The sequence below is a fragment of the Flavobacterium piscis genome, assembly GCF_001686925.1.
Taxonomy (GTDB): Bacteria; Bacteroidota; Bacteroidia; order Flavobacteriales; family Flavobacteriaceae; genus Flavobacterium; species Flavobacterium piscis.
Genome location: NZ_LVEN01000027.1, coordinates 922,743 through 980,413 on the forward strand (window position 1 = coordinate 922,743; position 57,671 = coordinate 980,413).

At 33.2% G+C, this 57,671-nt stretch carries 55 protein-coding genes and 1 tRNA gene (1 of these 56 only partly in view); 38 read left to right on the forward strand and 18 right to left on the reverse strand.

The window, feature by feature from the left end; all coding sequences use genetic code 11:
• Positions 1 to 1,416: the 5' portion of a DUF885 domain-containing protein gene (locus FLP_RS14400; RefSeq protein WP_065450172.1), read on the reverse strand. Its footprint begins 327 nt before the window's first position; 1,416 of the gene's 1,743 nt are visible here — the first part of the coding sequence; it begins with the start codon at positions 1,414 to 1,416; its stop codon lies off the left edge, out of view.
• Positions 1,417 to 1,484: 68 nt separating this feature from the next.
• Positions 1,485 to 3,461 carry an alpha-ketoacid dehydrogenase subunit alpha/beta gene (locus FLP_RS14405; protein WP_065450173.1) on the reverse strand — a complete coding sequence of 659 codons (1,977 nt, stop codon included), beginning with the start codon at positions 3,459 to 3,461 and terminating at the stop codon, positions 1,485 to 1,487.
• A 173-nt stretch (positions 3,462 to 3,634) separates the two neighbouring features.
• On the opposite strand from FLP_RS14405, the gene FLP_RS14410 reads away from it, so the two are divergent.
• From FLP_RS14410 to FLP_RS14485, 16 genes are all read left to right on the forward strand, one after another.
• Complete coding sequence (locus tag FLP_RS14410; protein WP_065450174.1) at positions 3,635 to 4,585, forward strand: isopenicillin N synthase family dioxygenase; 951 nt, start codon at positions 3,635 to 3,637, stop codon at positions 4,583 to 4,585.
• A 114-nt stretch (positions 4,586 to 4,699) separates the two neighbouring features.
• Positions 4,700 to 5,032, forward strand: a complete 333-nt coding sequence (locus FLP_RS14415) for a translation initiation factor (RefSeq protein WP_065450175.1) — start codon at positions 4,700 to 4,702, stop codon at positions 5,030 to 5,032.
• A 318-nt stretch (positions 5,033 to 5,350) separates the two neighbouring features.
• Positions 5,351 to 6,220 carry a nucleoside phosphorylase gene (locus tag FLP_RS14420; RefSeq protein ID WP_065450306.1) on the forward strand — a complete coding sequence of 290 codons (870 nt, stop codon included), beginning with the start codon at positions 5,351 to 5,353 and terminating at the stop codon, positions 6,218 to 6,220.
• A 40-nt stretch (positions 6,221 to 6,260) separates the two neighbouring features.
• On the forward strand, positions 6,261 to 6,737 hold the full coding sequence (locus tag FLP_RS14425) for a DUF4265 domain-containing protein (protein ID WP_065450176.1): 477 nt from the start codon (positions 6,261 to 6,263) through the stop codon (positions 6,735 to 6,737).
• Positions 6,738 to 6,798: 61 nt separating this feature from the next.
• A complete protein-coding gene (locus FLP_RS14430; RefSeq protein WP_065450177.1) occupies positions 6,799 to 7,650 on the forward strand; it encodes a substrate-binding domain-containing protein in 852 nt (283 codons plus the stop codon).
• Between the two features lie 20 nt (positions 7,651 to 7,670).
• Positions 7,671 to 8,603 (forward strand): transglutaminase-like domain-containing protein, encoded by a 933-nt coding sequence (locus tag FLP_RS14435; protein WP_065450178.1) that lies wholly within the window; start codon positions 7,671 to 7,673, stop codon positions 8,601 to 8,603.
• A 446-nt stretch (positions 8,604 to 9,049) separates the two neighbouring features.
• The gene (locus FLP_RS14440; RefSeq protein ID WP_065450179.1) at positions 9,050 to 9,418 is read left to right on the forward strand and encodes a hypothetical protein; all 369 of its coding nucleotides are present in this window, start codon (positions 9,050 to 9,052) and stop codon (positions 9,416 to 9,418) included.
• A 225-nt stretch (positions 9,419 to 9,643) separates the two neighbouring features.
• Complete coding sequence (gene abc-f / locus FLP_RS14445; RefSeq protein ID WP_065450180.1) at positions 9,644 to 11,230, forward strand: ribosomal protection-like ABC-F family protein; 1,587 nt, start codon at positions 9,644 to 9,646, stop codon at positions 11,228 to 11,230.
• Positions 11,231 to 11,438: 208 nt separating this feature from the next.
• Entirely contained in the window at positions 11,439 to 11,762 is a 324-nt protein-coding gene (locus tag FLP_RS14450; protein WP_065450181.1) for an ArsR/SmtB family transcription factor, read from the forward strand.
• Between the two features lie 7 nt (positions 11,763 to 11,769).
• Positions 11,770 to 12,237, forward strand: coding sequence for an SRPBCC domain-containing protein (locus FLP_RS14455; RefSeq protein ID WP_065450182.1), 468 nt, complete (start codon positions 11,770 to 11,772; stop codon positions 12,235 to 12,237).
• Positions 12,238 to 12,243: 6 nt separating this feature from the next.
• Positions 12,244 to 12,627, forward strand: a complete 384-nt coding sequence (locus FLP_RS14460; RefSeq protein ID WP_065450183.1) for a DoxX family protein — start codon at positions 12,244 to 12,246, stop codon at positions 12,625 to 12,627.
• An 11-nt stretch (positions 12,628 to 12,638) separates the two neighbouring features.
• Positions 12,639 to 13,196, forward strand: a complete 558-nt coding sequence (locus FLP_RS14465; RefSeq protein ID WP_089477449.1) for a DUF4256 domain-containing protein — start codon at positions 12,639 to 12,641, stop codon at positions 13,194 to 13,196.
• Between the two features lie 35 nt (positions 13,197 to 13,231).
• On the forward strand, positions 13,232 to 13,735 hold the full coding sequence (locus FLP_RS14470) for an endonuclease V (RefSeq protein WP_065450184.1): 504 nt from the start codon (positions 13,232 to 13,234) through the stop codon (positions 13,733 to 13,735).
• A gap of 12 nt (positions 13,736 to 13,747) precedes the next feature.
• On the forward strand, positions 13,748 to 14,293 hold the full coding sequence (locus FLP_RS14475; RefSeq protein ID WP_065450185.1) for a hypothetical protein: 546 nt from the start codon (positions 13,748 to 13,750) through the stop codon (positions 14,291 to 14,293).
• Positions 14,294 to 14,322: 29 nt separating this feature from the next.
• The gene (locus tag FLP_RS14480; protein ID WP_065450186.1) at positions 14,323 to 14,736 is read left to right on the forward strand and encodes a VOC family protein; all 414 of its coding nucleotides are present in this window, start codon (positions 14,323 to 14,325) and stop codon (positions 14,734 to 14,736) included.
• A gap of 614 nt (positions 14,737 to 15,350) precedes the next feature.
• Complete coding sequence (locus FLP_RS14485) at positions 15,351 to 16,427, forward strand: calcium:cation antiporter (protein WP_065450308.1); 1,077 nt, start codon at positions 15,351 to 15,353, stop codon at positions 16,425 to 16,427.
• Between the two features lie 224 nt (positions 16,428 to 16,651).
• Here the strand turns inward: FLP_RS14485 and FLP_RS14490 are convergent, their stop codons facing one another.
• Positions 16,652 to 17,527, reverse strand: a complete 876-nt coding sequence (locus tag FLP_RS14490) for a cupin-like domain-containing protein (RefSeq protein ID WP_065450187.1) — start codon at positions 17,525 to 17,527, stop codon at positions 16,652 to 16,654.
• Between the two features lie 500 nt (positions 17,528 to 18,027).
• Here FLP_RS14490 and FLP_RS14495 point away from each other — a divergent pair, with 500 nt between their 5' ends.
• A complete protein-coding gene (locus FLP_RS14495) occupies positions 18,028 to 18,285 on the forward strand; it encodes a hypothetical protein (RefSeq protein WP_065450188.1) in 258 nt (85 codons plus the stop codon).
• 127 nt (positions 18,286 to 18,412) lie between these two features.
• On the opposite strand, the gene lepB is transcribed toward FLP_RS14495, so the two are convergent.
• Complete coding sequence (gene lepB / locus FLP_RS14500) at positions 18,413 to 20,020, reverse strand: signal peptidase I (protein ID WP_065450189.1); 1,608 nt, start codon at positions 20,018 to 20,020, stop codon at positions 18,413 to 18,415.
• Between the two features lie 322 nt (positions 20,021 to 20,342).
• Here lepB and FLP_RS14505 point away from each other — a divergent pair, with 322 nt between their 5' ends.
• From FLP_RS14505 to FLP_RS25165, 3 genes are all read left to right on the forward strand, one after another.
• A complete protein-coding gene (locus FLP_RS14505; RefSeq protein ID WP_065450190.1) occupies positions 20,343 to 21,371 on the forward strand; it encodes a helix-turn-helix domain-containing protein in 1,029 nt (342 codons plus the stop codon).
• Positions 21,372 to 21,474: 103 nt separating this feature from the next.
• The gene (locus tag FLP_RS14510; protein ID WP_065450191.1) at positions 21,475 to 21,933 is read left to right on the forward strand and encodes a nuclear transport factor 2 family protein; all 459 of its coding nucleotides are present in this window, start codon (positions 21,475 to 21,477) and stop codon (positions 21,931 to 21,933) included.
• 45 nt (positions 21,934 to 21,978) lie between these two features.
• Positions 21,979 to 23,115, forward strand: a complete 1,137-nt coding sequence (locus FLP_RS25165) for a nuclear transport factor 2 family protein (protein WP_083195878.1) — start codon at positions 21,979 to 21,981, stop codon at positions 23,113 to 23,115.
• A 294-nt stretch (positions 23,116 to 23,409) separates the two neighbouring features.
• Here FLP_RS25165 and FLP_RS14520 read toward each other — a convergent pair whose 3' ends face one another.
• Both FLP_RS14520 and FLP_RS14525 read right to left on the reverse strand, forming a co-directional pair.
• Positions 23,410 to 24,492, reverse strand: a complete 1,083-nt coding sequence (locus FLP_RS14520) for a ligand-binding sensor domain-containing protein (RefSeq protein ID WP_065450192.1) — start codon at positions 24,490 to 24,492, stop codon at positions 23,410 to 23,412.
• A 151-nt stretch (positions 24,493 to 24,643) separates the two neighbouring features.
• Positions 24,644 to 25,000 (reverse strand): winged helix-turn-helix transcriptional regulator, encoded by a 357-nt coding sequence (locus tag FLP_RS14525; protein ID WP_065450193.1) that lies wholly within the window; start codon positions 24,998 to 25,000, stop codon positions 24,644 to 24,646.
• A 136-nt stretch (positions 25,001 to 25,136) separates the two neighbouring features.
• On the opposite strand from FLP_RS14525, the gene FLP_RS14530 reads away from it, so the two are divergent.
• Together FLP_RS14530 and FLP_RS14535 are read left to right on the forward strand one after the other, a co-directional pair.
• A complete protein-coding gene (locus FLP_RS14530; RefSeq protein ID WP_065450194.1) occupies positions 25,137 to 25,919 on the forward strand; it encodes an SDR family oxidoreductase in 783 nt (260 codons plus the stop codon).
• 21 nt (positions 25,920 to 25,940) lie between these two features.
• Positions 25,941 to 26,264 carry a nuclear transport factor 2 family protein gene (locus tag FLP_RS14535; RefSeq protein ID WP_065450195.1) on the forward strand — a complete coding sequence of 108 codons (324 nt, stop codon included), beginning with the start codon at positions 25,941 to 25,943 and terminating at the stop codon, positions 26,262 to 26,264.
• 84 nt (positions 26,265 to 26,348) lie between these two features.
• On the opposite strand, the gene FLP_RS14540 is transcribed toward FLP_RS14535, so the two are convergent.
• Positions 26,349 to 26,423, reverse strand: a tRNA-Val gene (locus FLP_RS14540).
• A 263-nt stretch (positions 26,424 to 26,686) separates the two neighbouring features.
• Here FLP_RS14540 and FLP_RS14545 point away from each other — a divergent pair.
• Both FLP_RS14545 and FLP_RS14550 read left to right on the forward strand, forming a co-directional pair.
• A complete protein-coding gene (locus tag FLP_RS14545; protein ID WP_065450196.1) occupies positions 26,687 to 28,474 on the forward strand; it encodes an ABC transporter ATP-binding protein in 1,788 nt (595 codons plus the stop codon).
• A gap of 38 nt (positions 28,475 to 28,512) precedes the next feature.
• Entirely contained in the window at positions 28,513 to 29,820 is a 1,308-nt protein-coding gene (locus FLP_RS14550) for a porin family protein (protein WP_065450197.1), read from the forward strand.
• Between the two features lie 77 nt (positions 29,821 to 29,897).
• On the opposite strand, the gene FLP_RS14555 is transcribed toward FLP_RS14550, so the two are convergent.
• On the reverse strand, positions 29,898 to 31,067 hold the full coding sequence (locus FLP_RS14555) for a proline dehydrogenase family protein (protein ID WP_065450198.1): 1,170 nt from the start codon (positions 31,065 to 31,067) through the stop codon (positions 29,898 to 29,900).
• Between the two features lie 270 nt (positions 31,068 to 31,337).
• Here FLP_RS14555 and aroB point away from each other — a divergent pair, with 270 nt between their 5' ends.
• From aroB to recQ, 5 genes are all read left to right on the forward strand, one after another.
• A complete protein-coding gene (gene aroB, locus FLP_RS14560; RefSeq protein WP_065450310.1) occupies positions 31,338 to 32,405 on the forward strand; it encodes a 3-dehydroquinate synthase in 1,068 nt (355 codons plus the stop codon).
• A 298-nt stretch (positions 32,406 to 32,703) separates the two neighbouring features.
• The gene (locus FLP_RS14565; RefSeq protein ID WP_065450199.1) at positions 32,704 to 34,107 is read left to right on the forward strand and encodes a type III PLP-dependent enzyme domain-containing protein; all 1,404 of its coding nucleotides are present in this window, start codon (positions 32,704 to 32,706) and stop codon (positions 34,105 to 34,107) included.
• 107 nt (positions 34,108 to 34,214) lie between these two features.
• On the forward strand, positions 34,215 to 35,183 hold the full coding sequence (locus FLP_RS14570; protein WP_065450200.1) for a deoxyhypusine synthase family protein: 969 nt from the start codon (positions 34,215 to 34,217) through the stop codon (positions 35,181 to 35,183).
• Between the two features lie 7 nt (positions 35,184 to 35,190).
• The gene (locus FLP_RS14575; protein ID WP_065450201.1) at positions 35,191 to 35,598 is read left to right on the forward strand and encodes a DNA primase; all 408 of its coding nucleotides are present in this window, start codon (positions 35,191 to 35,193) and stop codon (positions 35,596 to 35,598) included.
• 142 nt (positions 35,599 to 35,740) lie between these two features.
• A complete protein-coding gene (gene recQ / locus FLP_RS14580; protein ID WP_065450202.1) occupies positions 35,741 to 38,059 on the forward strand; it encodes a DNA helicase RecQ in 2,319 nt (772 codons plus the stop codon).
• Between the two features lie 107 nt (positions 38,060 to 38,166).
• Here recQ and FLP_RS14585 read toward each other — a convergent pair whose 3' ends face one another.
• The 4 genes from FLP_RS14585 to FLP_RS14600 all read right to left on the reverse strand — a co-directional run bounded on the left by FLP_RS14585 (position 38,167) and on the right by FLP_RS14600 (position 43,103).
• The gene (locus FLP_RS14585; RefSeq protein ID WP_065450203.1) at positions 38,167 to 38,682 is read right to left on the reverse strand and encodes a DinB family protein; all 516 of its coding nucleotides are present in this window, start codon (positions 38,680 to 38,682) and stop codon (positions 38,167 to 38,169) included.
• 33 nt (positions 38,683 to 38,715) lie between these two features.
• Complete coding sequence (locus FLP_RS14590; protein WP_065450204.1) at positions 38,716 to 41,301, reverse strand: phosphoenolpyruvate carboxylase; 2,586 nt, start codon at positions 41,299 to 41,301, stop codon at positions 38,716 to 38,718.
• A gap of 90 nt (positions 41,302 to 41,391) precedes the next feature.
• Positions 41,392 to 41,871 carry an Lrp/AsnC family transcriptional regulator gene (locus tag FLP_RS14595; RefSeq protein WP_008468989.1) on the reverse strand — a complete coding sequence of 160 codons (480 nt, stop codon included), beginning with the start codon at positions 41,869 to 41,871 and terminating at the stop codon, positions 41,392 to 41,394.
• A 77-nt stretch (positions 41,872 to 41,948) separates the two neighbouring features.
• Positions 41,949 to 43,103 carry a M14 family metallopeptidase gene (locus FLP_RS14600; protein WP_065450205.1) on the reverse strand — a complete coding sequence of 385 codons (1,155 nt, stop codon included), beginning with the start codon at positions 43,101 to 43,103 and terminating at the stop codon, positions 41,949 to 41,951.
• 312 nt (positions 43,104 to 43,415) lie between these two features.
• Between FLP_RS14600 and FLP_RS14605 the strand changes: the two genes are divergently transcribed.
• Positions 43,416 to 43,865, forward strand: coding sequence for a helix-turn-helix domain-containing protein (locus tag FLP_RS14605; RefSeq protein WP_065450206.1), 450 nt, complete (start codon positions 43,416 to 43,418; stop codon positions 43,863 to 43,865).
• 81 nt (positions 43,866 to 43,946) lie between these two features.
• Here FLP_RS14605 and FLP_RS14610 read toward each other — a convergent pair whose 3' ends face one another.
• The gene (locus FLP_RS14610; RefSeq protein WP_065450207.1) at positions 43,947 to 44,498 is read right to left on the reverse strand and encodes a 1-acyl-sn-glycerol-3-phosphate acyltransferase; all 552 of its coding nucleotides are present in this window, start codon (positions 44,496 to 44,498) and stop codon (positions 43,947 to 43,949) included.
• Positions 44,499 to 44,563: 65 nt separating this feature from the next.
• Between FLP_RS14610 and FLP_RS14615 the strand changes: the two genes are divergently transcribed.
• From FLP_RS14615 to FLP_RS14640, 6 genes are all read left to right on the forward strand, one after another.
• Entirely contained in the window at positions 44,564 to 45,229 is a 666-nt protein-coding gene (locus FLP_RS14615) for a spermidine synthase (protein ID WP_065450208.1), read from the forward strand.
• A gap of 11 nt (positions 45,230 to 45,240) precedes the next feature.
• On the forward strand, positions 45,241 to 45,918 hold the full coding sequence (locus tag FLP_RS14620; protein ID WP_065450209.1) for a peptidoglycan DD-metalloendopeptidase family protein: 678 nt from the start codon (positions 45,241 to 45,243) through the stop codon (positions 45,916 to 45,918).
• A 6-nt stretch (positions 45,919 to 45,924) separates the two neighbouring features.
• The gene (locus FLP_RS14625; protein WP_065450210.1) at positions 45,925 to 46,401 is read left to right on the forward strand and encodes a hypothetical protein; all 477 of its coding nucleotides are present in this window, start codon (positions 45,925 to 45,927) and stop codon (positions 46,399 to 46,401) included.
• Between the two features lie 9 nt (positions 46,402 to 46,410).
• On the forward strand, positions 46,411 to 46,935 hold the full coding sequence (locus FLP_RS14630; RefSeq protein WP_065450211.1) for a hypothetical protein: 525 nt from the start codon (positions 46,411 to 46,413) through the stop codon (positions 46,933 to 46,935).
• A gap of 54 nt (positions 46,936 to 46,989) precedes the next feature.
• On the forward strand, positions 46,990 to 47,460 hold the full coding sequence (locus FLP_RS14635) for a nuclear transport factor 2 family protein (protein WP_065450212.1): 471 nt from the start codon (positions 46,990 to 46,992) through the stop codon (positions 47,458 to 47,460).
• Between the two features lie 124 nt (positions 47,461 to 47,584).
• Positions 47,585 to 49,327 carry an APC family permease gene (locus tag FLP_RS14640; RefSeq protein ID WP_065450213.1) on the forward strand — a complete coding sequence of 581 codons (1,743 nt, stop codon included), beginning with the start codon at positions 47,585 to 47,587 and terminating at the stop codon, positions 49,325 to 49,327.
• Positions 49,328 to 49,642: 315 nt separating this feature from the next.
• On the opposite strand, the gene FLP_RS14645 is transcribed toward FLP_RS14640, so the two are convergent.
• On the reverse strand, positions 49,643 to 51,130 hold the full coding sequence (locus tag FLP_RS14645) for an aminotransferase class V-fold PLP-dependent enzyme (RefSeq protein ID WP_065450214.1): 1,488 nt from the start codon (positions 51,128 to 51,130) through the stop codon (positions 49,643 to 49,645).
• Positions 51,131 to 51,309: 179 nt separating this feature from the next.
• Between FLP_RS14645 and msrA the strand changes: the two genes are divergently transcribed.
• Both msrA and FLP_RS14655 read left to right on the forward strand, forming a co-directional pair.
• Positions 51,310 to 51,843 carry a peptide-methionine (S)-S-oxide reductase MsrA gene (gene msrA, locus FLP_RS14650; RefSeq protein WP_065450215.1) on the forward strand — a complete coding sequence of 178 codons (534 nt, stop codon included), beginning with the start codon at positions 51,310 to 51,312 and terminating at the stop codon, positions 51,841 to 51,843.
• 124 nt (positions 51,844 to 51,967) lie between these two features.
• Entirely contained in the window at positions 51,968 to 53,536 is a 1,569-nt protein-coding gene (locus FLP_RS14655; RefSeq protein ID WP_065450216.1) for a protein adenylyltransferase SelO, read from the forward strand.
• A 143-nt stretch (positions 53,537 to 53,679) separates the two neighbouring features.
• On the opposite strand, the gene FLP_RS14660 is transcribed toward FLP_RS14655, so the two are convergent.
• From FLP_RS14660 to FLP_RS14675, 4 genes are all read right to left on the reverse strand, one after another.
• Positions 53,680 to 54,648, reverse strand: coding sequence for a YpdA family putative bacillithiol disulfide reductase (locus tag FLP_RS14660; protein WP_065450217.1), 969 nt, complete (start codon positions 54,646 to 54,648; stop codon positions 53,680 to 53,682).
• A 4-nt stretch (positions 54,649 to 54,652) separates the two neighbouring features.
• A complete protein-coding gene (locus FLP_RS14665; RefSeq protein ID WP_065450218.1) occupies positions 54,653 to 55,129 on the reverse strand; it encodes a CYTH domain-containing protein in 477 nt (158 codons plus the stop codon).
• A 175-nt stretch (positions 55,130 to 55,304) separates the two neighbouring features.
• A complete protein-coding gene (locus FLP_RS14670) occupies positions 55,305 to 56,339 on the reverse strand; it encodes an o-succinylbenzoate synthase (protein ID WP_065450219.1) in 1,035 nt (344 codons plus the stop codon).
• A 109-nt stretch (positions 56,340 to 56,448) separates the two neighbouring features.
• Positions 56,449 to 57,651, reverse strand: a complete 1,203-nt coding sequence (locus FLP_RS14675) for a tetratricopeptide repeat protein (RefSeq protein ID WP_065450220.1) — start codon at positions 57,649 to 57,651, stop codon at positions 56,449 to 56,451.
• Positions 57,652 to 57,671: the final 20 nt, after the last annotated feature.

The window sequence follows — 57,671 nt, forward strand, 5'->3', positions numbered from 1 at the left end:
GTAGTACATCAACCACATTTCATCAGAATTTTTATAACCACTTTCCAGCATCATTTTCTCAGCATACACTGCCCATCCTTCAACCATTGCACCATTTCCTAAAATAGATTTAATGATACTTGGCGATTGATTGCTGTAAACTAGTTGAGTGTAATGTCCGGGAACAGCTTCGTGAATATTTAAAATCTGAAGAATATAATCGTTGTATTCGCGTAAATAACTTTCTGCATTTTCAGCAGTCCATCCTGTCATACTTCCCACATTATAATAAGTGTTAGCATTTTTATCATAAGGTCCAGGCGCAGAAATAGAAGCTCCTGCAACTCCCGCCATATAAGCTGGTTCTTTACGAACAACAAGTGGTTTTGATGGATCGATGTACAATAAATCTTTTGCTTTTACATACGCCGTTAATTCCGGAATTTGTTTCTCAATTTCAGACTGAAACTTTTCCGGAGTCGTGTGTTGTAAAGAAATTTTATCAATAACTTGTTTGATTAATTCCAGTTTATTTGTTGGTTTTGCTTCGGTTCCTTTGTATTTAGTCCAAAGTTTGTCAGCCAAAACAAACATTTTATCGTGTAAGTCTTTTTTGTGATCGTTTGCCACTTTAAAAATCTCATCAGCAGTATAGCTTGACTGAATATCAAAATTGAATTTTTTAGCATATAATGCAGATCCTAATCTAAAAGAGCGCGGCGTTTTGTTCGGTAAGTTTTTCAACCAGTCAGCGTAATCTGTAATTGCTTTTTTAGCTGTTTTTGCTTTGTCAAGCATTTCTTTTTTCTCAGCTTCGCTTAATTTACTTTGTTTTAAAGCAGCAGCTAAATCTGTATCAAAAACAGATGAACCACCTAAATTTTGTGCAATTGCAAGCTCAGTATGCTCAACAGTTGGATTTTTGATATTCTTTTTGGCAGCTTCATAATAAGCCGGAACATTGTTCATTTTAGCATTAAAAGCACGCAAACGAACTTCTAAAGAATCGTATTTTCCATTTAAAATCTCAGCAAAAGATCCGCATACATTATATTCAGAAGGATTCCATTCAGATGATTTTAATTCTTTTATACTAAAAATAGTAGCTTCAAGCTGATTTTTAATCATTTGAAAATCGGTCTTGTTGTTGTCAGACAAATTTTCAACATTGTATTGTTTTAAAGAATCTAATTGTGCGTTGACAAAATCAAGCTGTATTTTTTCTCCGTTAGCATCCGGAATCGACAAAATACTATCGTATTTATGATACCCAACACCAGAAGCCCAACCCGGATTAATTTTCCACAAAGAGGTTACAAAACCATCTTTATACTTGTCAAATTTTCCATCTAAAGCTTTATCTTCGTTAGACTTACCACTTTTATTACAGGAAAAAAGAAGCGAAATCGCAAAAATTGAAACAAACAGTTTTTTCATAAGTTAATTTTTTAATGGTTTAAAGATAAAAAAAATGTTCTTTCTTCAAAACTATTTGCCATTTGTAATTAATATTTCAATAAATCTAATAAAACTTTCTCGAAACGATTTTTAGGTAAAAACTGATCTTCTAATGCTTTTGTAAACGGAATTGGCGAATCTAAACTTGCTACTCTTTTTACCGGAGCATCCAGATATTCAAAACATTCCTCCATAATTAAAGCCGAAATATCGCTTGCAATTCCTCCAAACAAAGTATCTTCCTGATAAATAATTACTTTTCCTGTCTTTTTTACAGAAGCAAAAATAGTCTCGGTATCCAAAGGCTGTAAAGTTCTTAAATCAATTAAATCAGCCGAGATTTCAGGATTATTGGACAAAGTTTCTAAAGCCCAGTGCACCGGCGCGCCAAAAGCAATAATAGTAACCTGATTTCCTTCTTTTAATAAAGCTGCTTTTCCTAATGGAATGGTATAATAATCAACAGGAACATCCTGATAAACGCTGCGATACAATTGTTTATGTTCGAAAAATAAAACCGGATTAGGGTCATTTATAGAACTATTCAATAATCCTTTTGCATCATACGGAAAAGCCGGGTAAACAACTTTTAAACCTGGAGTTTTGGTAAACCAGGCTTCGTTGGTCTGGGAGTGAAATGGTCCGGCCTGAGTTCCTCCGCCGCAAGGCATACGAACGACAACATCGGCATTTTCGCCCCAGCGGTAATGAGATTTTGCCAATAAATTGACAATTGGGTTAAATCCTGTAGAAACAAAATCAGCAAATTGCATTTCAACAATAGCCTTGTAACCGTTTATAGATAAGCCCATTGCGGTCGAAACCACAGCACTTTCGCAAATTGGCGTATTTCGCACGCGATCTTTACCAAACAAATCAACAAAACCATCTGTAATTTTAAAGGCACCGCCATATTCTGCAATATCCTGCCCCATTATGATCAGTTTTCCATAGCGTTTCATAGATTGCTCTAAACTATATCTGATAGCGTCTATAAAACGTATATTTTTAACTTCTTCTGTCGGATTAACTTCTTCATGCTCATAAGGTTTATAAACATCATCTAATTCTCCACTATAAGTTGGTATAATTTCAGGTTCGGCATTGGCAATGGCTAAATTTTCGTCGATTTCCTGTTTGATTTCAGCGTGTAATTGCTCGTCAAATTGGGCTGTAAGAACGCCAATTTCAGTTAAGTAATTTCTGTAATTACTTACCGGATCTTTGGCTGCCCATTCGTCCATTAATTCCTGCGGAACATATTTGGTACCACTTGCCTCTTCGTGTCCGCGCATTCTAAAAGTTTTAAATTCTAATAAAACCGGATGCGGATCTTTTTGCATGTCTTCTTTTAACTGAGATAGTTTATTGAACACTTCAACGATATTATTTCCGTCAATGATGTAGCTTTCAATGCCATAACCAATGCCTTTATCGGCTAAATTTTCGCATAAATACTGTTCATTAGTAGGCGTCGAGAGTCCGTAACCATTGTTTTCTATGATAAACATTACTGGCAATTTCCAAACGGCAGCGATATTCAGGGCTTCATGAAAATCGCCCTCACTTGTTGCGCCTTCTCCCGTAAAAACCGCCGTGACCTTTTTGTTGTTTTGAAGTTTGTCGGCTAACGCTATTCCGTCTGCGATTCCTAATTGCGGACCAAGATGCGAAATCATTCCAATGATTTTATATTCCTGAGTTCCAAAGTGAAAACTACGGTCGCGCCCTTTTGTAAAACCATTTGCTTTTCCTTGCCATTGCGAGAATAATCGGTGCAACGGAATGTCACGGGTCGTAAATACTCCTAAATTCCGGTGCATTGGCAACACATACTCAGTATCATCTAAAACAGCGGTAACTCCTACTGCGATTGCTTCCTGCCCTATTCCGGAAAACCATTTGGAAACTTTTCCCTGTCGAATCAGGATCAGCATTTTTTCTTCGATCAGCCTGGGTTTGAGTATTTTTTTATATAAATCTAATAATTGAGCATCAGTAAGGTTTTGTCTGTAAAAGATCATTTGGTTCTTGGTTTTAGTGTTTCAAATATAGAAAAATATAACAATTTTATTCGTTTTTGTTATAATTTTTTAATTTTAATATAACTTTTAAAATTCAAATCTAAAATATTCTCTACCTTTGTTACTGAAAGGCTTTAATACCACCTTTTATCCTATAAATAAAAATGTAAAGTATGCAAAACATTCCTAGTGTAGACTTACGTGATTTCCTTTCGGACGACCCGAAACGTAAACAAAAATTTGTAAATGAAATCGGCAGTGCATTTGAAAACATTGGCTTCGTAGCCCTAAAAGGTCATTTTTTAGATGATCAGTTAGTAGACGAGCTTTATAGCGAAATTAGAAAATTTTTCGCTTTGCCAGTAGAAACTAAGCATAATTATGAGATTCCCGGAATTGGCGGGCAAAGAGGTTATGTGTCTTTTGGAAAAGAACATGCCAAAGGACGTAAAGAAGGAGATTTGAAAGAATTCTGGCATTTTGGTCAGTATGTTGATGCAGCTTCTAAGTATGCTTCAGAATATCCTGAAAATGTTGAAGTAAAAGAATTACCCCGTTTTAATGTTGTAGGTAAAGAAGCGTATCAAATGCTTGAAAAAACAGGCGTTTATGTATTGAGAGCTTTGGCTTTGCATTTGGGTTTAGATGAGTTTTATTTTGACCAATATGCAAAAGAAGGAAACTCTATTTTAAGACCAATTCATTATCCACCAATTACTTCTGAGCCGGAAAACGCGATTCGTGCAGCAGCTCACGGAGATATTAACCTGATTACTCTTTTGATGGGAGCTCAGGGTAAAGGATTACAGGTTCAGAATCACGATGGCGAATGGATTGATGCTATCGCTGAAGACGATCAATTGGTTATTAATGTGGGAGATATGTTGTCAAGACATACCAACAACAAATTAAAATCTACGATTCACCAAGTGGTAAACCCACCAAGAGAATTATGGGGAACTTCACGTTATTCTATTCCGTTTTTTATGCATCCTGTTAGCGATATGCGTCTGGATTGTTTAGAAAATTGTATTGATGCCGAGAATCCTAAAAAATTCGAAGATATTACTGCGGGAGACTATTTGTACGAACGTTTAGTAGATTTGGGATTAATAAAAAAATAACTTTTTAAATTCCAAATATTAAAAAATTCCAAATTCCAAACTTTGATTGGAATTTGGAATTTAATTTTTAAAAACATTATATAATTGGGATTTATTCTTTAGCATAAAAAATTTATGGACTTACAAGATCAATTAAAAAACTTATTCCCGGATCACATCGAATCTAATGAGCCGGAAGAAGTTCAGGAACAGGATCATGTGCTTTACATTCAAAAAGAGCCTATGATTTGTAAATTCGAAAAACGAAAAGGAAAAGCTACTACAATTATCGAAGGTTACGAAGGATCTGACGAAGATTTTAAAATTTTGGCCAAAGAAATTAAAACAAAATTAAGTGTTGGCGGCACTTTTAAAGATGCTTCGATTATCATTCAAGGCGATTATCGTGATAAAATAATGGCGATTTTAAAAGAAAAAGGATTTAAAACAAAACGTGTTGGAGGGTGATAATTGTAGATTTATGATTTTAGATTAATGTATTGTGGATAATTTAACCGCAAAGAGCGCTAAGAATTTTAACTGTTAGTTTTATATAAAAACACAAAGAACGCAAAGCTTTGGCTTATAATTGTTAGATTTCTAGTTTTAAACCAAGCGATAGTGAATAAGCCAACCAATTTATAAAAAGCAAGTTTTCGAAAAAATCTTAAAAATAAAAACCTGTGACAATCCGTTTAATCCGTGGGCAAAAAAAGTTTGCGCCCTACAGAAAACCTAAGAGCCTTAGTCACTCAGAACCTTAGAACCTTAGAACCTCAAAAAAAAATGATACAAAATTCAGAATTAATACTTAATCCAGACGGAAGCGTTTATCACTTAAACCTCCTTCCGGAGCATATAGCAAATGATATAATTTTTGTGGGAGACCAAAACAGAGTCGAAAAAATCACTCAGTTTTTTGATTCGATTGAATATTCTACTCAAAAAAGAGAATTTAAAACGCAAACCGGAATCTACAAAGGAAAAAGAATATCGGTAATGTCAACCGGAATTGGTCCTGACAATATTGATATTGTGGTGAATGAATTAGATGCTTTGGTGAATATCGATTTAAAAACACGTCAACCAAAAGAAGAATTGACTTCTTTAAATATTATCAGAATTGGAACTTCGGGTTCTCTACAGGCTGATATTCCTGTGGATAGTTTTGTGATGTCTAAATTTGGGTTAGGATTAGACAACATGCTTCGCTCCTATTTGATTGATGAAGTTTCGAATGCAGCGATCGAAGATGCTTTTGTACACCATACTAATTGGGATATTAAAAAAGGAAGACCTTATGCTATCGCTTGTTCTGAAGCATTAGAAAAAATAATCGAATCGGATAAAATATTCAAAGGAATTACAGCAACTGCCGGAGGTTTTTACGGACCACAAGGACGCGTATTGCGTTTGAATATTCAGGACGAAGAATTAAACAGTAAAATGGATAATTTTAGTTTTAATGACGAAAGAATTACTAACTTAGAGATGGAAACTGCTGCAATTTATGGTTTATCTGCACTTTTAGGACATAAAGCATTGTCATTGAATGCTATTATTGCCAACCGTGCAACCGGAACTTTTAGTGAAGATCCGTACAAAGCAGTTGATGAATTGATTACGTATACATTGAATAAATTGGCTCAGCAATAATTAGGGAATTAGTCAACTAGAAAATGAGATAATTAGAGAAATGGCAGAAGACACACATAAAAAAATATTATTTAAATATTACAGTACCTACTTAGAAGAAATTGTTTCAGAAACAATGTGGGCAGAAATTATAGATTTAGAGAAAGGGTATTTTAAATTAGATAATATCCCGTTTTTTGGGCCTTTGATTGCAACCGATGATATTTTTCGTGCTGAATATGATGAAAATGAGAAAACGTTCATGCACAAAGAGACAATAGAAAGCTCAGGAAATTCGATTGTGCAGGTTTTAGTACTGGAAAAAGAGTTTGATGCGGCAATTATCAGAGAAAAACTGAAAGCTATCAATTGTATATCAGAGGTTTTGAATGATACTTTTTTTGCTGTTGAAATCGTGAGAAATACAGATTATTCATTAGTAAAAAGCATTTTAAACGAATACGAATCGCAGTCAATAATAGAATTTGCAGAACCTTGTCTCTCTGAAAAACACAGAACAGATTTATTGAAAAATTAGATAATTAAGATTAAAAAAACTAAACTTTAGAATACGCTTACCAAACTTAAACTTAACTAAAATGAAAACTGTAAAAATTGTTGGTGTTCCCGAACACTTCAATTTGCCATGGCATTTATGCATCGAAAATGGCGAATTTGAAGCAGAAAACATTGATTTGCAATGGAAGAATATTCCTGAAGGAACCGGTAAAATGTGTCAGATGCTTCGTGATGGCGAAGCGGATATTGCGGTAATTCTAACCGAAGGAATTGTAAAAGATATTGTGGCAGGAAATCCAAGTAAAATTGTTCAGATTTATGTGCAATCACCTTTGATCTGGGGAATTCATGTTGCTGCAAAATCAGATTTTCATACAGTAAAAGACCTTAAGGATAAAAAAGTAGCCATTTCAAGATTAGGTTCAGGATCGCAATTAATGGCGTATGTTAACGCACATGAGAATGGCTGGAAAACAGATGATTTGCAATTTGAAATCATTAATACCATCGACGGAGCTGTAGAAGCCCTGACAAAAGGAACTGCAGATTATTTTATGTGGGAACGTTTTATGACCAAACCACTTGTAGATCAGGGAATTTTCAGAAGAGTTGGCGACTGCCCTACTCCATGGCCGTCATTTGTAATTACCGTTCGTGATGAATTCCTGAAAAAGAACCCAAAAATTGTCGAGAAAATATTAGAAATTATAAACAAAACAACGCACGATTTTACTCAAATTCCAAATATAGACAAAACATTATCAGAGCTTTTCAATCAAAAAATTGAAGATATTCAGGAATGGCTAAAACTGACACAATGGTCTCAGAAGAATTTAAGTGAAAAAGCATTCATTAAAATTCAAAATCAGTTATTTGATCTGGGAATTATTGATAAAAAAAGTACTTTTGTTGAAACGGTAAAAGCGCTTTAAATACTTGCTTTTGAATTCTTATGATAAAATTCCCTAAAATTGACTTTCCGCAATTAAAATCCAAACTACAGGTGAAATCTCCCTGGGACAGGATTATTATTATGCTGTTGAGTCTTTTGATTACCATACCGATTTTTATCATACTGCATCAAAACCTGATCGATTTAGAATGGGCTTTTAATCTCGATCGTGTATTTATTTTCATATTTGTTTTTGCTGCGATTTCCTTTTTGTTAATGTACCTGCGAACCATTATTATTTTATGTATCGCGGTTTATATATTGGTTTTAATTTACGGAAGTGTTATAGGTAATTATGGCTTTAGTGAAATTTCTGAAGATTATAATTCGATGATTTATACCATGTCTGATAATCCTTTTCCGCAGGATATTATTGTGGCAAAGCTGCTTCCGTTTCCTAATAAGTCAAAGATTATCAATGCTATCGAGTATCAAAATCCAAAGGTTCGAAATTTTGCCATAATGGCTACGACAAAGCATTTTAAAGGCATAAAAGGATATTCTGATTACAGAACCATTATTCAGTGTTTTGCTGTATTCAAAGAGATTAATAGCCGTTGGAATTATGTAAACGATCCCAAAGAAGGCGATTATATCGCGACGGCGAGCGAATCCTTAGAATATTTTTCGGGTGATTGTGATGATCACTCTATCTTAATGGCGGCTGCAATTCGCTCTATTGGCGGCACTCCAAGGCTAATTCATACAAAAGGTCATATTTATCCTGAAATTCTAATTGGTACTACGATCGATCTGGAAAAAGTAAATTACTTAATAAAGAATGTGCTTTTTGTAAAAGAAAGTTATAAAAAGAAGATTCATTATCATATTGATGAACGCGGTCAGATTTGGATGAATCTTGATTATACAGCAAAATATCCCGGCGGACCATTTATGTACGAAGAGATTTTGGGAGCTTTGACTTTGAAATAGGTTTTTTTTTTAAAGCTACTGAGAGGCTAAGGTTCTAAGGTACTAAGGTTTTGGGAGAAGTTTTTTTTAGTATTGTGTTTTTGCTCACCTATTTTACGGATTGAACGGGTTTACTCGTGTTTTTTTAAAATTTCAATCTCAAGTTCTTAGTATAATTCAAAAAAGCCAGATCACAAATTTTCTAATAAAATTATTCTTATCATAGGGAAGCACAGCAATGCGTCTTACACATGTAGTAGACGCACTGCTGTGCGTCTCTACGATAAATACGGATAATTTAAAAATTAAATAACATAATCATCACTGAGTCAGTAAACTAAAATTATAAATCAAAAAATATAATTTTGTAAGTATAATTACCGATTAATTTGTAAATATTTGATTTTTAGATTTTTAATTAAAAATATTTTTGTAATTTTCTGAGGTCTAACTTTAATCGCAAAATCATGAAAAAATCTAAATTATTTATCTTCGGAATTGTATTATTGGCAGTATTAATGGTTTCATGTCATAAAGGGCGCAATAAATTGGTAAACTCCTGGAAAATCACCGCTGTTGAACCAAAAATGCCGCTTTCTGATTCTTTAAAAAATGTTATTCTTACTCAGGGTCAGCTTACTTTTACTGAAGATGGACATGTGACGGGATATTTACAAAGAGAAATAACTGATGGTACTTTTGCTTTGACAAAAGGCGGAAAGAGTTTAGTGATAAAAGATGAAACAGGAACCCCATACCCTTGTGAAAGTACTATAACAGATGAAGAACTGATATTAGACAGCAAAGAGATGAAAATAACCCTCAAAAAAATATAAGCTGAGTTTTACGGAACTTAGAACATTTTTAAAACCATACTGAATACAATTTAGTGTGGTTTTTTCTTTTAAAAAAAATCTGTTTTTATAATTAAAGACAAATCGTATCTTTGTAATCTTAAAATAGGACTAATAATTTATGTGAAAAATAATTTCTTTCAGGCAATTTAGAGAGTAAACGGCAATTGCGGTTACTCTATTTATTCATTTTTATAGAAAGAAATTATGTTTACTCTACAGAACATTTCATATAAACACAATAACAGTGATTTATTGTTTGACAATATTAGTTTTACAGTAAATAATCACGAAAAAATAGCGCTAATTGGTGCTAACGGAATTGGAAAATCAACGTTATTAAAAATCATAGCGGGAGAATTACAGCCATCAAACGGAGAGCTAAGAATTAACTCTGATCCGTATTATATTCCGCAAATTTTTGGTCAATACAATCATTTCACAATTGCCGAAGCTTTACGTGTTAATCACAAACTCAATGCCCTTCGGGAAATACTGAACGGCAATGTATCAGAAGAAAATCTGACTGTCTTAAACGATGACTGGACTATTGAGGAACGTTGCGATAATGCCTTAAAATATTGGCAATTATCTGATTTGGATTTAGCAGAAAAAATCGAAAACTTAAGCGGAGGACAAAAAACAAAAGTATTCCTGGCCGGTATTTTGATTCATGAACCTGAATTGGTTTTGCTTGATGAACCCAGTAATCATCTTGACAAGGCGACCAGAGAATTGCTTTACAATTTTATCGTAACTACAAATAGTAGTTTGATTATTGTGAGTCATGATCGAAAACTGCTTAATCTGTTACCCACCGTTTATGAACTTAGCAAACGAGGTATTACTATTTATGGCGGAAATTATGATTTTTATACCAGTCAAAAAGAAATTGAAAATCATGCCTTAAACCAGGATCTTCAAAGTAAGGAAAAAGCCCTGCGAAAAGCCAAAGAAAAAGAACGTGAAACTCTTGAAAGGCAGCAAAAACTGGATGCCCGCGGAAAAAAGAAACAGGAAAAATCAGGTGTTGCCCGCATCATGATGAATACATTGCGTAATAATGCCGAAAACAGTTCGTCGAAACTCAAAAGTGTTCATGTAGAAAAAATAGACGGAATTTCGAAAGAATTACGCGAAATACGCTCGGCATTGCCGGATATTGATCAGATGAAATTTGGTTTTGATGATTCGGGTTTGCATAAAGGAAAAATTCTTTTTAAGGCAACTGACATTAACTTTAGTTACAACGATCAATTGCTCTGGAAGAAAGATGTAAGTTTAGAAATAACAAGCGGCGAGAGAATTGCGCTAAACGGCCTGAACGGATCCGGTAAAACGACCCTTATTAAAATTATTTTAGGTAAACTATCCCCAAAATCAGGTAGTGTGCGGATTGCAGAGAATAAAGCTGTTTATATCGATCAGGATTATTCGCTTATTACTAATGAACTCAAAGTTTACGATCAGGCACAACAATTTAATGTTGCAGGATTAGAAGAACATGAGATCAAAATGAGGTTGAATCGGTTTTTGTTCCATAAAGAATATTGGGACAAACCTTGCGGCATTTTAAGCGGAGGCGAAAAAATGCGATTAATGCTTTGTTGTTTAACGATTAGCAACGAATCGCCGGACATTATTATATTGGATGAACCTACAAATAATCTGGATATTCAGAATGTTGAAATCCTGACGGCCGCGATCAACGAATATCAGGGAACATTGATTGTGGTTTCTCACGATGAATCATTTTTAGAACAAATAAATATTGAGAAAGCTATCCTTTTGTAAATGAGTTCAATTCGCTTTTTAATTCTGTTTTTTGGTTTTTGAACGCAAGTTTGTCAATGCTAATTGATAAAATCAATTTATAAAAGCTCTAAAGTTTAAAGATTTTAGAGCTTTTTTTTGTAAATGACTGATTAATAGTAAAAAAAAAATATAAAACGTTTTGCGCAGTCAAATAACTGCATTATATTTGCAGTCAAATAACTGCACAATGGAAATTCGTAGAGATGTATTTCAGGCCATAGCCGACCCTACCCGCAGGGCAATATTAAGTTTAGTAGCAATACAAGCCATGAAACCGGGTGTAATAGCAGAAAATTTCGATTCGTCTCGACAGACCATTTCAAAACACATTCAAATCCTTGCAGAATGTGAATTGCTAAGTCAATACCAAAATGGAAGGGAAATTTATTATCTCACAAATGCAAAAAAGATGAAAGAAGTAGCTGATTTTATTGAACCTTTTCGTCAAATGTGGGACGATCGCTTTAATAAATTAGAAGCTTTAATGAAAAATTACAAACCCAAAAAATAAACGGCTTATGGAATTAAAAACAAAAATTAGCGCCAAAGAGGGTCAACAGGATCTTGTCATTACCCGAGAGTTTGATCTTCCGGTAGAATTACTTTTTAAAGCTTATACCGAGCCTGAAATTGTAGCACAGTGGATGAGTACAAAAGTGCTTAAACTCGAAAACAAAAAATATGGAGGTTATGAATTTGAGACAAGTGATCCTCATGGCAACGTGGTATTTAAGGCAAATGGTGTAATTCATGAATATAGCCAAAACGTGAGAATTATACGAACATTTGAAATGGAGAAATCTCCTTTTGCCCCTCAGCTTGAATTTTTAGATTTTGAATCAATTTCTGAAGAAACAAGTACATTGACTATGCATGTAATTTATAAATCAGTTGATCTACGTGACCAGATGCTAAAACTGCCGTTTGCGCAGGGCATTAATATGGCACATAACAGGTTACAAGATATCGTAAGCAAATTAAAATAAAAGATCATGACAAAAAGAAATAAAATCATTTACTGGATTGCAACTCTTTGGCTTGCATTGGGAATGACATCAACCGGCGTAGTACAATTAATAAAAATGAAAGAAGAAGTAGAAATGATGGATCATTTAGGGTATCCGATCTATTTTTTAACAATTATTGGAATTTGGAAAATATTAGGCGTATTCGCGGTATTAATTCCTAAATTTACTTTACTTAAAGAATGGGCTTACGCAGGATTCTTTTTTGTAATGTCTGGGGCTATTTTTTCTCATTTAGCCTGTGGAGATGCTCCTATTGCTCTTTTTGGGCCAATATTGTTACTTATACTAACGATTGTGTCATGGTATTTCAGACCTTTAGAAAGAAAAATTGTTTCGGTTCAATCATAAAAATAAAAGTTATGAAAAATAAATTATCTATAGATCAGCAAGAAGAATTGCTTAGCGTTTTAGAAGCGCGTTTTGAAAAAAATATGCAACGCCATAACGGTATACATTGGAATAAAGTAGTCGTAAAACTGAAAGCCAATCCCGATAAATTATGGTCTTTGGATGAAATGGAAAGAACCGAAGGTGAACCGGATGTTATTGCTTATGATGAAAATACAGATGAATATGTTTTTTATGATTGTTCTGCAGAAAGTCCTAAAGGCCGCAGAAGTATATGTTATGATCATGAAGCTTTAGAAAAAAGAAAAGAAAACAAGCCCAAAGACAGTGCACTAAATATGGCAGAAGAAATGGGAATTAAAATACTTAACGAAGAAGAATACAAAGAACTTCAGAAACTGGGTAAATTTGACACTAAAACTTCGAGCTGGATTGCAACTCCTTCTGATATCAGGAAGTTAGACGGTGCATTATTTTCGGACTTTCGATACAATACTGTTTTTGTGTATCACAACGGAGCTGATTCATATTATGCAGCCAGAGGTTTTCGCGGATCGTTGCGTGTATAATCGATTAAAACCATAATGTAAACCAAATTAAAAAAATGATATTAGCCTTTGATACGTATTATTATGACGGAAAAGCAAAAACAGTCTGCCTTGAATTTGAAGAGTGGAATGAAAGTAAAAATTTTAAAATTCACACCGAAATCATTGAAAATGCCGAAGAATATATTCCGGGAGAATTTTATAAAAGAGAATTGCCTTGTATTGTCAGTTTATTAGATAAAATTGACTTAACGAATATTGAAGCCATTATTGTAGATGGTTTTGTGTATTTAGACGATGAAAAAAAATACGGCTTGGGAGGCCGCTTATACGAAAAACTCAATAGTAAAATCCCAATTATTGGTGTCGCAAAAACAAATTTTGCAGCCATAGAAGAACTCAAAAGAGCTTTAGTTAGAGGCGATAGCAAAAAGCCATTGTATATTACTGCTATTGGAATTGAGTTGGATAAAGCTTTTGATAAAATAGCGAGTATGGCGGGGGAATTTAGATTTCCAACGCTGTTAAAAGAGTTAGATAGATTGACGAAAGAATTGTAAAATACTGAATTTTTGGAACAGCTTGAATTAACAGAAAACGATATATTATTTCTGAAAGAAAGAATTAAGGAGTACGACAGATATAGTATTTTGTGGATAATTATTCTGCTGTTTTTGTCTTATGGATTTTATTATTTAAATTTTTCAGAAGGGATCCCAACTGAAAGCTCATTTTTTGACAGCTTCATTTTATTAGAAATTGTTTTTTTAGGTCTCCTAACTTATGCACTAATTAAAGGCTACGAGCGCAATATAAAATGGAAGAAAAATTTATATAAACAAAAGAAAATAGTAGGTTCTTTTAAAGTTCTGGAGAAATTAATTACCAATCAAAATGATTCTGATGCTACAAGTCATAATGTTATTAGAATATTTTCTGAAATTGAAAAAAAAGATAAATTCATTTTCATGGATAATTATAATTTTAGAAAGTTAGCGGTTGATGATTTTATTTATTTGGAATATTTTACAGATATGGACTTAATTAAAATTTTAGAATTTAATAACAGGAAATTAGAATACATACGATATCAGATTTATGATAATACTTGGGGTTAACAATTAAAAAATAATCTATTAATAATAACATGGAAGATCAAAAAAATCAAAAAGAAAACATAATACCAAAAGTAACAGGAATTGGCGGTATTTTCTTTTTTACAGAAAATCCGAAAGAAACTCGTGAATGGTATGCTAAAAATTTAGGATTTGATGTCAATGACTGGGGTTCGACTTTTGAATCGAGAAATGTTGACAAACCTGAAGAAGTTACTTCTCTGCAATGGAGTCCTTTCAAAAAAGGAGATGACTATTTCTCACCTTCTAAAAAAGATTTTATGATTAATTATCGCGTTCAGAATATTGAAGGCCTTGTAAATCAGCTCAAAGAAAACGGTGTAACTGTCCTTGATGAAATTGCAACATACGATTACGGCAAATTTGTACATATTATGGACGCAGAGGGCAATAAAATAGAACTTTGGGAACCAGTTTGGCTTTAAAAGATCTGTAGTTTCCTTGCTCAAAACAACTGTCAAATTTAAATCTTCGACTATAAAGTATACTGACCTCCATTTCCGGATGTAAAGAGTATATTTTTCGCTATATCTTTATTTTTCAATGTTTTGCGACGCAGATAATAATCATAATAATCTGGTTCAGAGATCCAATTTTACTTTTATTGGTTTACATTTTTTATGAATCCTTTGTGAATAGCAATTCCAACCAGTAAACTTGTTATTGATTTAAAAGAAGAGCGGGAATCCTGAAGTGAACAGCAGGATAGTGTTTACTGAAAATAGAATCCGTCATTTCACGCAAAAGAGAATCAGTGATTTTATTTTTAGTTTGGCCAGATATACTAAAGCTATTTAAGAATAGAAAAATATAAAAAAGTAAATGTTTTTCATGTTTATAAATTTGTGTTTTTGTAAAAAAATGGCACTGCATATTTTTAGAAAAAAAGACTTCCAGAAGCTAAAGTTCCCACTATTATAGGCCGGTTTTTCAAGAACACGTCCCAGTGTTTTTGGTACTTGCGGTAAAAAGCCCTATATTACAGGAAATTAAAATGTCATTTTTTACATTAAAAATTATTGGCAGAAAACATTTATATATGAAAAGATTACTTCAGTGGACCATCATGATTCCGGCACTTGCCTGGATTCTTTTTTTTAGCGGACTCATAGACAACAGCAGCATTTTTCAGGTTATTGCCAGTATATTGCTTATCCTTAGCGTTATGTCGGCCGTACATCATTCAGAAGTAATAGCAGAAAGAGTTGGAGAACCTTACGGAACCATTATTTTGGCCATATCTATAACCGTTATCGAAGTTTCGATTATTGTATCGCTAATGTTATCAGAAGGAACTGAAGCAGCTTCTTTAGCCCGAGATACAGTTTATGCTGCTACAATGCTTATTTTAAATGGAATTATCGGCCTTTGCCTTTTAATTGGCGGACTAAAACATTACGAACAAAATTTTTCGGTCTCTTCAGTGACTATTGGTTTGGTTTCACTGGTTTCGATTATCGTATTTACACTCGTTTTCCCTACTTTTACTGAAAGTGTAAAAGGATCTTATTATTCATTACCACAACTTGTTTTTGCTTCGATTGCATGTCTTGTTATTTATGGCTCTTTTCTGTTTGCACAGACTAGCAGATACAGGCAATATTTTCTAACTGTTGGTGATGACGAAAACGAAGATGTAGTCGAGCCAATAGCAATTGATAATAAAACTTTTTATACCAGCCTTGTTTTTCTGATCGTAAGTTTGGGTATTGTGGTTTTACTCGCAAAAACATTATCTCCTACTATCGAAAGTATTATTGTAAGTTATCACCTTCCAAAAACTTTGGTTGGAGTTGTGATTGCCGCGATAATTTTACTTCCTGAGGCGATTGCTGCGATTATTGCTGCAAGAAAAAACAGGCTTCAAACCAGTATCAATTTAGCTTTAGGTTCTGCTTTGGCAAGTATTGGTTTAACTATTCCCAGCGTTGCAGTAGTTTGCATCATGATGGATATGCCAATTATACTGGGACTTGATATAAAATCTATCGTTCTGCTGGCTTTATCGGTGTTTACCGTAATGTTGTCGCTGAGCAAAGGAAAATCGAATATAGTTTATGGTGTAGTGCTTTTGGTAAACTTGTTTGCTTTTGTTTTCCTTATGATTTATCCTTGATACTAATAAACTCGATACTTTTTACAGATAACAAACGAATTAAGCCAAGCCTTCAAAATAATCATTTTTTGAAAGCTTGGCTTTTTTTAATGTCTATGCATAATACTGTTAACCACCAAAATCATTAATAAGAGTAGCGAAATAAACGTTTTTAAAACATAAAACTCCATTAGAAATAATGAAGTTTTATATTTTTAAATATTTGACATTCTTTATTTTAAGACTTATTCTTGCGCTTCTAATGCAGCGTTTGTTCTGCGAATAGATTCGGCATCTTTGTAATCCAGCCATTCCTGGCCTTTTCTTTTTCGCATCCAGTTGTCGTAATATCGAATGATGGCAACGTTAGCAAAACCTTTCCATAAATTCGAAGGTCTTCCGGGAAGAGCGCGCAGGCTAAGCGAAAAACCAGGTGTTAGGTATTTCATATAATGCCACCAGCCTTCTGGCATATAAAGCATTTCGCCATGATTAAGATTGGTGATGTAAGGTTTCACTTTTTTGAGTGCCGGAAAACGTTCAAAATCTGGATTGTCAAAATCAATGTCCTCATTACATAACCATGAATATGGTAGTCGGTACATGTATTTTGTTTCTTTAGGATCGACCAGAACACATTGTTTTTGACCATCAAAATGGACATGAAAAATATTAGGAAAATCAATATCATAATGCATGAATACTTTGGCATCCTGACCACCAAAAAAGACAAGCGGCATGCTTTTGAGCAATCTTATACCCAAACGCGGCCAGTGCATGTCTGACTTTAGAGACGGAACATCTTTCATGAGATTGTATAAAAAGATACGAAGATTAGTTGGACCTTTCTCCAGAATATCAATATATTCAGACATCGTCATTGTAAAATCCGGTTCATTGACTTTTTTAGTATAATCGGTTTTACGATTATCGTATAAAGGTACTTTTTTGTCTCCGGCAACTTTTCGGATAAATTCCAAATTCCATTTAGTAAAAGCTGGCCAGTCTTCTATTTGTTTGGTAATAATTACAGGCTTTTGCGGCTTGTAATAATTATCTATAAATTCTTTTTTTGTAAGTTTTTCAACCCTTTCTATCTGTATATAATGATCAAATGCCATCTCTAATAGGTTTTAAAATTATATGTTGATACAATAAGTAAGTACTATAAATTAACGATTAAGAATAAGTTGATAATAAGTATCTTAATTTTTATTTTGGGAGTTTTCATAGTAAAGATAAACATTCTTCACTAAAACAGAACCCCTATTTTTCTTTCGATAAAAACGCATTTTTCTTCAGTCAATCTTCATCAATAAAATTTATAAAATATTCAGATCTTCCTAAACAACATTTTGAAATAAATATTGCTTTTTTTGAATCACATTTATGCACAAAATCGAAAAGAAGTCCAGAAAAAATTTCGTCTCAAATTCAAAATAAGTCCCCAAACTAATCCAAAAAAAAATTATTATATTAGCCAAAAAGAAAGCTCTTTATTGTATAAATAGTATTTAATAAATTGAACTACTGTTGTTATATAGAATATAACAGAGTTTTAAATAAAAAACCAACAAAAAGACCAATCAAAATTTCCATAATAAATTAACCAAACCAACCTATGAAAAAAAATATTTACGAAGAATTAACAAACGAAAAATTAATAAAAAAAAGAGATTTATTCAAAGGTGTCTCGATAGGTTTTGGCGTTATTTTTTTATTAGCCATTGGCATTATAGTCTATATTTTAAGCGTAAAAGGGCTTAAAAACGTATCTATCGCCACATTTATCCCGATTTTTATTTTACCCATAACTTTTATTCCCATGTTGATCAATTTAAGTTTATTGAATAAAGAAATTAAATCAAGAAATCTATAACTAGTTTTGAAGATTTATTTCAATAAAAAACTCCAAAGTCATTACGATTTTGGAGTTTTATAATTTAGATTTGTTTCGAATAAATTGCTGGTTTTTATATGATTATTCTATAACGCATATAATCAAGCTATGCTTTTTGTTTTCTTTTTATTAGTTTATTCACCCCAATATAAAGAGCTAATACCAATAGAAAATGAATCAAATATGATTGAGGTTCACTGTCTCCGTTTACTACAGAGAAAACACGATTCCATCGTACTTTGTTAATGCCTTTGCCGTCTTTGTCCCAACTAAACCAGATAAATACAGGTTTGCCTATAACATGATCAAAAGGAACAAAACCCCAAAATCTGGCATCTAAAGAATTTTGGCGATTATCTCCCATCATCCAGTAATAATCTTGTTTAAAGGTATATGTCGTACTTACTTTTCCGTTTATAACAATATCATTGCCATGAACTTTCAGTGTGTTTTTTTCATATTCCTGTATAATTCGCTTGTAAAAAGGAAGCGTTTTAAGATCTAATTTTATAGTTTTTCCTTTCTGGGGAATATAAATAGGACCAAAATTATCTATATTCCAACCCAATGATGCAATATGAGGAAAAACGCCTCCATCTTCTCCCTTAGGTGTTAAATGTTTTTTAACTTCCTTTACAATGGGATTATTGGCTATTGCTGCCGCTTCCTTATCTGTTAAGGTCAGGAAATATTCCCCCGTATTTGTAAGTGCATAATCTCCATTTTCGTATTTCATACCTTCTCGAGCGCCATATCTATGCAAAAGAGCGTCCTGACTAATAGTTTGCCCTTTTGTATCTACAAGAAAATTATATTGTGCTTTTGCACTTTGTGGCAATTGATCTAATTTACCATTGATATAAATGTTTCCATCCCGAATTTCCAGAGAATCGCCAGGTATTCCAATACATCGTTTTACTAAGTTTGTTTTTTTATCAATTGGTTTGTAATAGTTTCTGTCCGGTTTGAAGTTGTCCATATCACGCAGTGTATCTGCAGGCTGATTAAAAACTACAATCTCATTGCGTTTGATCTTTTCTAAAGCAGGAAATCTAAAATAAGGTAATTGAAGCTTGTTTAATAATGATGTTTCTTTTTTTGTAAAATCATCATTAAACAAATATGATTTTAAACCCGTAAGCGGAATAGAATCATGAACCATAGGCAATGCTACAGTCGTCATAGGAGTTCTGGCACCAAAATTAATTTTACTAACAAACAAAAAATCTCCCGTATACAATGTTTTTTCTAATGATGAAGACGGAATCGTAAAGGGTTGTATAATATAGGTATGAACCAGTGTGGCTACAATAATAGCAAACAAAAGAGAGCCAATGGTATCTTCGGTATTTGTTTTAGGCTGTAAATCCCTGTTCTCAATATAAGTTAATTTTTCAGCAGTATAGTTTAAAAAAGTAATATAGAATCCTAAGGTTAGCAAAACCAATACAATATCGAGTGTCGAGTTTTTTCCAAAACTTTTAATAGTTTCTATCCAGATTAAAGGAATCATCAGGAGATTGATGATAGGAACAAAAAGCAAGAAAACCCACCAACGCGGACGATTTATAATTTTCATTAAAATTACTAAATTATAAATGGGTATAAAGGCTTCTAAAGGCTTTCTGCCGGCTTTTGCATACAGTTTCCAGGTAGATAATCCGTGAATAATCTGCATGATAAAAATAAAAAAGAGCCATTGTAATACATTCATATTTTAAGTTTTATTAGTTATTTTGTTTTACTGATATGATATATGTAGTCTTTTGCTTAATTTGTTACACAATCATTCCGTAAAAGGATAAATAAAAATTGGAGAGCTTATTTACTTTTCTTAAAAGAGTGTTATTTAATAATATGCAGAAAAAATATTCTGAAACTTCTATTCTAAATGTATTTTAATTGAATAATGCTGAAAAGCTATTTCAAATTCAATCAAAAAAAGTAAAGAAAACGTAGTGAAAAAAAATCTTATATTCGCCTTACGTTTATCCGGATTTTAATTAGATCAATAGAAAAATTAATTAAACAAAATAATGATAGAGTCAAACCAGTTGCTTTTCTTTTTTAGTGCTTTAGGAGCTTTTAATGGTTTTATACTTTCGATCTATTTTGCTATTAATGCTAAAAAGAAAAATTTTACCAACTATTTTTTATCCTTACTCCTACTGGTTTTAAGTGTCAGAATCGTTAAATCGATTTTTTTTTATTTTAATCCGCATTTGTCTAATATTTTTATTCAAATTGGACTTTCTGCCTGCGTTCTGATTGGCCCGTTTCTTTTTTTATATCTAAAATCATATAAAGTTGAAAAATTAAACTGGACCAAACATGTCGTGTACTATTTATTAGTAATCACCATTTTAGGGATTTTTTATCCTTATGTTGAGCATCGGGCAATTTGGAGTAAATGGATTGTATGCGCCATATATTCACAATGGTTCATTTATATTATTTTGTCCTTAAAATACCTTCGCTCTATTTTTCTAAAAATCAAAGAAAAAGAAACCTTAAAAAGAATAGATATATGGTTTCTTAGTATTTATTTTGGCGTTGCATTTATATGGTTAGCTTATAGTATGGCAGCCTATACTTCTTACATTGTTGGAGCTCTATCCTTTACGTTTGTTTTGTATTTAATTGTTTTGCTTTTAGTTTTTAAAACAAATAGCGAATCGACTTTTTTTAATGAAAAAGAGAAATACAAAAACAAGGTAATTGACAAGGAAACATTGAATCTAATAGGTCAAAAACTATCAGTAATAGTTGAAAAAGAACTATTTCTTAATCCTAATTTTAGTCTAGAAGAAGCCGCAAAAGAACTAAAATTAACCAAGCATATTCTTTCTCAATATGTGAATGAAGTATTAGGCAAATCCTTCTCCAGCCTTATAAAAGAATACAGAATAGACAAAGCAAAAAAGTTATTAGAAACCGAAACGAATTATACGATCGAAAATTTAGGTTACGATAGTGGTTTTAATTCGAAATCGGCCTTTTTTACTGCATTTAAAAAAACAACTGGCTTAACCCCTGCAGAATATCAAAAAACTTACTTTAAATGAGTTTGATATTATAAAATCAGAGTTCTAATTTATAAATTAAAACCTTTAAAAGATTCATATACCTGAAGTTTGTTCTCATTATTAATAACTTAAAATTTTAAAAATGAGAAAAGTGTTTTTGTTTATTTCCGTTATTCTTTTATCTTTTACTGTAAATGCTCAGGTAAGTGACACTACAAACGACCTGGCTTTGATCGAAAAAACAATCAATCTATATTTAGAAGGGCAAGCTACGGGAGATTCCATCAAAGTAGGTTCGTCATTTCATGATACCTGGCAATTAAAATATTTTGCTGATGATAAAGTGAATGTTGTAACTAAATCGAAATATATTACTGGCTTCCAAAAACACGACAGACCCAAGAATTGGTCGGCTCGAACTGTATTTGTCGATATAACAAACAATGTGGCCGTTGCAAAAGTAGAAATCAGTACTGCAACACTATTATTTACAGATTACTTTCATTTCATGAAAACCAATCAGGGTTGGCTAATTGTAGATAAAATTTCGGCCAGAACACCTCATAAAACCGTAGAGGCAACAGTCGCTAAAGCAAAATAATACTTACCTGTTTCTTCAATTCAAAACCTTATAATTTTTCAGTAAATGAATAAAATAATAATCGTATTACTTGTTCTTGCAGGTTTACAGCCTGTAGTTACAAATGCGCAAAATAAGATCTTGTTTGTAACCTCCAATCAGGATTTTTATGGAAACACTAAAATTCCAACGGCGAATCATTTCGAAGAAATTGTCATTCCGTACGATATATTTACAAAAGCCGGATATACAGTTGATTTTATAAGTCCTAAAGGTGGTGCTATCCCTGTTGGTTATATTAATACATCAGATCCTTTGCAAAAAAAATATTTGTACGACGGTTGGTTTATGGATAAATTGGAGCGTACTAAGAAACCCGCTGAAATCATAACCGAAGACTATTCGGCGATTTTTTATAGCGGCGGTGGTGCCGCAATGTTCGGGGTTGCAGATGACCTTACGATTCAGAAAATCGCAAAAAGTATTTACAGCAAAAACGGTGTTATTGCTGCAATTTGCCACGGAACTGCCGGAATTATCAATTTGAAGGATGAAAAGAAAAATTCGCTATACGCAGGAAAAAAAATTACAGGATATCCCGATCTTTTCGAAAATAAAGAAGCCGAATATTATAAAGCATTTCCGTTCTCGATAGACAAAGAAATTACACGTAATGAGGGGAAATTTGTGTATTCTGATCAAGGTGGAGATGCATTTTATATTGTTGACGGAAGGTTTGTAACCGGGCAAAATCCAAGTTCTGGTGTAAATGTGGCAAATGAGGTGATCAAAATTTTAAATTCTAATTCTAAAAGCACTAATACTTTTGCTTTAAGCGATTTAGAACAAATTACAGAAATATTACTCGACTATATTGAAGGAACGGCAAACGGGCAACCCGAAAGGTTACGCAAAGCTTTTGATCCTAATTTTAATTTATACACTGTGGCAAAAGATACTTTATGGATACGTTCAGGAGAACAATATATTTCTAATATAAAAACTGGAGAAAAGACAAACAGAATTGGAAGCATTGTTTCTATTGATATTGAAAAAGATACTGCAATAGCAAAAGCAGAAATCGTAATACCGAATCAGCGAATTTTTACCGATTATTTTTTAATCCTTAAATATCAGAGGAATTGGAAAATAGTACATAAAAGTTATTCCTGGAGGGAATTACCAAAAACAGAAAAGACATAAATGTATTACAAAGTAGAAATCAGATCAAAAAACTTCTTACTTATTTAAGGAGTTTTTTGTTATTCCTAAAAGCTATTTATTAGCTTATTTATACTAGCTTAGACATAAATTCTGAATAATTTATAAAGAGTTATTTTTTATTTTTAGAACCGTACAAATGGTAAATGGGGCTATAAGGAATATTCTGAAGAAAGCTATGAAAACGAAAAAGAAGTTGGCAGAATGAAACAACTTGAACTTGGTAAAATGTAATTGAAAATCTTAGCAGATTTAAATTTATCTATCATTAACCATTTAAAACTTTCTTTTAAAAGAAACACCATTGAATCGATATACACCACTCGGGCTTGCTCCTCCAAGCCACAATTCGCCTTTTTTGCTTTTATATACAACCCAAATATGGTTGCTCTCTACTCCATCCTCTTTACTGAAATTTTTCACAGACTTACCATCGTATCTCCATACACCAGATCCTACAGTCCCAAACCAAATATTCCCTAGTTTATCCTCTCCAATAGAAAAAACTTTCTCAAGAGAATTGCCTTTGGTTTCCTCCTTGATCAGTTTTTGCTGCTTGGTGAAATTGATTACTTTTTTTCCGTCATATTTCAAGACACCAATTCCATTATTACCTATCCAAAGATTTCCCTTGCTGTCTGCCATTATGCTGCGGGCATGCAAATGTCCTGTTTGATCATTTAGCTCTAAAGAGGCATCATCTATTAATTTAAAATCTGAGCCATTATACCCAATCACAGCACCAAAAGTCCCAAACCACAGCGTTCCGTTTTTACTTCTCACAAAATTTGTTGAAATTGAATAATGATTCTCGTGTCCCGCTTTTGTTGTAACGGGCAGTGTGCGATACGAAAGTTGTTTCCCGTCATACTGATACACGCCCGGATTACCTTCAAGTTTATTGTAGGATTCTATTGCATCACCTTTAAACCAAAGGTCAGTGTCGTTTATTTTCCATTCCTCTTTTGAATTATAATTTCGTTCTTTGTAAATGGTCATTTTGTGCCCGTCGTACGTGCTTAATCCTTTGCCACATTCAAACCAGATAATGCCATTCTTATCTTCATAAATATTCCTGACCTGATTATGACTTAATCCGTTTTTTGTGGTAAAATATTGGAGTTTCCCATTATGAAGCAAACTCACTCCTTCGTTGTAACTGCCAAACCAGATATTTCCTTTGCTATCTTCTAATATGGAACGAATTCCGGAGGTGTATTTTAATCTTATAGAATCAGTTTTATTTTCAATTGTTTGAATCTGATTTGATTTGTTTTGATTATTACAAGAGATTGTTACTACAATAAGAAATGTATATAAAACATTGAATATGTTTTGTTTGTGTAGATTTCTTCTCATATTAAATGTGATTTTTCTAAGTGATTCTGGTCAATATATAGTACTTATTGATTTTCCTTACGTAATGTACCGCAAAGTTTTAAAAGAAAGCAAAGAGATTTATTTTTTGAAACATAAAAAAATGAACTGTTGCATTTTGGAATAAAAAATATTAATCTAAACGTTTTAAAATAACGGATCGTAAACGCTCTTCATGCTCATCTCCCCAATTTCCAATGGCTGAAATTACAGGAATTAGTGTTTTCCCAAAATCTGTCAGACTATATTCGACTTTAGGAGGCACAACTGGGTAAATAATTTTTGAAACAAGCTCATGTTCCTCTAATTCCTTCAGCTGAATATTTAAAACCCTGCGGGATGCATCCGGTATTTTACGCTGCAATTCACTTGGCCTTTTATGGCCTTCATTGATAAACCAAAGCAAACGTATTTTCCATTTGCCATAAAGCACTTCACCAATAAGATCAAGTCCACAATTTAAGTTCGGTATTGTTTTTCTCTCATACATATTACAAAAGTAAACCTATCTGCCAATTTTTGCAATAGGGGAAAAATTTATCCCTATATGAATCGTAACTCCGTACTTGTGAGGAAGTAACATACTTCCGAGATTTGTACAATAGAAATTAAAAATACGACATAACATGGATTATCAAAATGAATTATCAGGGAAGATTGCCTTAGTAACTGGAGGCACAAAAGGAACTGGAAGAGCCATTGCAAAAAGGCTGCTGCAAGCTGGGGCGACGGTTATTATCACTGCAAGAAATGCACCGGAAGAGGAAAACAGCAAGCTACATTTTATTCCGTCCGACTTGAGTAAAGCAGAAGGAACACAAAAAGTTGTCAGCGAAGTACTATCTGCTTACGGAAGGCTTGATATTTTGGTGAACAATCTTGGTTCTTCAACAACACCTGCCGGTGGCTTTACTGCATTATCTGATGAAGATTGGGAATCAACCCTACAGGCCAATTTGCTTGCTCCGGTTCGACTTGACAGGGGATTTTTACCTCAAATGATAGATCGAAAAAACGGAGTTATTATTCATATAGCTTCTATCCAGGGAATGCTGCCACTATATGACTCCACCTTGCCTTATGCGGCTGCAAAAGCAGGTTTAAGAAACTATAGTAAAAGTTTATCAAATGAAGTTTCGCCTAAAGGTATTCGGGTACTGACTGTTTCTCCCGGATGGATCAATACAGGAGCATCGAAAGCCTGGTTGGCCGAGATTGCAAGAAACGCCAATAGCACGGTAGAAGAAGCACAGCAAGGTGTAATGGATGCATTGGGCGGAATACCATACGGCAGACCTGCTGAGCCGGAAGAAGTAGCTGAATTGGTTGGTTTTCTTGTTTCTCCGAGAGCCAGTTATTTATCAGGAACTGAATATGTAATCGATGGCGGTACTGTACCAACAATTTAATAATCTTTAAAAATAATAACAATGAACTTACCAAAAGTATTAACAGACTTGATTAAAGCACAGAACGAATTTGATGCCGTGACGTATGCCAATTTGTTTTCAAAAAATGCAGTAGTGTTTGACGAAGGTAAAACGCATAATGGGAGACTTGAAATAGAGCGTTGGATCGATCACTCAAACAAGAATTACCAATCAGTGATGAAACCACTGGAATATACCCAAAACGGCACAACTAGCATCTTAACTGCAGAATGTGCAGGAACATTTCCAGGAAGCCCTATCGCGCTAAAATTTCACTTTGATATTGTTGATGGGCAAATTCAGCATTTAAAAGTAACAGATTAAACATAAAAGATAGTGTGACTGTTTACTATAAGTTATGTAAACGACAAAAGCCATTGGATTCCAATGGCTTTGTTTGTCTTTGTGTGGGCGATGAGGGGTTCGAACCCCCGACCCCCTCGGTGTAAACGAGGTGCTCTGAACCAGCTGAGCTAATCGCCCTATTTTACTAGGTTGCTATCGTTTGTGATTGCGAGTGCAAATATACAGCTAGATTTTGTATTTGCAAGCCTTTTTATAAAAAAAATGAAATAAATTTTAATGCTTGTATTTAGTAATCTATTTTTCAGCTTTTTAAAAAAGAAATAAAATTTGTGATTGCTGCACATTTAGTTAAAAACACAAATCAACACCCCTAATTTATAATATTGTTTTGTGTTCACTTGCTATAATCCTATATTTGCGTACCTTAATTGTATACTCAAATGGCAAGATTTAAAGAAAATGATTTACCAAAATCAAAAATTACCGCTACTTCACTTAACAAAGCAACCATAATATTCAAATACGCCGGAAAACACCAATGGAAATTTTATGTTGGATTGTTTTTCTTGTTACTTACAGGAGCCACTGCCCTCGCCTTTCCTAAATTAATGGGAATGTTGATTGATTGTGTCAAAAACAAAAATAACGATCAGGCCAACCAAATTGCATTGGGATTAATCGTAATCCTGTTTCTACAATCTTTCTGCTCTTTCTTCAGATTATCATTATTTGTGAATTTTACCGAAAATACATTAGCAAACCTGCGTTTGTCCTTATACACCAATTTAGTTAAGTTGCCAATGACTTTCTTTTCTCAAAAAAGAGTTGGAGAACTAAACAGCCGCATTAGTGCAGATATTACACAAATTCAGGATACATTAACATCAACAATTGCAGAGTTCTTACGTCAATTCATACTTATTATTGGTGGCGTTATTTTATTGGCTACAGAAAGTTTTAAATTAACTTTATTAATGTTAGCCGTAGTTCCTCTTGTAGCGGTTGCCGCAGTAATCTTTGGTCGTTTTATTAGAAAATATTCTAAACAAGTACAAGATCAGGTGGCAGAGAGCCAGGTTATCGTAGAAGAAACCATGCAGGGAATTAGTATTGTAAAAGCTTTTGCCAACGAATGGTATGAAGTTGCACGTTACAAAGGCAAAATCAGCGAAGTGGTAAAACTCGCAATCAAAGGCGGCAAATACCGTGGTTATTTTGCCTCTTTTATCATTTTCTGTTTGTTTGGTGCCATCGTAGCCGTAGTTTGGTACGGTGTACGTTTAAGCATTGCCGGCGAAATGAGCGTAGGACAATTGATTTCATTTGTATTGTATTCTACATTTGTAGGAGCTTCTTTTGGAGGAATTGCCGAATTATATGCACAAATTCAAAAAGCAATTGGTGCTACCGAAAGAGTTTTTGAATTATTAGAAGAAACTCCTGAAAAAATAAATGCAACGCAAAATGGAGAACCTTTAGAAAAAATCAAAGGAAATGTTTCTTTCAAAAACGTCGCTTTTAGCTATCCTTCAAGAAAGGAAGTACAAGTTTTAAAAGATGTAAACTTCACTGCCGAATTCGGACAGAAAATTGCCATTGTAGGCCCAAGTGGAGCAGGAAAATCAACTATATCTTCTTTATTATTGCGTTTTTATGATATTGAGTCAGGAGAAATTACGGTTGACGGAAAAAATATTTACGATTATGATTTAGAAAATCTTCGTGGAAATATGAGTATCGTTCCTCAGGACGTTATTTTATTTGGAGGAACCATCAAAGAAAATATTGCATACGGAAAACCAGATGCAACCGATGAAGAGATTATGCTGGCTGCAAAACAGGCCAATGCTTTGAATTTTGTTGAAGGTTTCCCAGAGAAATTTGAAACAGTTGTAGGGGAACGCGGTGTAAAATTATCAGGAGGTCAACGTCAGCGTATTGCGATTGCGAGAGCGTTGCTTAAAAACCCAAGTATTTTAATATTAGATGAGGCGACATCATCATTAGATAGTGAAAGCGAAAAATTAGTTCAGGAAGCATTAGAAGTACTAATGAAAGGAAGAACAAGTATTATTATCGCTCACCGACTTTCGACTATTAGAAATGCTGATAAAATTTTAGTTTTAGATAATGGAAAAATAACCGAAGAGGGTACACATCAGGAATTAATAAACCTTGAAAACGGTACTTATAAAAACCTAAGTAATCTTCAGTTTAACAACTATTAATAAACTAAAAGCCTATAATTAATTTTAAACATAACTAAATGCCACATCTAAGACTCGCCCTGATTTTATTATTTGTTATCCTAAACGCCATAAGTGTACTTGCCCAGGAAAAACCTTTTAACGTTGTAAACATCAGTCCTGACGGCTCAAAATACATTAAATTTGGAATGAATCTCCAGGTTTGGGGAAGATACGCCGAATTAAACGAAGGCAGTAAAATTGGTACAAATGAAGTTAGTGACACTTACGACATTGTGATCAGGCGTTTGCGTTTACAGGCAATGGGAATGATTACAGATAATATTTTCTTTCATTTACAATTAGGTCAGAATAATATTAATTTCACACAGAATAATGGTCCTTCAAATGCGCCAATTTCTGTTATGGATGCTTTAGGAGAATATCATTTTAATAAAAGCCTTCATATTGGTGGTGGTTTAACGGCCTGGGGAGCCGGAACAACCCGTTATTCAGCAAACAGCTCCTCTTCTCAGCTTACATTAGATACACCAATGTATCAGCAATTCATTAATACATCATCAACTTTCGGGAATAGAAATTTAAGTATTTACGCGAAAGGAGATCTGGGAAAATTTAATTATCGTGCGGCAATTACCAATCCGTATCGAAATGCAAACAATAATCTTGGACTGAATTCAACCTTAAGCACCGAAACACCAAGAGCACAATATTCCGGAATTTTAACGTACTCTTTCTTAGATAAAGAATCAATTGAAGATGCTTATCATAAAGGAACTTATTTAGGAACCAAAAAAGTTTTTAATGTAGCATTAGGTTATCTGACACAGGCCAAAGCTATGTGGTATTTAACACCAGATGCAACTGTAGCATACGATGATATGAACGTTTTAGGTTTTGATGTTTTTTATGACAGTCCAATTAACGCTAATGGCGCAGCTCTAACAGCATATGCTGCCTTTAACAACAATAATTACGGTAAAAACTATATACAGTCTGTTAATACTCCAAATCCCGCTATTGGTGATAATACTCTTATTAATGGATCCGGCGCTGGATTTATAGGTGTAGGAACGGGAAATATATATTACGCCCAACTAGGATATCTTTTCGGAAAATCAGATAATGAAGCAAAAAAAGGGCGTTTTCAGCCTTATGCAGCCATACAAATTGCTGATTTAGAAGCCTTAGATACACCAATGACGATGTATGAATTGGGTGTTAATTATTATACAACCGGAACTTTGGGACCAAAATTTAGTTTAAATTACCAAAACAGAGCTGTTTATGACAAAACACTTATTGGCGCATACAAACAAAGCGATCGTTTAGGAATGGTAGTTTTACAATGCCAGGTTTCTTTCTAAAAGAGCTTAAAAATTTCAATAAAAAAAACTCCATTTGCAACGCAAATGGAGTTTTTTTATATAGTAAAATCTAAAATCTACTTCCCTTTTCTACGTTTGCGTTCTGCTTTAATCATAGACAATTCGCGGCTTGTTTGTCCTGCAACCGAAGTATTTTCTTCAGCTCGGCGAATCAGGTACGGCATAACATCTTTTACAGGGCCAAATGGCAAATATTTAGCTACATTATAACCGTTTTCGGCAAGGTTATAACTAATATTATCGCTCATTCCGTACAATTGTCCAAACCAGATTTTATTATCGTTTTTGGCAATTCCTTTTTCCTGCATCATTTCCATCAATTTATAAGAACTCAATTCATTATGAGTCCCTGCAAAAATTGACATGATTTCTAAATGCTCTAACATATAGTGAACAGCAGCATCATAATTAATATCTGTAGCTTCTTTAGAAACACAAATAGGCGAAACATAATTTTTCTCTTCCGCTCTTTTGTTTTCTTTTTCCATATAAGCGCCACGAACCAATTTCATTCCAATAAAGAAACCTTCTTTTTTGGCAATTTCATGCAGGTTTTTCAAATAATCCAAACGATCCCAACGGTACATTTGTAAAGTATTAAAAACAATCGCTTTTTCTTTATTGTATTTGCGCATCATATCAGTAACCAAATCATCAGCAGCATCCTGCATCCAGCTTTCTTCACCATCAATCAATAAAGCAACATCTTTTCTGTGCGCCTCACCGCAAACATGATCAAAACGCGCTACTACTCTATCCCACTCAGCTTGTTCTGCCGGAGTCAACGTTTGTTTTTCTCCTAGTTTTTCATACAATTCAAAACGACCAAAACCTGTTGGCTTAAATACAGCAAACGGAATCGCCAAACGTTCTTTAGCAAATTCAATAGTTTTTAAGGTCATTTCTAAAGCAGCATCAAACTGCTCTTCTTCTTCTTTTCCTTCAACCGAATAATCCAATACCGATGAAACACCTTTTGTAAACATTTTATCTACAACAGTGATACAATCATTCTCGTTTACACCACCACAAAAATGGTCAAAAACAGTTGCACGAATTAATCCTTCTACCGGAAGATTTGCTTTTATGGCAAAATTGGTAACAGCAGTTCCTATTCGTACTAAGGGTTGGCTGTCGATCATTTTAAAAAGAAAATAAGCTCTATCTAGTTCAGTATCGCTTTTTAACGAAAATGCAACTTGAGTGTTATCGAATATTTTTTCCATTAAGGTCAGTTTTTTGTGCAAATATAGATAGAGTTTTGAATATTATTTACTAAAACATAGCATAATTTTTAATATCGATAACAAAATTATGTAATACCTTAATTTATTAAGTAAGAGTTTACGTTATTATGAAATATTGGTTTTAAAAAATTAAAAACAAATACCTAAACCTTAAATAGAATCATTCATTTTAAAACAAATAAGAACAAAAGTTTGAATATTATTTCCTTAAAAATGCCTTATTTTGCGTTTTCAATTAACTACACAAATATGCAATCTATTCAAGCTAATAATTATCTCGTACATTTTAACCAAAATGCCTACGAAGCCCTAAATAATCATTTAAAAGAAAATAAATACTCTAATTTGTTTATTATAGTTGATAATGAGACAAATGAGCATTGTTTGCCAAAATTTTTGCCTTTACTTGAAACCGATTTAACAATAGAAATTATTGAATTCGAATCTGGAGAAATCAATAAAAATATAGAAACTTGTATTGAAATCTGGAAAGTACTTACAGAACTTGGTGCCGACAGAAAATCGCTTGTTATTAATCTTGGTGGTGGTGTTGTAACAGATCTTGGCGGATTTGTAGCTTCGACTTTCAAACGTGGACTAGATTTTATAAACATTCCTACTACTTTATTATCCATGGTTGATGCTTCTGTGGGAGGCAAAACCGGAGTTGACCTAGGAAATCTCAAAAATCAGATTGGCGTTATCAACGTTCCTCAAATGGTATTAATTGATACTGATTACCTTGAAACTTTACCGCAAAGCGAAATGCGTTCTGGTTTGGCCGAAATGCTAAAACATGGACTAATATATGATTCTGCTTACTGGAAGCAATTTTTAGATCTTAAAGCTATCGATTTTGCCGATTTTGATGCATTAATTTATCGCTCTGTAGAAATTAAAAATGATATTGTAATTCAGGATCCAACTGAAAAAAATATTCGTAAAGCATTGAATTTTGGTCACACTTTAGGTCACGCTATCGAAGGTTACTTTTTAGAAAGCCAAACCAAAACAACGTTGTTACACGGTGAAGCCATTGCGATTGGAATGATTTTAGAAAGTTATATTTCATTGCATAAAAACTTAATTACAGCAGAAGAATATACCGAAATTAAAACGGCAATAAAGAGTATCTATGATGATGTAAAAATCGAAGAAAATGACATCGATCCGATCCTTGAATTACTGATTCACGACAAAAAAAATGAGTACGGTTTGATTCAATTTGCATTAATTGAAGGAATCGGGAAAATAAAAATTAATCAATCCGTTGAAAATAAATTGATTCTAGACGCGTTTCAAGATTATAAATCTTAAAGTTTTTTTAATAAAAAGCTTTGCTTTAGGTATATATTATTTTTTACATTTGCCACGATGAAAACAAACAAAAAACAAAGACAATTTAGTTCTTATAGAAATCGGCTCAATAGTTCCTTACTAAGGATGTTGAACCGTTTTTATAATAGTAAAAGTCCGCTTTGTTTTGATGTTTTTCAATATTCGAAAGCAGAACACGAAAAACTGCAGATTGTATTTGCGAATATTAGGGTTTGAATTTTAGATTTAGCACAGTTCACTAAATTAAAAAATTACAATTCTAAACATCGAAAACTAAATGAATACAAAATATTCTGATCTAATTAATCAAACTTACTATTTTCCACAAACGGAATTTAAATTAAACAAAGACAATCTTCAATTTCACAACATCGATTTGATGAAATTGGTTGAACAATACGGTACGCCATTAAAATTCACCTATTTACCTCAAATTTCTGAAAATATCAATAAAGCGAAAGCCTGGTTCAGAAAATCGATGGAAAAAAACAAATACGAAGCAAAATACTATTATTGCTATTGTACAAAAAGCTCTCATTTTGAATATATTATGAATGAAGCTTTTAAAAACAACATTCATGTAGAAACTTCATCTGCTTTTGATATTAATATTGTAGAGAATTTGTTGGAAAATGGTAAAATCAATAAGAGTACGTATGTAATTTGTAATGGTTTTAAAAGAGATGAATATATTACCAACATTGCACGACTAATCAATAACGGACATAAAAACACTATTCCGATTATTGATAATTATGAAGAATTAGATTTGCTTCAGGCTGAAATTAAAGGAAAATTCAAAATTGGAATTCGTATTGCAGCCGAAGAAGAACCTAAATTTGAGTTCTATACTTCAAGATTAGGTATTGGATACAAAAACATAGTTTCTTTCTATAAAAAACAAATTCAGGAAAATGATAAACTGGAGTTGAAAATGCTTCACTTCTTTATCAATACAGGAATTAATGATACAGCATATTACTGGAATGAATTAGTAAAATGTATCAAAGTATACATTGCACTTAAAAAAGAATGCCCTACTCTGGATGGTTTGAACATTGGAGGTGGTTTTCCTATCAAAAATTCATTGGCTTTCGAGTACGATTACCAATACATGATTGATGAAATTATCAATCAGATTAAAATAGCATGTGATGAAGCTGAAGTTGATGTTCCGAATATCTTTACTGAATTTGGATCATTTACAGTAGGTGAAAGCGGTGGCGCAATCTATCAGATTTTGTATCAAAAACAACAAAATGATAGAGAAAAATGGAATATGATCGATTCGTCTTTTATTACTACTTTGCCGGATACTTGGGCTATAAACAAACGTTTTATTATGCTGGCGGTCAATCGTTGGAATGATACTTACGAACGGGTTTTATTAGGAGGTTTGACTTGTGATAGTGACGATTATTACAACTCAGAGCAAAATATGAACGCCATTTATTTGCCTAAATACAACAAAGAAAAGCCATTATATATTGGTTTCTTTAATACTGGTGCATATCAGGAAACCATTGGAGGTTACGGTGGATTACATCACTGTTTGATTCCGCAGCCTAAACATATTTTAATAGATCGTGACGAAAATGGCATTTTAGCTACCGAAGTTTTCTCAGAACAACAAACTTCTGACGATGTATTGAAGATTTTAGGGTACACTAAAAAAGTATAAAAAAAAACCTGTAAATTAAATGTTAATATCCATAAAATTATTAATTTGCAGTATCATCTAAAAGGTTAAACTTTTAATTCAAAAAAAACAAAAAAAACAAAAAAAAAATGAAAGGACCTATCAGTCAGTTTATTGAAAAACATTATTTACATTTTAACTCTGCTTCGTTGGTTGATGCTGCAAAAGCATACGAACAACAATTGGCAAATGGTGCGAAAATGATGGTAAGTATGGCTGGCGCTATGAGTACAGCAGAAATTGGTAAAATTTTTGCCGAAATAATTAGACAAGATAAAGTACAGATTATTTCATGTACCGGAGCCAATCTGGAAGAAGATATCATGAATTTAGTAGCACACTCTCACTACGAAAGAGTGCCTAACTATCGTGATTTAACACCTGAGGACGAATGGGCTTTACTTGAAAGAGGACTAAACCGTGTTACAGATACTTGTATTCCTGAACATGAAGCATTTCGTCGTTTGCAAAAACACATTTATAAAATCTGGAAAGATGCTGATGACAAAGGAGAACGTTATTTTCCGCATGAATTCATGTATAAAATGTTGTTATCTGGTGTTTTAGAAGAATATTACGAAATAGATTTAAAAGATAGCTGGATGTATGCAGCTGCAGAGAAAAACTTACCTATTATTGTACCGGGATGGGAAGATAGTACAATGGGAAACATCTTTGCTTCATACGTAATCAAAGGTGATTTGAAGGCTTCTACCATGAAATCGGGAATCGAATATATGGTTTTCCTTTCTGATTGGTATCCAAAAAACAGCACTAACGGAATTGGATTTTTCCAAATTGGTGGTGGTATTGCGGGAGATTTTCCTATTTGTGTGGTACCAATGTTATATCAGGATATGGAAATGCATGATATTCCGTTTTGGAGTTATTTCTGTCAGATTTCAGATTCAACAACTAGTTACGGATCATATTCCGGAGCAGTTCCAAACGAGAAAATCACTTGGGGTAAATTAGATATTAAAACTCCAAAATTTATTATTGAGTCGGATGCTACAATTGTTGCTCCGTTAATTTTTGCTTACTTATTAGATTTATAGGATATTTATGAAAAGAGTTATAGTAGACTACGCTAAACTTACCAACGAAATTTTAAACCTTTTGGTTGAAAAATTTCCTGATGGTTATGATGATTCGGATGTAATCCGTTTTAGAAATGCTAAAAACGAATTGATCGAAGCTGTTGAAGTTCGTACTGAAGACACTATTTATTTAGTAAAAATTAGTACAAAACTTGCTGACAGGATTGAGAATTACGATGAGGATGATGATATCGATCTTGATGTTGATACAATCGAACCAGTAAAAGGTCTTGATCTTGATGATGATAGTGATGATGACGATGACGATGATGCAATAGACAAACCGGATACTGATGGCGGAGATGATGATGACGATGAAGACAAAGATCCAGATGATATTGCTGATGAAGATGATGAAGACGACGAAGATTAATTTTCATCTTTCAAAATAAAAAAAAAGGAACTCTATTCGGGTTCCTTTTTTTTATAATTGTTCAAAATCTTGTTTTTAAATATAAGAAAAATATTATATTTAAACTTTTTATTATATTTAAAAATCAGTAAATATCAGCCTTATGAATTCAGAAATTTTACACGCCAAACTAAAAGAGAATTTCGGTTTTGAAAAATTCAGACCCAATCAGGAAACGATTATTAATACCATACTTTCCGGCCAGGATACTTTGGCAATAATGCCTACAGGTGGAGGAAAATCCATTTGTTTTCAGTTGCCTGCTTTGGTTTTACCCGGAATTACGATTGTTATTTCTCCTTTAATAGCCCTGATGAAAGACCAGGTGGACAGTTTGAAAACCAACGGAATTAATGCGTGCTATATTAATAGCAGTCAATCTAGTGAAGAGCAGCAATTTTATATTGATAATTTAAAATCAAACAAATTTAAACTCGTTTATATAGCACCTGAAAGTTTATCTTACCTTGATGTTGTTTTTAATGAACTGACAGTTAGTTTAATTGCAATTGATGAAGCGCATTGTATTTCATCGTGGGGACATGATTTTCGTCCGGCTTATACCAATTTAGGGTATTTAAAAAGCCGCTTCCCTTCTACCCCTGTTCTGGCTTTGACAGCAACAGCCGATAAAGCTACGCGAACAGATATTACAAAACAATTAAATTTAAGAAACCCAAAAACTTTTGTAGCTTCTTTTGATCGAAAAAATTTAAGTCTCGAAGTTCGTCCGGCATTAGATCGTGTAAAGCAAATAATAGATTTTGTAGAAAATAAACCCAATGAATCGGGAATTGTGTATTGTTTAAGCCGAAAAACGACTGAAGAATTGGCGTTGAAACTTCAAAAAAATGGTGTTAAAGCGAAAGCATATCACGCAGGTTTAGAAAATAAACTTCGTGCAAAAACGCAAGACGAATTTATAAACGACGATTGCCAGGTAGTTTGCGCTACTATCGCTTTCGGGATGGGAATTGACAAATCAAACGTGCGCTGGGTGATTCATTATAATTTGCCTAAAAATATCGAAGGTTATTATCAGGAAATTGGCCGTGCTGGTCGTGACGGATTACCTGCCGAAACTGTTTTGTTTGAAAGTTACGCCGATGTAATTCAGCTCCAGAAATTTGCATCAGAAGGATTGAACTCAGATGTTCAGCTGGCAAAGCTGGAAAGGATGAAACAATATGCCGATGCTTTGAGTTGTAGAAGAAAAATTTTACTCTCCTATTTTGGCGAACTCGTGAAAGAGAATTGCGGAAACTGCGATATTTGCAAAAATCCTCCAACTTTTTTCGATGGTACGATTCTCGCGCAAAAAGCATTGTCGGCTATTAGTCGTTTGCAGGAATCTGAGCCTTTGGCTGTAATTGTAGATTTTTTGCGCGGCTCGAGAAACGCGTATATCTACGAAAAAAATTATCAAAGCTTAAAAACGTACGGAATTGGCGCTGACATTTCATGGTACGACTGGAATCAATATTTAATTCAGCTAATAAACTTAGGATATTGCGAAATTGCTTTTCATCAGCATAATAAAATTCTATTAACTCCTTTTGCAAGGAAAGTTTTATTTGAAGGCGAAAAAGTAAAACTGAATACTGTTGTTAAAAAAGTAGTTGATAAAACAGAGATTAAAGAAACAAAAACTAAAGCGGCCAAAAGTTCGCTTTTTGAGATTCTTCGTAAATTACGTTATGAAATTGCCAAAGACGAAGAAGTTCCAGCCTATGTTATTTTTAGTGATGCCGCGCTTAGACATATGGAAACTTTACGCCCTATGAGTGATGAAGAATTTCTGGCAATTGATGGTGTTGGTAAAGTAAAACTGGAAAAATACGGTCAGGAATTTATAGATGCCATTGTGTATTATGAAAATGCAAAAAAAACAATAGCAAAAGCTAAAAAAGAAGGTAACACTTACAAAACAACTTTAGAGATGTTCGAAAATGGCAATACAGTAGCGGAAATTGCAGTAAAACGAAATCTGGGGCAAACGACTATTGTTTCGCATCTGGCTAAATTGTATGTTGATGGAAATAATATCGATTTAACTCAGTTTGTAACTCATGACGAAGTGAAACTACTTCATAAAGCACAAGTTGAATTAGAATATCCGACTGCTTTAAGGCCTTACTATGAATATTTTGAAGAAAAAATGTCTTATGACAAAATTAGATTTGGACTAGCTTTTCTTGAAAGGCACAAAAATGACGATGAAAAGTTAAAAATTAAAGCTTATTCATTGGATGAAAAAAGATTAGAAAATCCTGAAGCCTATAAAAAATGGAGTTCAATGGAAGATTCAGATCTTGTTCATCATTTTTATCAAGGAAAGAAAGTAAAAGAAATAGCGCTTTTGTTAGGAAGAAATGAAGGCGCAATAAACTCCAGATTGAAAAAATTAGAATTGAAAAAATAACTTTCTCATTTTTTTCATTTGCGACTTAATAGATATTATAAATCCTCTCCAAAATAAAAATCCTGTGAAAGAAACTTCACAGGATTTTTTTATCATTAAGTAAGCTGTTATAAATATCTTTCCTGAAAAACATTTTGATGATGTTTTTGATGACCGATAATTACATATCCTAAAGCCCGAGCTGAAATCTGATGCGTTGAAGCAGTTCCAATTCGTTTAAGTTGTTCTTCAGATAAGCTTTTGTAAAACAATAAGGTTGAATGTCTTACTGCTGAAAATTCAGTTAGTAATTCCTGAATGCTCCTTCCGTTTGCATAAGTATTATCTACATAATCATTTTCTTCAAATCCAGGCAAAGCTGTTTTATCATTTCTTGAAAAACGCAAAGCGCGATACCCAAAGATACGCTCACAATCTATTAAATGCTGAATAATGTCTTTGATAGTCCATTTACCTTCAGCATAGCGATAATCAAATTTATCCAATGGAATATTTTGAACAAAGCGGATAAAATCATGAAGCGAAATTTCTAATTCTTCGATCAGGTTAATTTCTCCAGCTTCTCGAACGTAATTAGCAAAAGGACCTGAATATTCTGTTTCTAACAAATGATTTGAATTCATGTTTATAATTTTTTCGTAATTCTTAAATCGAAATTATGCTGAGTTTCTGCTCGCATTAGTATTTCCAAAAAGTGATCTGGTTACAATTTTTTCGTATACTTTTATCAACTCTTCATCAACCTCATTTTCTTTATTCAATTCATTAATTCTTAACAAAGCATATTGCTGTATAGTCAACAATGGCAACACAATACGTTCTCTTACCTGAATTGACGCTATACCATCAGGATAATTTTCCATAAGTGTTTTATGTCCCGCAATTTTAAGTAATAAACGTTTTGTTTCCTGAAATTCATCATAAATAATTTGCCAGAATTCACCAAATTCAGGATCGTTTCTCATGTAAGCTGTTAATGGTAAAAATGATTTAGCCAATGACATCATACTGTTTTCCAGCAATGTTTTAAAGAATAACGAATTGTGGTACAAATCGTGAACTTTATCCCATTGTCCTGATTCTTCAAAATGTTTTAAGGCAGAACCTACACCAAAAAATCCAGGTACATTTTGCTTCAATTGACTCCATGAACCTACGAAAGGAATCGCTCTTAAGTCTGCAAAGTCTAATGATTCAGACTTACTTCTTTTCGAAGGACGGCTTCCAATATTTGTTTTAGAGTAATACTTTAACGTACTCATTTTCTCTAAATATGGGATGAATTTTGGATGATTTTTAAAACTTAAATATTTCTCGTAACCTAAATCAGCCAATTGTGTTAAAATCTGAGTTTCGTCTGCGCTTAACTCGTTTTTCTCTTTACTAAATACCTGATTGGTAACACCGGCAGTCAATAAATTTTCAATATTATAACGGCAAGAATCCATAGTTCCAAAATTAGAACTAATTGTTTGTCCCTGAACGGTAATCTGAATTTCGTTATTTTCTATCTTTGGTCCTAAAGAAGCATAGAATTTATGCGTTTTTCCTCCACCACGAGCCGGAGGTCCGCCGCGTCCGTCAAAGAAAATCGCTTTGATGCCATATTTCCTTGATATTTCGGTTAAAGCAATTTTAGCCTGGTAAATACTCCAGTTGGCCATTAAGTAACCGCCATCTTTAGTTCCGTCAGAGAAACCTAACATGATGGTTTGCTTGTTTCCTCTTTCCAGCAAATGTTTTGAATATTCAGGATTAGTATACAATTGCTCCATAATATGATGTGCATTTTGCAAATCATCAACAGATTCAAAAAGTGGAATAATGTCCACAGTTGGATTTTCCCAATTGTTCAAACGAATCATGGCAAAAGTTTCCATTACATTTAGTGCACTTTCGTTATTACTAATAATATAACGATTCGCCCCAAACTCACCATTTGCTTTCTGAATGGTTTTTATAGCTTGAACAGATTCTAAAGTAGATCTCGTAATTTCATTCTCAAAATCAGCAGGGTTTAATTCCCCTTTAACTTTAGATAAAACAACTAATTTTTCATCTTCAGATAATTCGAAATAATTAGACGGAAATATTGAAGAACCCGAATTTAAATAATGGTTTACTACATCTTTAAATACTGCATCATGAATTTTACTGTTCTGACGAATATCCAAACTTGCAAAATGGAAACCGAAAAGATTAATTTTTACCAAAAATGCTTCCAGATCATCTAAATAAAGTGATTGATGTTTTTCGATAATAATATCACGAATAAGGTTTAATTGCGTTAGTAGTTCTTCTAAAGTAATATAAATTTCACCTTTAGAATAAAAAACAGAACGATAAAGTTTATATTCAAGTTCGGCTACTAAAGTATCTACTCCTGAGAACGTTAACTTGCGTTTTAGATTCCTCATTTCGATGTAATAACATTTTAATATCGAAGTGCGTAAACGTTCCGCAACTTTTAGGGTAATTTCTGTAGTAACAAATGGATTTCCGTCACGATCTCCTCCTGGCCAAAAACCAAGTTTTATTAATTGATTCTGAATAGCATTTCCCTGAAGAATATTCTTTTGCAAATAATGAACAATTTCTCCGGAAGTAGCATAAAAAACATTCTCTAAATACCAGATCAAACTAACCGCTTCATCATAAGGATTTGGTTTTTCGTTCTGTATAAAGGGAGTTTTTCCTAACTGCGCCAGTAATTCTTTGATTTTTAATAGATCATTTAAACGAATTGCTTCTGTCAAGTCATTAATAATTCCTAAAACAGGTCCAGGATAAAATTGAGTTGGATGCGCTGTTAGAACTGTTCTGACATTAAAATTTTCTAAAAATTCAATCAATTCATCATCTTTCTCCTTGGCATCTGATTTTTCTTTAATATCACGCAAAGATCCGCGGCCTTCCATGTTGTTAACTTCCGGGAAAGCAGCATCTTCAATAGCGTCAAATAATACAATTTGTCGCTCTGTGTATTGAATAAATCGAAACATTAAATCGATCTTATCTTTTTCAGTTGCATTGTTTAAATAGCGATTAGAGAAAAAATCGAATATTTCTTTTGGAGTTTCTTGTTTTTTAAATCCCGTTTCGCATGTTTCTGTAAACAAAGGAAGTAAAGCACCCGTATTGTCTATAGAATCAAAAGGCAATGTTATAAATACACTATTATAAATGTGGTATTTTGAAAGAACATCTTGATTAAAACGTTCTATTTTAGGTAACGTGTACATAATCTATTGTAGTTGGTGGTTAATTAGTCATAAAAAAACCTCAAGAATAAACTTGAGGTTATATTTTAATATAGCATTCAAGAGAAAAAATTACATATTTTTAAAAATAGTATGCATCAAACGTTTCTTATCGTTGATACTTTCTTCTAATGAGATCATAGTTTCTGTTCTGTAAACACCATCGATATCATCGATCATGAAGATAACTTCTTTTGCGTGCTTAGTATCTTTTGCTCTAATTTTGCAAAAGATATTGAATTTTCCTGTCGTTACAGAAGCCACTGTTACGAACGGAATTTGATTGATTCGCTCTAATACAAATTTAGTTTGAGACGTATTGTTTAGGAACACACCTACATATGCAATAAATGAATATCCTAATTTATCGTAATCTAAAGCCAATGAAGAACCCATTATTATTCCTGCGTCTTCCATTTTCTTAACCCTAACATGCACTGTACCAGCAGATATCAATAGTTTTTTTGCAATGTCAGTAAACGGAACTCTCGTATTGTCTATTAACATATCTAAAATCTGGTGATCTACTTCATCTAAACGAAATTTACTCATAATTCTTTAATTAATATTACTAATTGCTATTACAAAGTATAAAAATATATATAAAAAACAACAAATTCACATAAAAATTAACTTTTTATCAATCCGTTAACAAATTTAACATTTTTATTTAAATAAAAATCTGCTTTTTGATTTGATTTCGGAAAATTACTAAAGTCATCGGAATAAACTGCTCCTTCAGCATCATATTCGTAATGTCCAAAATAATTTTCCAATTCGCCCGCTTCAACTATGTAAGCGTTAAAATGAATCTTATTTTCAATCAATTCTTCTTTGTATTGTGCGACAAAATTCGTAATAATTTCGATACCATCATAATTTATTTTGATATTTTTATACATAAAATCATAAAAAACCACTTTATTTTGTGAAATATTCAAATAATCATTAATTCTATTATCAACTAAATCGTTTTCGCTAATGATTTTAAAACTTGAAAAAAGTGAGAAAAATAAGAACTTTCGGGTAATTTCTCGTTCGTAATCATCAGGAAAATGACCTGCTTCGAATAAAATAGTTGGCGCTCCCAAAAACTGAAATGTATCTCCTATACAATTGATATTAAACGAATCATCAAAGCGGCCAACCTGTCCCGGAATATACTCTTGCAGTACATCATTAATTCCCGCAATAACATTAATTGCTTTTAAGCGATTCTCATTCACTTCTCTTTCTTCATTATAAGAAGGTGCTAAAAATGAAACAGTTGCAGGTTTTCCTGTGTCTCCTGCGCCAAATATAGTGCGCTGATCATGCAGGTTAAAGCAATAATGAGGTTTAAAACGCTCGAAAACATCTCGTAAAACCTTGCTTTCTGGCTGAGTAAGGTTTTGAGAATCTCTGTTTAAGTCAATTTTATTAGCATTTTCTCTTGTATAAAGTCGTGCACCATCCGGATTTAAAATAGGAATACAGTAAAAGGTAAACGTATTAAGCATTTTCTCTGCAATCTCAGATCCGCTGTTTACAACATTGATAAAGTCAAACAAGGCTTTTGTTGTAGTGCTTTCATTTCCGTGCATTTGTGACCAAAGGTAAATGCGGGTTGCTCCGGTCCCAATTTGGTAACTATATATAGGTTCGTCTAAAACTGATCTTCCAATTATTTGTACTTGATTATTTGTATTTAATTTATCTAATAATGGTTTAATACGATCTAATGTCAGATAACGACCTTCTATTGTTTTCTCTTTGTAGTGGCTAAATAATTCTTCTAAATTCATTGTCTTTTGATTAGTTTACAAAAGTAAACATCTTTATTTTTACATTTGTAAACATTGAAAAATAAGTATAATTTATAATTGTAAACAAGATTTTAATCTATTTTAATCAATTAGTGTATACTTGAGTTGACAAATGTTATAACTTTAATTATCAATAATTAATATACTGTATATTAGATATTTAATATTAATTATCTAAAGCTTTAATTACTGTTAAATTGCCTTTTAACTATAATTTACAACTGTAAAATTGCTTTATTAAATTCTTTTAATTACATTTGTAAACAATGGTTTTAAAAATGAAAATTTACAATGGTAAACATAGATGATTTTGTAAAACGCCTGGAAATTATACTGGAGTATTATGCTTTAAATGCGTCTTCTTTTGCGGATAAAATTGGTGTACAGCGTTCAAGTATGTCTCACCTACTTTCAGGCAGAAATAAACCAAGCTTGGATTTTGTAATGAAAATTACTGAAGTTTTTCCTGAAGTCGATCTCTACTGGATTTTAAATGGCACGGGAAGTTTTCCAAAAAACAATGAGGAAATTTTAGAAACTACAAAAACTCCCGCTCCTATTTCTTCAAATGAAAATTTAACTCCAGGAGATTTGTTTTCTGAGATTAATTATGAAGCTGGAAAAACAGAAATAAAAATTGCTTCAGAAACTAAAAATCAAAATTTAATTTCTGAAGAAAGTGAAATTGAGAAAATTGTTATTTTTTATAAAAACGGAACTTTTAAGGCATACAATCCATAATTCGAAAAATCGCATATTGCAAAAAAAATAAAAATATTTTACGTTTAAGCGATTCTCACGTTGCTTAAAAAGAATGAAATTTTATAACTGAAAACCATTTTCCGGAATTCTGCCAACGACTCCTTTATAATGCTTTTTCAAAATCAAAAGATCAGCTTCGTAATTTCCGGTTGGTAAAAATGGTTTTGCAAAACTGACTTCTTTTTTACCCCAATCAAAAGCAACCGGAACAATAGGCACATTTGCCTTAAGTGCAATATAATAGAATCCTGTTTTGATTTCTTTTACTTTTTTACGGGTTCCTTCGGGTGCTACAGCCAAACGAAAAACATCTTTTCTGTCAAAAATCGCTGCAATCGAATCTACTTTGTTCAATCCGCCGCTGCGATCCAGAGGTTCTCCTCCTACGCTTCTAAAATAATATCCAAAAGGAAATTTGAATAATTCTTTTTTCCCAACCCAATTCATTTCTAAACCGGAGATTCCACGGGTAAATATTCCCAAATAAAAATCATGATTGCTTGTATGTGGCATCACCATCATCACACATTTTTTCACTTCCGCATTTTCAATTCCCACTATTTTCCAGCCCATTAGCTTAAAAAAGATGAATTTATACAACTGTTTTTTCATCAAAGTTTATTTTTCTTGCAAAATAAAAGATTTAAAGTGGTAAATTTGAGTAAAAGCATTTAAAAATGATTCAAAAATTATTCAGTTATATCATTCCAATAAAAATATTCAAAAAAAAATCAGAAAGAAGTAAAATTATCGAGGTTACGTGGGCAAACGGAGAGTTGGTTCTGGATTCTGAGAACACCAATTATTCGTACGGAAGTTTGCAGCGTATCTTAAGATACGGTCTTAGAAACATAGGTTATAATACGATTCTTAAAATGGATCACATTCTTTTATTGGGAGTTGCCGGTGGGAGCGTCATCAAAACACTGGTAGATGAAATTGAATATAAAGGTAAGATTACAGGTGTAGAAATAGATTCTGAAATTATTCAGATCGCCAATCAGTATTTCAACCTTGATCAAATAAGGCAATTGGAAATTGTAATTGATGATGCGTTTGAATTTGTTTTAAAAACAAAAAACAAATATGATCTCATCATTATTGATATTTTTGAAGATATCAAAATGCCAAATTTCTTATTTGAAAGTTTTTTTAGCGGACGAATTTGCTCTCTTTTAAAAAATAAAGGTTTTGTTCTTTTCAATACCATGATTTTAGATGAAGCCCATAATGTTCGCAACAAAAAATATATCTCAGAAATAAATACCGAATCGTTTACTTCGAAAATGCTGCCCCGCATTGAAGTACATAATGAGTTAATAATTATTGAAAAAGTTGTTTAAATTTAAAATTTATGAAACCTCTTGCCTCCATTTTAAAAGCCTTGCCACCTACTAAAGTGATTGATTCTAGTATACATCTTTCAAAATATATTCCGTTAGATTTATCTGTTACGAATCATGAATTAATGGAAATGAAACCTGAAAATGCATCTGAATTTGAAACATTTATTTCTAATTACCTGGAAAAAAATAATGCAGAAGTCGCATTTGGAGGTTACATAGAAGGTCGTACCTTATACAAACGAAGTACGATTTTTAAAAACGATTCTATTCCGGAGCGCAATATTCATATTGGGCTTGATTTATGGACAAAAGCTGATACGGCAGTTTTGGCACCGCTTAGCGGAAAAGTACACAGCTTTAAAAACAATATTGGTTTGGGTGATTACGGTCCAACAATTATTTTAGAGCACATTATCGAAAATGAAAAATTTTATACTTTATACGGACATTTATCGTTAGAAAGTATAGAAAACCTTAGTGTTGGGACATTTTTTAATAAAGGTCAAAAAATTGCAACTCTTGGAAATTCAAGTGTTAATGGCGATTATGCACCTCATGTACATTTTCAGATCATAAATGATATCGAAGAGTACAACGGTGATTATCCCGGAGTTTGCAATACAAATGATTTGAATTTTTATATTGAAAATTGTCCTGATCCCAACTTATTATTAAAAATTACTTAAATAGTTATGAAGAAAGCAGGATTGATTATATGTTTGTTGCTGTTAATTGGGTGTAAATCGAAAACCGTTAGCAGAGATACCGAAGATTTAAAAATTAAGAAAATTTCTGGTGCAGAGGTTAATGCCAATCAGCAACAAAAAGCGTACGAATTAGGAAAACGGGTTTTAGAAACCTGTAATACATCAAAGTTTAAACCTTTTAATGAAACAGAAGTAACTGCTTCGGTGAGGCAAAACACAACCGAAGAGCGTTTAACCAAAACATGTCAGAGGTTCAGACAATATTACGGAAGTTTTATAGATTTAAAATTAGATGGCGTTTACAAGACAAAACAAGAAGTAGTGTACCGCTATCACGCCTTATACACAAAAAAAGTCGCCAATAAAGAATTGCGCGTTTTTGTGAATGAAGAAAATTTGGTTTCTGCCATTAAATCAATGGATTGGGATGAAAAATTTGATTCTAAAATAACTGAACAATAAAATAAAATTATGAATTTAAAACTGCCTTTTTTTTTAGTACTGCTAATTTCAACATTTGCAAATGCTCAGGAAACAATGAGTGTAAAAGGCTCTAAACCTTATCCTGCAACAGAAAATTATACTTTCATTTGCGAAAAATATGTTTACACAGGCGAAGCAAATGTTCAGATTGCAAAAACAGAAAAAGGAGGCATTTTAAAAATAACCATTAAAACAGCAAATGATAAAACCCGAATTTCTGGTGGTTTATATGTTGATTTAGCAAACGGGGATGTTATTCCCTGCGTTGACAAAAAAGTAAACGAAAGTACTGAAGGGACAACATCTTCATATTATTATTTTACTCCGGCCGAAATGATCAAACTTAAAAAAAATGACATTAAAGGAGTACGCTTTATAGTTACCGGAAACTCTAACGCCTTTGGCGATCAAACCGGATATTTTACAGCGTCAAATAAAATGACCTATTTTTCGACGGCATTTGATAAATCTAAAAAATCATTTGATACTGCCGCAGCAATTACTACTCTATAAATAAATTATTTAATCTAATAATTTATTTATATTTAAACTCTAATATAATACCCTATGAATCCTAACGAAGCATTAATTACCAAATTTTACACTGCTTTTGCGAACGCCGATGCGAAAACAATGAGTGAATGTTACCATCCTAAAATTCATTTTATTGATCCTGCTTTTGGCTTACTAAAAGAAGATCAGGTGACTAAAATGTGGGAAATGCTTATTTTAAAAAGCAAAGGCAATATCAAAATAGAATTTTCTGATATAAAAGCCGATGATTCTTCAGGTTCAGCAAAATGGGTTGCTGCTTATAATTTTAGTAAAACAAATAGAAAAGTAATCAATACAGTTACTGCCGAATTTGCTTTTCAGGACGGATTAATTATCAAACATACAGACAGTTTTGATGTTTGGAAATGGTCGAAACAAGCTTTTGGTCCAATGGGATATTTATTAGGATGGACAGGTTTTTTTCAGAAGAAAATTCAGGACCAGGCCTTATTGTCACTCAAAAAGTTTCAGGAATCTAAATAATTTCCAGAGATTATAAATTCAAAATCAGCTAAAATATATTTTTAGTATTTACTATCTGCCTTCATTTAATATTTGCTTGTTTTTTACTACTTTTTGTTGAGTTAATCGTTAATGGGGAATAACTATGAAAGAACTTGTACACAAAAAACTAAATCAATTACAGGCAACGGCAATTTGTGGAAACGATATTAGTTCCTCTTGTTTATATGTTTCAGCATTAACTATTTTGTATGCAGGTCAATACGCCTGGATTTCATTATTAATAGTTGCAGTGGTTTTGTATTTGTTCAGAAAAATTTATGGAGAAGTTGTTGGTGCAATCCCCTTAAACGGTGGAGCTTACAATGTTCTATTAAATACATCAACCAAACGATTGGCTTCACTCGCTGCGACATTAACCGTTTTGTCGTATATGGCGACAGCAGTAATTTCAGCATCAGAAGGCATGCATTATTTACACGGAATCTTCGAAAGTTTAAATGTAACTATTGCAACAATTGTCGTTCTCATTTTATTTACAGGACTTGCTATTTTAGGAATCGGCGAATCGGCATTCGTGGCCGTGATTATTTTTATCACACATTTAGCTACTTTAACCCTACTCGTCTTAGCTTCGTTATGGTTTGTCTTAAACAATGGTTTTGAAATTTTTCATATCAATTGGGCAACTCCCATAGCGTACGGAAATATTAAAACAGCCTTATTTCTGGGTTTTTCGGCAGCCATGCTTGGTATTTCGGGTTTCGAAAGTTCTGCCAATTTTGTCGAAGAGCAAGAACCAGGCGTTTTTCCAAAAACGCTTAGAAATATGTGGGCAATCGTAAGTTTCTTCAATCCTGTAATTGCGATACTGTTAATCAGCATTATTCCATTAACAGAAGTCGGCGCAAACAAAGAATCACTTCTCGCTCATTTGGGACAAACCACCGGAGGATCATGGCTCGCGTGGCTGATTTCTATCGATGCGGTTTTAGTTTTGTGCGGAGCAGTATTAACTTCATTTGTTGGAGTTTCCGGATTATTAAACCGAATGACCTTAGACAGAATTCTGCCCAATTATTTTTTAAAACAAAATGCAAGAGGTTCGCATTATAGAATTGTAATCAGTTTTTTGGTTTTATGCATTTCGGTACTTTTTGCTACAAGCGGTCATTTAGAATCTTTGGCCGGAGTTTATACCTTTTCGTTTCTCGCCGTCATGGCATTATTCGGAATCGGAAATTTATTACTCAAATTCAAACGTAAAAAATTACCAAGACCTGAGCGTGCACGTGGAATTGCAGTCGTGCTGGCAGTTTCGTTTATCATTGCCGCTTTCTTAGGAAACATGAAGCTCAACATCAACTCCTTTTATACCTTTTTAAAATACATGGTTCCGTCACTGATTTTTATCGGAATCATGCTAAACCGCGTCATCTTAATTCGATTACTAATCGAAGCTTTAGAGTATTTCTATCAGCCTTTACGAAAAATGGTAATTCTCAGCAATCGTTATTTACAACGAATGAGTGTCGAAATCAATTCGCAGGAATTTGTCTTTTTTACCAAAGGCGACGACATTGCCATTCTCAACAAAGTCCTGCAATACGTTCAGGGAAATGAAACCACTAATAAACTAAAGATTGTTTATGTAACAAACAATACTTCAAGAAACGAAGCTTTAATAAAAGATCTTGAAGTTCTGGATCGCGCTTACGATGAAATTGACCTGGAATATCTTGAAATACAAGGTGTTTTTGGTCCAGAAATCATAAACGAATTATCCGAAAAGTGGAAAATCCCTAAAAACTTCATGTTCATAGGTTCTCCCGGAAATAAGTTTTCGTACCGCGTTTCGGATCTTGGCGGAGTGCGCCTAATTATGTAGTAGAATTTTCAGGAGCAAACAAATCAGTTTTCTTAAGACTTTCTGTCCCGCTTTCACCTTTATCTTTGTTCGTTCCTCTCAAAGGATACCGGCTCTATCGGGGCTAAGCGAGAAATTTATCATTCATAAAAAACAAAAAATAGTTTGCAACCGAAATTGTTTTTTAACCGCGAGGCATAATTTTACCGCAAAGCACGCAAAGTTTTTTATCAAAGCAGTTTTATAAAAACGTAAAGTTCGCGAAGCTTTGTATTGACCAGCTTTGCGAACTTTGCGAAAAAATCTTAGCGCTCTTTGCGGTTACATTTTAAATTTTTAAGATTTAAACCATCCGGCAACCAATTCATCCTCAAAAGAATTTGCATTTTTATGAACAAACTCATTTGTGTTTTTATTATAAGAATAATCCAAAGCCCAATTTTTGTGGTTCTCGGCTAAATCCCTGATACTTTCACAAACAAAAGCAATTTCTTCATCAGTTGTAGTCGGGTGAATCGACATTCTAATCCATCCCGGTTTTTTGATCAAGTCACCAATCGTAATTTCATTTACCAGTTTATTCGAAGTTTCCTGATCTACATGTAAAAGAAAATGTCCGTAAGTTCCGGCACAGCTGCAACCTCCCCTGGTCTGAATCCCAAATTTATCATTTAGCAATTTTACGCCTAAATTAAAATGAAGATCATCAATAAAAAACGAAATTACACCCAAACGATTTTGGTGTTGTCCAGCCAGAATCTTAATATTAGAAATTGGATTTAATTCATTAAAAACAAAATCTACAATTTCATGTTCACGTTGCAGAATGTTTTCAATTCCCATTTCTTCTTTTAGCTCAATAGCCAGTGCGGTTTTTATAACTTGTAAAAAACCAGGAGTTCCGCCATCTTCGCGATCCTCAATATTGTCAATATATTTATGTTCTCCCCAAGGATTTGTCCAGCTTACAGTTCCTCCGCCAGGACAATCAGGAATCATATTATTGTATAATTTTTTATTAAAAATCAAAACACCCGAAGTTCCGGGACCTCCTAAGAATTTATGTGGCGAAAAGAAAATCGCGTCAAGATAGGCTTCAGGATCTTCAGGATGCATGTCGATTGCTACATAAGGACCAGAGCAAGCGAAATCTACAAAACAAACACCATGATGCTGGTGCATTAATTTTGCCGCTTCATGAAAAGGCGTTTTTAAACCCGTAACGTTCGAACACGAAGTTATCGAAGCTATTTTGATCGTTCTGTCAGCATATTTTTCTAATAGTAAAGACAAATTATCCAAACAAAAAAGTCCCTTTTCGCAAGACGGGATAATCTCTACATCAGCAATTGTTTCTAACCATGATGTTTGATTAGAATGATGCTCCATATGCGAAATAAAAACAATTGGTCTTTTTTCTGCCGGAACAGTAATAAAATCCTTTAGATTCTCCGGAACTTTAAGCCCTAAAATACGCTGAAATTTATTCACAACACCAGTCATTCCCGTTCCGTCAGTAATTAAAACATCATCTTTACTGGCATTCGTATGACGCTTAATAATGTTTCTGGCATGATGATACGCTTTTGTCATGGCAGTACCTGACACAGTAGTTTCTGTATGTGTATTCGCCACAAACGGGCCAAAATCATTCAAAAGCTGCTCCTCAATTGGGCGGTATAACCTCCCGCTGGCAGTCCAATCGGTATAAATGATCTTTTTTTTGCCATACGGAGAAGTAAATTCCTGATTAATTCCAACAATATGTTTTCTAAAATCCTGAAAATAGGTTTCTAAAGTGATGGTATTATTTTTGCTATCCATTAGTGTGCGTGAGTTAGATTGCAAATATATTGCTTTTTTATAAAATTGCGAATTTATCAATTGTAAACTTCAAACATTCCATTACCGTTTAGTATCTTTAAGTAAAACATTGTTTTTTTAATAATTTATCATAATATTCTATCGGATTAATAGGGAAAGTAAAACTAAACAATACTTTAATGAAAAATTTATCGTTAGCTACTTTTGGTGGTGGATGCTTTTGGTGTATTGAAGCTGTAATTCAGCGTTTAAACGGAATAGAATCATTAAAATCAGGATTTTCGGGAGGTTTTATCAAGAATCCTCCATATCGGGAAGTTTGTACCGAAAGAACAGGTCACGCCGAAGTCATACAAGTAACATTTGATCCTGACATAATTTCATATCATGATTTGATACTTATATTTATGACAAGCCACGATCCCACAACTGTAAATCGTCAGGGCGCAGATGTTGGGACTCGATACCGTTCTGTAGTTTTATATCATGACGAAAAACAAAAAGCAATTGCAGAAGAAGTTTTTAAAGAAGTTAAACCTTTTTACGAAGATTCAATTGTAACTGAATTAATACCATTTAAAGTATTTTACGAAGCCGAAGAAGACCATCAAAATTATTATAATAACAATCAGGATGCGCGATATTGCGAGATTGTAATTGCCCCGAAAGTACAGCAATTAAAAAAAATGTACGCAGATAAATTAGCTCACTAAATATAAGTTTCTGCCACAGATTAAAAAGATGAGAATGATTTTCCTTACTTACTTATAAATCTCTTAGAGATTTAAAAAGAATCATTTTATTCATATAATCTGTGGCAAATTAATAAAATTTAAAATGAAAAATTTAAAAATAAATAATCGATTTACTGTTGAATTACCTGCAGATGCTAATGAAACAAATGAAATTCGTCAGGTTTCTAATGCTGTTTTCTCTTATGTAAATCCAACAAGACCATCTGAGCCCAAATTAATCCACGCTTCCGAGGAAGTCGCTGAATTAGTGGGAATTGCTCCGGATGAAATCCAGTCAGAATCTTTTTTGAATGCTTTTTCAGGAAAAGAAATTCTTCCTGAAACGCGTCCTTATGCTATGTGTTACGCGGGACATCAGTTTGGTAATTGGGCTGGGCAATTGGGCGACGGCCGTGCAATTAACTTAACCGAAATAGAACATAATAACGAATTTTATACGCTCCAATTAAAAGGAGCCGGAAAAACGCCATACTCAAGAACTGCAGATGGTCTTGCTGTTTTGCGTTCTTCTGTAAGGGAATATTTGTGTGCCGAAGCAATGTATCATTTGGGCGTTCCCACTACCCGATCGCTTTCGCTAATGTTATCCGGAGATGAAGTTTTAAGGGATATTTTATACAACGGAAATCCTGCTTACGAAAAAGGTGCAATTGTTTGTCGTGTAGCGCCATCGTTTATTCGTTTTGGAAGTTTTGAAATGTTAACTGCCAGAAACGAACTCAAAAATCTAAAAGAATTTGTAGCGTACAATATCAAGCATTATTTTCCTGAAATAAAAGGAGAACCCAAAGAGCAATATTTACAATTCTTTCAAACAGTTGCAGATAAAACTCGCGAAATGATTTTACACTGGCAACGAGTAGGTTTCGTACACGGTGTGATGAATACAGATAATATGTCGATTCACGGGATCACGATTGATTACGGACCTTACGGCTGGTTAGAAAATTACGATCCAAATTGGACACCTAATACTACAGACAGTCAAAACAGAAGATATCGTTTTGGCAATCAGCCACAAATTGCGCAATGGAATTTATATCAACTGGCAAATGCTCTTTATCCTTTAATCAATGAAGCAGAGCCTTTAGAAAAAATATTAGAATCTTTTATAAATGATTTTGATTCTGATTATAAAATAATGTTTTTGAGTAAATTAGGAATATTTACTTCAACTGAAGCTGATAGTAAATTAATAACTGATTTAGAAACTGTTTTGCAGTTATCAGAAACCGATATGACCATCTTTTTTAGAAATTTGAGCCAAATTTTAAAATCTGATACAACAGAAAAAACAATTGAAAGGATAAAAGATTCTTTTTACAAGCCTGAAGAAATTTCAGGAGAAATCTTAGAAGCCTGGATCAAATGGTGTACTGTTTATATCGAAAGATTAAATACTGAGGAACTATCAGACGAAAATCGTTCGAAAAAAATGAATACTATAAATCCTAAATATGTTTTGCGTAATTATATGTCACAGTTGGCAATTGATGCGGCAGATCAGGGAGATTATTCTTTAATTGATGAGCTTTACAATGTACTGAAAAAGCCTTATGATGAGCAGCCGGAATACGAAAAATGGTTTGCCAAACGTCCGGATTGGGCGAGATCTAAAGTTGGGTGTTCTATGCTTTCTTGCAGCTCTTAATTTTTTTTCTACAAATTTTAAACATTTAATTTTTAAATAAACCATTAAGATATTAAGAAAAATTAAGTACTGTTTCTTAAATAACTTAATCTCTTAATGGTGAAAAAAAATATTTTAATGTTTTAAAATCTGTGGCAAACCTTTTACTTCGAGGTGATATAATCTACAATCATATTGGCATGAATGCGGGAATTTTCTATAAACCATTTATGTGTTTGCATTCCGCCACAAACTACTCCCGCCAAAAATAAACCCTCAATATTGGTTTCCATTGTTTCAGGATCGTATTGAGGAGTTTTTAATTCATCATCAGATAGTTGAATTCCCATCTTTTCCAGAAAAGTCAAATCTGGTTTATAGCCTGTTAATGCCAGAACAAAATCATTTTCTATAGTCACTTTCCCGGTAGGTGTTGCTATTTCTACTTCATTTTCTAGTATTTCAGTAATATTCGATTCAAAATAAGCTTTTATACTTCCTTCTGCAATTCGGTTTTCGATATCCGGTTTGACCCAATATTTGACTCTGTTATTAATTTCGTTTTTACGAATAACCATCGTAACATTTGCCCCTTTTCTCCAACATTCTAAAGCAGCATCAACAGATGAATTATTGGCGCCTACTACCAGAACATTTCTAAAAGCATATTCGTGCGCTTCTTTATAATAATGACGCACTTTAGATAATTCTTCTCCTTTTACGTTCATTTCAATCGGAATGTCATAAAAACCCGTCGCAATGACTACGTTTTTCGCTTCATACGAAGACTTGTCGGTTGTAATCTTAAAAGATTTATTTTCTAATTTCAGAACCGTATTTACTTTTTCAAATAAATGAATGGAGAAATTAAAATAGCGATGAATATTTCTGTAATATTCTAAAGCTTCCTGACGGCCTGGTTTGGGAGCCAGACAATTAAACGGAATATTTCCAATTTCAAGTCTTTCTGCCGTCGAGAAGAAAGTCATATATAAGGGATAATTAAAAATACTATTTACAATCGCACCTTTCTCAATAATTAAATAACGTAATTTTTTCTTTTGAGCCTCGATCGCGCAAGCAAGCCCTATTGGTCCGCCGCCAACGATAATCAAATCATATTGTTCTGTCATAACTTTATTGCTTTTCCCAGCTTTTAAAAGGATTTTTACTCAAATATGCGTTGTAGTATCTTTTGTCATTTGTCACTTCTTCGCCTAGCCAATCAGGTTTCTCAAATGATTCTGTTTCAGATTTTAACTCGATTTCGGCCATTATCAAACCTTCATTTTCTCCATAAAATTCATCGATTTCAAAAATGTGCTTTCCGGATTGTACTTCAAAACGAGTTTTTTCTATTTTGCCTTTTTCACATAATTTAAGCAACTCCTGAGCTTCACCAAGCGGAATTTCATTTTCCCATTCAAAACGAGACATTCCTCCCTGTTGACCAATTCCTTTTATTGTAATAAAGCCTTTATTTCCTTTTATTCTAACGCGAACAGTTCTTTCAGGAATTGAACTCAAATATCCCTGAGCGATATTATTTTGCGTAAAAGCCTGTTCTTTAAAATCATCCGATTTTACAAGAAACTTTCTTTCTATTTCGACCATTTTTATTGTCTCAATTTAATTTTTATGCAAGTTACTTAATTTAATTCACTCTTAAAATTGAGTTTTCAAACAATCAAGAATCAAAAAGCACTTTATCTATTAGGCAATGCAGTAAAGTCAGTTTACTTTTTTATCCTACTTATTGTAACCTCTGGACCTTTGTTTCTCTTCACCTTTAAAAAAAAGGACTCCATTTTTTAGAAGTATTGTACCACAATTTTCCTTCTGAAACTTCAAGAGGACAATCGATATTATTGGTGTAAAGTGCGCCGGTTCCTAAACCCTGGGGCATTTTTGAGTTTTGAAGAAATGTCCATTGAGAAATGGCGTTAAGACCAATATTGCTTTCTAAAGCTGATGTGATCCACCAGCCAATATTATATTTATTGGCTAAATCAATCCATTCTTTGGTTCCTCTGAAGCCTCCTATAAAACTTGGTTTCAGAATAATGTATTGAGGCTTTATTTCCTGCAGTAATTTTTCTTTTTCGGGTAATGAAAAAACACCGATTAATTCCTCGTCTAATGCAATAGGAAACGGAGTTGTTTCACATAAATTTGCCATTACCTTACTATTACCTTTTTTGATTGGCTGTTCTATACTATGAAGCTGAAATTGATTTAATTGATGGAGTTTATCTAAAGCTTCATTAAAGGCAAAAGCGCCATTTGCATCTACACGAATTTCGATCTGTTCTGCCGAAAAATGGCTTCGGATAAAGTGTAACAATTCTAATTCCTTATCAAAATCGATAGCGCCAATTTTAAGTTTGATACAATTAAAACCGTCGGCTAATTTCTCTTCAATTTGTTGTTTCATGTACGCAGCTTCACCCATCCAAACCAATCCATTTATTGCAATTGATTTAGAATTATTGGTAAAATCCGAAGGGAATAACACATATGGATTTTCACTTTTAAGAGATAAAAAAGCCATTTCGATCCCAAATTGTATCGACGGAAATTCTAATAAAGCTTCCCATAAAGCAGTTTCTCCCAATTGAATATTTTGACACGCCCAGTTCAGTTTTTCTTCGTAATCATCCCGATCATCTGCACTTAAACCACGCAAAATACCGCACTCGCCTATTCCTTTTTTACCATTTTCTTCAAGAACAATAAACCAGGTTTCTTTTTCGGTCATAACACCTCTCGACGTTCCCGAAGGACGCTTAAATTCGAGCATGTATTTTTGGTAAGTTGCTTTCAAAATATCTTATTTTTATGTCGCAGATTACACAGATTAAAATGATTTTTTTTTAAACATTGAATGTTTTTATCTTTTCCTCAATCGTTTTAATCTGTGGCAAAACTTTTTATTAATTATATAATTTTAAAACTCTTTCAAAGTCTTTTGATGGTAATCCGGCTTTTTCGAAAACGGTAAAATCCTGTTTGGTTTTTTCTTTCCAGCTTAAACTGTCTGTGACATTTTGAGTTTGGTATTTTTTATAAATGGCTTTTGCTTCGCTGTAGTCGTCGCTTACCAGATAAACGTGTGCCAAATTTAGTTTTACCAATAATTCTGTATCGTCTAATTTTTCGCCTTCTTTCAGAAATTTAATTGCTTTTGCATATTGTTTGGTCAAAATGTAGCAGTAGCCAAGAGATCCATAATCGATTGCGGTTGCTTTTCCGTCATTAATAATCGTATTGAGTTTTTGAATGGCTTCGTTGTATTTTTGCAGTTTTATCAAAGTCTGAGCTTGTGTTCTTAGATCGTTGTAAACGTTTTTAGAAATATCGGCATCTTTATAACAACTGTTCCCGAAGTCTTTATATACTTTGTTTTTCTCTATTGGCAATAATTTCTGAAATTCTGTATAACGATATTGTTTCATTATTTTTTCGAGAATACAAACGCAAAAATCATCAGAATTGGCCATCTTTTGCGCCATTGTAGATGTTTTGCAAAGACTTATAATTTCATTTTTATTGTCCTGATTCCATCCACGATTTAATTTTGAATCGACCCACGGCACAACTTCCAGTACTATTTTTTGGTTTAAAAGCCAGTTTTTACTATGAAAACCAAACCACAGTGTACTAATATTTTGTCCTAAACATGAAGATTTATCAAGTGATAATCGTTTGGCATCTTTACTTAATGGTTCTTCCTGGTTGTAACAGGCTTTATCCGTTTTACCATCAGAAATGTATTTTTTAGCATTTTCGTTTGAAGTAAAAAGCGCGTAAGAACAAGTGTCGTCACCAGAAATTTTCGACATTAAAAAAACAGCTCCGGCAGAACCCTGAGATATTCCGGTTGGATCAGGAATGGATTTTAATATCGAAACCAAACTATTGGTCATTTCCTGATTTTCGTCTAATAGTGTGATTCTATAAACGATTTCTGTTGTTCCAACAGGTAAATCTTCGGTTTTTAGCACAATTCGGTCTCGTGCTGAAACTATAATTTCTTTTGTAGTAGCGCGTTCCTTATCCCAATAGCCATCTTTTTGCGCGAATGTGTTGCAAGATGACGCAACTAAAAGAAACAAGGCAATCTTTTTTAAATTCATTTTAGAAAATTTAGTTAAAT

Bases quoted from the DNA above. Each gene is read 5' to 3' on its own strand.
- FLP_RS14405 (WP_065450173.1), bottom strand. From the start codon at position 3,461: ATGATCTTTTACAGACAAAACCTTACTGATGCTCAATTATTAGATTTA.
- FLP_RS14410 (WP_065450174.1), top strand. From the start codon at position 3,635: ATGCAAAACATTCCTAGTGTAGACTTACGTGATTTCCTTTCGGACGAC.
- FLP_RS14415 (WP_065450175.1), top strand. From the start codon at position 4,700: ATGGACTTACAAGATCAATTAAAAAACTTATTCCCGGATCACATCGAA.
- FLP_RS14420 (WP_065450306.1), top strand. From the start codon at position 5,351: ATGATACAAAATTCAGAATTAATACTTAATCCAGACGGAAGCGTTTAT.
- FLP_RS14425 (WP_065450176.1), top strand. From the start codon at position 6,261: ATGGCAGAAGACACACATAAAAAAATATTATTTAAATATTACAGTACC.
- FLP_RS14430 (WP_065450177.1), top strand. From the start codon at position 6,799: ATGAAAACTGTAAAAATTGTTGGTGTTCCCGAACACTTCAATTTGCCA.
- FLP_RS14435 (WP_065450178.1), top strand. From the start codon at position 7,671: ATGATAAAATTCCCTAAAATTGACTTTCCGCAATTAAAATCCAAACTA.
- FLP_RS14440 (WP_065450179.1), top strand. From the start codon at position 9,050: ATGAAAAAATCTAAATTATTTATCTTCGGAATTGTATTATTGGCAGTA.
- abc-f (WP_065450180.1), top strand. From the start codon at position 9,644: ATGTTTACTCTACAGAACATTTCATATAAACACAATAACAGTGATTTA.
- FLP_RS14450 (WP_065450181.1), top strand. From the start codon at position 11,439: ATGGAAATTCGTAGAGATGTATTTCAGGCCATAGCCGACCCTACCCGC.
- FLP_RS14455 (WP_065450182.1), top strand. From the start codon at position 11,770: ATGGAATTAAAAACAAAAATTAGCGCCAAAGAGGGTCAACAGGATCTT.
- FLP_RS14460 (WP_065450183.1), top strand. From the start codon at position 12,244: ATGACAAAAAGAAATAAAATCATTTACTGGATTGCAACTCTTTGGCTT.
- FLP_RS14465 (WP_089477449.1), top strand. From the start codon at position 12,639: ATGAAAAATAAATTATCTATAGATCAGCAAGAAGAATTGCTTAGCGTT.
- FLP_RS14470 (WP_065450184.1), top strand. From the start codon at position 13,232: ATGATATTAGCCTTTGATACGTATTATTATGACGGAAAAGCAAAAACA.
- FLP_RS14480 (WP_065450186.1), top strand. From the start codon at position 14,323: ATGGAAGATCAAAAAAATCAAAAAGAAAACATAATACCAAAAGTAACA.
- FLP_RS14485 (WP_065450308.1), top strand. From the start codon at position 15,351: ATGAAAAGATTACTTCAGTGGACCATCATGATTCCGGCACTTGCCTGG.
- FLP_RS14490 (WP_065450187.1), bottom strand. From the start codon at position 17,527: ATGGCATTTGATCATTATATACAGATAGAAAGGGTTGAAAAACTTACA.
- FLP_RS14495 (WP_065450188.1), top strand. From the start codon at position 18,028: ATGAAAAAAAATATTTACGAAGAATTAACAAACGAAAAATTAATAAAA.
- lepB (WP_065450189.1), bottom strand. From the start codon at position 20,020: ATGAATGTATTACAATGGCTCTTTTTTATTTTTATCATGCAGATTATT.
- FLP_RS14505 (WP_065450190.1), top strand. From the start codon at position 20,343: ATGATAGAGTCAAACCAGTTGCTTTTCTTTTTTAGTGCTTTAGGAGCT.
- FLP_RS14510 (WP_065450191.1), top strand. From the start codon at position 21,475: ATGAGAAAAGTGTTTTTGTTTATTTCCGTTATTCTTTTATCTTTTACT.
- FLP_RS25165 (WP_083195878.1), top strand. From the start codon at position 21,979: ATGAATAAAATAATAATCGTATTACTTGTTCTTGCAGGTTTACAGCCT.
- FLP_RS14520 (WP_065450192.1), bottom strand. From the start codon at position 24,492: ATGAGAAGAAATCTACACAAACAAAACATATTCAATGTTTTATATACA.
- FLP_RS14525 (WP_065450193.1), bottom strand. From the start codon at position 25,000: ATGTATGAGAGAAAAACAATACCGAACTTAAATTGTGGACTTGATCTT.
- FLP_RS14530 (WP_065450194.1), top strand. From the start codon at position 25,137: ATGGATTATCAAAATGAATTATCAGGGAAGATTGCCTTAGTAACTGGA.
- FLP_RS14535 (WP_065450195.1), top strand. From the start codon at position 25,941: ATGAACTTACCAAAAGTATTAACAGACTTGATTAAAGCACAGAACGAA.
- FLP_RS14545 (WP_065450196.1), top strand. From the start codon at position 26,687: ATGGCAAGATTTAAAGAAAATGATTTACCAAAATCAAAAATTACCGCT.
- FLP_RS14550 (WP_065450197.1), top strand. From the start codon at position 28,513: ATGCCACATCTAAGACTCGCCCTGATTTTATTATTTGTTATCCTAAAC.
- FLP_RS14555 (WP_065450198.1), bottom strand. From the start codon at position 31,067: ATGGAAAAAATATTCGATAACACTCAAGTTGCATTTTCGTTAAAAAGC.
- aroB (WP_065450310.1), top strand. From the start codon at position 31,338: ATGCAATCTATTCAAGCTAATAATTATCTCGTACATTTTAACCAAAAT.
- FLP_RS14565 (WP_065450199.1), top strand. From the start codon at position 32,704: ATGAATACAAAATATTCTGATCTAATTAATCAAACTTACTATTTTCCA.
- FLP_RS14570 (WP_065450200.1), top strand. From the start codon at position 34,215: ATGAAAGGACCTATCAGTCAGTTTATTGAAAAACATTATTTACATTTT.
- FLP_RS14575 (WP_065450201.1), top strand. From the start codon at position 35,191: ATGAAAAGAGTTATAGTAGACTACGCTAAACTTACCAACGAAATTTTA.
- recQ (WP_065450202.1), top strand. From the start codon at position 35,741: ATGAATTCAGAAATTTTACACGCCAAACTAAAAGAGAATTTCGGTTTT.
- FLP_RS14585 (WP_065450203.1), bottom strand. From the start codon at position 38,682: ATGAATTCAAATCATTTGTTAGAAACAGAATATTCAGGTCCTTTTGCT.
- FLP_RS14590 (WP_065450204.1), bottom strand. From the start codon at position 41,301: ATGTACACGTTACCTAAAATAGAACGTTTTAATCAAGATGTTCTTTCA.
- FLP_RS14595 (WP_008468989.1), bottom strand. From the start codon at position 41,871: ATGAGTAAATTTCGTTTAGATGAAGTAGATCACCAGATTTTAGATATG.
- FLP_RS14600 (WP_065450205.1), bottom strand. From the start codon at position 43,103: ATGAATTTAGAAGAATTATTTAGCCACTACAAAGAGAAAACAATAGAA.
- FLP_RS14605 (WP_065450206.1), top strand. From the start codon at position 43,416: ATGGTAAACATAGATGATTTTGTAAAACGCCTGGAAATTATACTGGAG.
- FLP_RS14610 (WP_065450207.1), bottom strand. From the start codon at position 44,498: ATGAAAAAACAGTTGTATAAATTCATCTTTTTTAAGCTAATGGGCTGG.
- FLP_RS14615 (WP_065450208.1), top strand. From the start codon at position 44,564: ATGATTCAAAAATTATTCAGTTATATCATTCCAATAAAAATATTCAAA.
- FLP_RS14620 (WP_065450209.1), top strand. From the start codon at position 45,241: ATGAAACCTCTTGCCTCCATTTTAAAAGCCTTGCCACCTACTAAAGTG.
- FLP_RS14625 (WP_065450210.1), top strand. From the start codon at position 45,925: ATGAAGAAAGCAGGATTGATTATATGTTTGTTGCTGTTAATTGGGTGT.
- FLP_RS14630 (WP_065450211.1), top strand. From the start codon at position 46,411: ATGAATTTAAAACTGCCTTTTTTTTTAGTACTGCTAATTTCAACATTT.
- FLP_RS14635 (WP_065450212.1), top strand. From the start codon at position 46,990: ATGAATCCTAACGAAGCATTAATTACCAAATTTTACACTGCTTTTGCG.
- FLP_RS14640 (WP_065450213.1), top strand. From the start codon at position 47,585: ATGAAAGAACTTGTACACAAAAAACTAAATCAATTACAGGCAACGGCA.
- FLP_RS14645 (WP_065450214.1), bottom strand. From the start codon at position 51,130: ATGGATAGCAAAAATAATACCATCACTTTAGAAACCTATTTTCAGGAT.
- msrA (WP_065450215.1), top strand. From the start codon at position 51,310: ATGAAAAATTTATCGTTAGCTACTTTTGGTGGTGGATGCTTTTGGTGT.
- FLP_RS14655 (WP_065450216.1), top strand. From the start codon at position 51,968: ATGAAAAATTTAAAAATAAATAATCGATTTACTGTTGAATTACCTGCA.
- FLP_RS14660 (WP_065450217.1), bottom strand. From the start codon at position 54,648: ATGACAGAACAATATGATTTGATTATCGTTGGCGGCGGACCAATAGGG.
- FLP_RS14665 (WP_065450218.1), bottom strand. From the start codon at position 55,129: ATGGTCGAAATAGAAAGAAAGTTTCTTGTAAAATCGGATGATTTTAAA.
- FLP_RS14675 (WP_065450220.1), bottom strand. From the start codon at position 57,651: ATGAATTTAAAAAAGATTGCCTTGTTTCTTTTAGTTGCGTCATCTTGC.